The sequence below is a fragment of the Nonomuraea sp. NPDC050680 genome (assembly GCF_040654555.1).
Classification (GTDB): domain Bacteria; phylum Actinomycetota; class Actinomycetes; order Streptosporangiales; family Streptosporangiaceae; genus Nonomuraea.
Genome location: NZ_JBFAIF010000030.1, coordinates 1 through 55,074 on the forward strand (window position 1 = coordinate 1; position 55,074 = coordinate 55,074).

Consider the following 55,074-nt stretch of genomic DNA (forward strand, 5'->3'; position numbering starts at 1 on the left):
TCCTCACCACCGAGGCGGTCATCGCCGAGAAGCCCGAGAAGAACCCTGCCGCTCCCGCTGGCATGCCCGGCGGCGGAGACATGGACTTCTAGGTCAGGTCGTCGGGTGGGACCGCTCAGCGGTACGCGGTCCCACCCCACCCGGAGCGCTGCTCAGCCGGTGAGCCGTCGGTGAGCGTGCGGTGAGTCACCGCCGTCACTGTTGAGTCATCGCCGGATCCGCCGAGGGCCGGCCGCTGAAGGAGGAGCAGAGATGAACAGTCTGACCGGCAAGACCGCGCTGGTGACCGGAGGATCGCGCGGAATCGGCCGGGCGGTCGCGCTGCGACTGGCCGCCGAAGGCGCACTGGTCGCCGTCCACTATGGCGGCAACGACGACGCGGCCAAGCAGACGGTGGCGCGGATCGAGCAGGCAGGCGGCCGGGCGTTCGCGGTGCAGGCCCGGTTCGGCGACGATGGCTCGGTGGACCGCCTGTTCGAGGGCCTGGCCGAGGGCCTGGCAGGCGGCGGCCTGGACATCCTGGTCAACAACGCGGGCATCGCCTCGGCCAACCCGATCGCGCAGGTCACGCCGGAGGAGTTCGGCAGGTTGCTCACGATCAACGTCAGCACGCCGTTCTTCGTGATCCAGCGCGCCCTGCCGCTGCTGAACGACGGCGGCCGCATCATCAACATGGGCTCGACCGCCAGCCGCTTCGCGGTCTCCACGCAGATCGGTTACACCATCAGCAAGGCGGCACTGGAGTCGATGGCCCCGTCCCTGGCCAACGAGCTCGGCGGGCGCGGCATCACGGTGAACACGGTCGCGCCCGGCGCGGTGCGGACCGACATGACCGCGGGCTACTCCTCCATCCCCGAGGTGGTCGCCGGGATCGAAGCGATCACCGCGCTCGGGCGGCTCGGCGAGCCCGAGGACGTCGCGGACGTCGTCGGCTTCCTGGCGGGCCCGCAGGGCCGATGGGTGAGCGGCCAGACCATCGACGTCTCGGGCGGGACCTACCTCGGCCCGATCGCCATGGTGTGACCGCGCTACCTGGAGGTCTCTGGCCCGTGGATGATGCGGTGGATGGTGAACGCCCGCTGCTCGACCGTGATCATCCAGACCGAGCAGCTGAACGCTCGCCCGGCCGAATGTGCTGGTGCTGCGCCACCGCTTCGGTTCGGGCGGCTGGGGGTGCACCCGTGGCAGGTCGTACGGCAGGACCGCCCTGGCCTCAGCGACTCCTCCGGCTCAATGCCGGCAGCGGCGTCACCTGCGGGCCGGCCACGTGCCGCTCGATTGCCTCCTGCAACGGGGCCGCGAACCTTCGCGCCCGCGCGCGCCATTGTCGCCCGGCACCCTAGACACGTCCCATTTTCCCTGGTCAGAAAGGTGTTCTCACTTCAACTCACCGACACTTTCCTGCTCGTGCTCGCGCTGACTGTCGCCTGAGCATGACCGGCGCAGCCCGTCCAGCACGAGGGTGATGACACCGTCGGCCTCGGCCCGCCAACCGGGGCGGTCATGGGCCGCACCGATGCCATGCAGCGCCATCATGACGGCACCGGCACCTACGTCGTCGCGGACGGCGCCGTCCTTCACGGCGGCGGCCACCAGGTCCGTGACAGCCTGCTCCAGCGCCCGACTGCCCTCGGCGAGCGCACCCGAGCCGGTGGCCATGAGCGTGGCCAGCGTCCGGGCGAGGCCCTGGTGGGCATCCATGTAGCCGACCATGCCACGCAGGAAGGCCGCCAAGGCCTCCTCCGCGGGCAGCGTGGCCTGCAATTGGCGGGCGCGGTCGCACAGCGCGGCGACCTCCCCGTGGTAGACCGCCTCGGCCAGCGCCTCCCGGGTGGGGAAGTGGCGGTACAGCGTGCCCGTGCCCACACCCGCCAGACGGGCGAAATCATCGAAGCGCAGGTCGAAGAAGCCTCCGGCGTCGAAGACCTCCCGGGCCTTGGCGAGCAAGGCCTCGCGGTTGCGCTGGGCGTCGGCACGCAGCGGCTTGGCGGCGGTCATGCGCTACCCCCCCGTTGACAAGTGGAGATGACCTCCATATTTTGGCAAGTGGAGATAACCTCCAAATCGATCGTACCCCACGAGGTGCAGCGTGAAGATCCTGATGTTCGGCCGAGGCGTGATCGCCACTGTCTACGGCTGGGCCCTGCAACAGGCGGGACATGACGTCGAGTTCTACGTCCGGCCGGGCCGCGCGGCGACGTACGGGGACGCGGTGGACCTCGACCTGTTCGATATGCGGCGCCGGGTGTGGGGGCAGCGCGTCGTCGAGAAGTGGCCGGTGCGCTACCGCGAGGCGCTGGAGCCGGACCACGACTTCGACCTGATCGTGCTCAGCGTGCCGCACCACCGCCTCGCGGAGGCGACGGCCTTTCTGTCCCCGCGTGTCGGCCAGGCCACGGTGCTGGTCTTCGGGAACATCTGGACCGAGCCGCTCGCCGCCATCGGCGCACTCCCCGTCGACCAGATCGCCTGGGGCTTTCCCCAGGCCGGTGGCGGTTTCGACGCGGACGGCGTGCTCCGTGGGGCGCTGCTGCCGTCGGTCATCTTCGGCACCCTTGGCCAGCCCCCGGCCGACCGGGAGCGGGCCGTGCGTCAGGCGTTTCGCGAGGCCGGGCTCCGGATCAAGGAGCGGCCTGACTTCCGCGGCTGGCTGTGGGTCCATTTCGCGTCGGATGCCGGCATGTTCTCGCAGGGCCTGCGGCTGGGATCCCTGTCCCAACTGGCCGGGGCAACGGGCGACCTGCGCGAGGCGCTGCTGGCCGGCCGCGAACTGCTGCCGCTCCTCCAGGCGCGCGGCCTCGACCTGCGACGGCACCGGGGCGGTGTGCTGCCGTTCCGGGCGCCCACCTGGCTGACGGCGCCCGTGCTCGCCTGGCTGACCGCTCATGTCGCGCCCGCGCGCGTGAGCCTCACGGCGCACTCCGACCCTGACGCCGAGGAGCCGCGTGAGGTCTGCCGGGACACCCTCGCCGAAGCACGACGGCTGGGCATCTCGGTACCACGACTGGAAGCGGCGGAACCGCACTTCGCCCGCGAGGTGACAGGCTGAGTGGGCGGGGTTCCCGCTGGTCGGCGAGCCTTACAACGAGGACATGGCCCTCATCAAGGGGCATCGTGGCCGGCACATCAGGTGCGGGTTCGCTCTCCAGCTCGTGACCGTTCGGGCGCACGCGTGGAACACCCGGCGGCACCTCTGTTGAGCCGAGCCTGCGCCCGTGGCGGGTTCTTGGGGGGCTGGGGAAGGTTCCGGGTCTGGCCGAACGCCGAGCCGCCATGTGTGTGGGCTTGGAGGAGCGAGGCGGGGAGAGGAGTGGGCCCGCATTCAACTGCCGAGGGCGCGCTTTTGTGGGTGGATCGCCTCGCCGCGGGCGAGCATGTCAACGAACTGGGTGATACGGCGGGCTCGGGTCTCGGCGCGTTTGGCGTTCGCGATCCGATAGAGAACGGCGTAGCGGTTTTGGGAGGTGAGGATGTCGAACATCGCTTGTGCCTGGGGTTTCGCGGCCAATGCGGCGGCCAGGTCGGCTGGTACCTCGATGCCGGCTTGTCCCGCGTAGGCCGTGTCCCAGCGGCCGTCGGCCTTGGCGCGTTCGACCTCGGTCATTCCGGCCGGATGCATCCGGTCCTCGCTGATCAGACGGGTGACGATGGAAACGTTCCGCGCTGACCAGGGACTTTGCTTTCCGCGAGGGGTGAAGCGCCGGCAGAAGGTGATCTCATCCCGCCGTCGTAGCCGACCATCGATCCAGCCGTGGCACAGGGCTTCGTCGAGCGCCTGGTCATAGGTCAGGCTGGTGGGCCGGGTCGCGTTCTGCTTGGCGAGGACCAGCCACACCCCTGCCGAGCTGTCGTGGTGCCTGCTGAGCCACTCACGCCAGTCTCGGGCATCGGTAACGGTCAGTTCCGGTAGTTCGTTGCTCATTGTCATGCGCCCCTGATGATCATCAAAGGAATGGTTATCGGCGGTCACCCGAAGGTGGGTGCCCAGGACGGGGGCCTGCCGGAAGTGGCGCTGGATCGGTCAGCGGTGGAGCCGGCCGATCACGTCACACGTCGCCACCGCAGCCTCTGCACGGATGACGCCCGCCCGCCTTCACCAGGTCCTGCCGGCCTGTTCCCGGATCGTGTGGTTGTGGAGATGCTGGATCGCTGTGATCACGTCGGGATTCGCCACCCTCTTCATGCGTGCTTCCATGGGTCCTGCCCCTCGTCGGTTACGTGCGCCCATCCAGGCCCGTTATCTAACGCACCTTGGCGGAGATCATCGTCGTCGTCATGGACTTTTCGGCCGAGAGGTTCTCGGTCATGCCGGCGACGTTACGGTATGACCCGGTCAGAAACGGTCCTGGTTATTGAGCAGACTATTGGCCATGGTCAACACCTCGGCGCGGCTGCTGCGGCTGCTGTCTTTGCTGTCAACGCGATCGTCCTGGACGTGCGCTGATCTTTCCGCCCAGCTGGAGGTCGCCGAACGGACGGTTCGCCGGGACATCGCCCGGCTACGTGAACTCGGCTACGGCATCGAATCGGAGATGGGCCCATGGGGCGGCTACCACCTCGGGCCCGGAACCAGCATTCCGCCACTGATCCTTGACGAGGAGGAGGCCCTCGCGGTCGCTGTCGGGCTGCGCACCGCCGCCTTCAGCGGAGTCTCCGGCAGCGATCAGGCAGCCCTGTCGGCGCTGCTGAAACTACGCCAGGTGCTGCCGGCCAGGATCGCCGACCGGCTCGGCGAGCTGGACGCCGCGTTCACCCACACCGCACGACCCGACGACAGCCAGATCTCCCCCGCGCTGCTGCTCGACCTGGCCACCGCGTGCCGGCGAGGCGAACGCACCCAGTTGACCTACCGCGACCGGGCCGGAACGACGTCCACCCGCCGGGTGGACCCCTACCGGCTCATCTACACCGGCCGCCGCTGGTATCTCCTCGCCTACGACCTGACGCGGCAGGACTGGCGCACTTTCCGTACCGATCGCATCATCGATGCCACAGCCACCGGGCAGGCCACTGCCCTGCCTGACCCGCCAGATCCAGCACAGATGGTCAGCACGGGCATCGCGCTGAGGCCCTACCCGGCGCGGGTGACCATCCGGCTGGCTGTACCGGCCGATGAGGCCCGCAGGCTGGTACCACCAACGGTCGGCGTCCACCACCCGGACGGCGATGACGCCACGATCATCGACATCGGTGGGCCAGACGCCGACGGCCTGGCCCGCTACCTGCTCAGCCTCGGCCGACCGCTCCAGATACTGCACCCAGAAGAGGTCCGCCAGGCATTCCTCACCCGCACACAACAACTCCTCAAGGACAACCAGTGGCACAAACACCCGCCGATAACTGACACGGCTACCTGCAGTGACGGATGTTGCCAGCCGCCATGAAGTGCGACTGCCATCTTGACTGTCTCAATTCTCTCGCCTGGAGGCTTTCTCCAGCTTCGGCAACATCGCCAACCGCTCGCCAGAGGACTTGCGGCGCGCCGGCAAGATCAGTCGCGAGGCCATCAGCAGCGCGAACAGATCGAGCGCGTCATCGATCGTCTCAGCCTCCAACGACCGCGGCGATGGCACGGCGGGTCACCCGGTCATCGGCGGCCCGCCAGGGAGAGCGCGAACAGGTGGAGCTGGGGTTTGGTCAGCGTGGGCAGGGTGAGCGAGCGCAGCTCCTTGGCGGGGTCGAGGACCGCCTGGACGATGAAGAGGCCGACCTTGAGCGCGTTCTGGCCGGCGCGGCCATGCCGGTGGGTGCAGCGCAGGAGCTCGGTGATGCCCGCGCCGGCCTGGCCGCCCCAGTCGGGCATGGAGAACGGCACCTCGGCGGCGGAGCCGTCGGTGTAGGTGGCGATCAGGGTGACGGAGACGACGCCGGAGCTCGCGGCGCCCAGCAGCCGCGCCTTGGCGTACGTGCCCGGCGGGACGGTGATGGTCTGGCCCTTGGCGGTGACGTTGTTCTTGGCGCCGTCGGCGTAGGCGGGGAAGGCGAAGGTCAGACCCTCGTACGCGAGCGGCCCGGCAGCGGGCAGCTCCTCGGCGGGCTCGGCCTTCACCGGTGCGATGGTCAGCTTGGGGCGCGCGCCGGTGTAGAGGAGCACCTCGCTGTTCCGGCCGAGGGTGATCTCCAGGATGCCGTCGCCGAGATCTTTGACGTGGGCGGGACGGCCGTTGTCCAGCACCGCCACGGGCTTGCCGGGCAGGCCGTGCTTGATTCGCAGCGGCTCCCCCGCCAGGCTTCTGACTCTGATGAAGCGGGTCGTGCCCGCCTGGCGTACCGCGGAGACGAGAAAGGCGCCCTGCGTCCTGAAGTCGTGCAGGGCGACGTCGGACCAGGTAGAGGGGATGGCGGGGAAGATCCGTACGATGCCGCCCCAGCTCTGGCAGAGCATGTCGTGGATGCTCTGCGAGGCCGCCGGCTGCCGGTCAGCCGATCGGTGGGGCGGATCAGCCGTTCGGTGGGGCGGAGGGTTGAGCCGCTGATTCATGCCACGGGTTGATGTGTGCCCTGCTGCCGGCTTGAGACGCTGACGACCTCCAATCGGAAAGGGGCGAGCCACATGGCAGACGTGAGCGACGGGCGTACGAGCCTTACGGACGGCGGAACGGTGAGTCGTCGCGGGCTGCTCGCCGGTGCGGGTGCCGTGGCGATCACCGCAGCGGGCACGGCGGCGGGCACCGTGGCGGCCGACATGTGGGGCGCCGATGCGGCGTTGGCGCAATCGGACGCGGCGGAGCCGGTCGCGGCGGGAGCGGACGCGGACGCGGCGGCATTCGGACCGGTGACCGTACGTCCGGGTGACTCTCGCTACGACAACCTGTTGCGAGGCAACAACTTCCGGTTTGTCGGCCGGCCGGAGGAGATCCGCGTGGTCGGGTCCACCGATCAGGTGGTGCGCGCGGTGTCGGAGGCGGTGCGGTCCGGCCGGCGGGTCGCGGTGCGCAGTGGCGGCCACTGCTTCGAGAACTTCACCGCCGATCCGGCGGTGCGAATGCTGCTGGACCTCTCTCCGATGGACGCGGTCGGCTATGACGCCGGTCGGCGGGCGTTCGCCGTGCAACCTGGAGCCACCCTCGGTCACGTGTACCGGACGCTGCTCAAAGGCTGGGGCGTGACGATCCCTGGGGGCGGGTGCCCGGAGGTGGGTGCTGGTGGGCACTTCGCGGGCGGCGGATACGGACCACTGTCCCGGCGGTACGGCTCGGTGGTGGATCACCTGTACGGCGTGGAGGTCGTGGTGGTCGACCGCGACGGCACCGCCCGCGCGGTGGTCGCCACCCGCGAGCCCGACGACCCGCACCGCGACCTGTGGTGGGCGCACACCGGCGGTGGCGGCGGCAACTTCGGCGTGGTCACCCGCTACTGGCTGCGCTCCCCCGGCGTCGCCGGCACCGACCCGTCCCAGCTGCTGCCTGCGGCGCCGCAGCGGATGTTGCAGCACGTGGTCATCTGGTCATGGGAGCACATGACCGAGCAGGCGCTCACCGGACTGCTGCGCAACTTCGGCACCTGGCATGAGCGCAACAGCGCGCCCGGCTCTCCGTACGCCGGGCTGTACGGGATCCTCCAGCTGTCGCACCGCGCCGGCGGAACCATCATGCTGGTCGCGCAGATCGACGCGGACCTCCCCCACGCCGACAGCATGGTGACCGGCTTCGCGTCCGCGGTGACCGCCGGCGTCGACCTCAAAGCGGCGCTCGACATCCGGCGGACGATGCCCTGGTTGCACCGGATGACCTGGCCGGGCACCGGCGAGCCGGGTGACGTGCTCACCCGGCGCTACAAGATCAAGGCCGGCTACCTGCGACGATCGTTCACCGAGAGCCAACTCGCGGCCATTCACCGCAACCTGACCAACTCCACCGGCGGCCCCAACGCCGGCATGCTGCTCATCGGCTACGGCGGTCAGGTCCGCGCGGTAGCGCCAGGGGCCACCGCGATCGCCCAGCGAGACGTGGTCATGAAGGCCGTCTACCAGACGATCTGGGAAGACGAAAAGGAGGACAAGGCCAACCTCGCCTGGGTCCGTGGCCTCTACCACGACGTTTACACCGACACCGGCGGCGTGCCCGTCCCCGGCGAGGTCAACGACGGCTCCTACATCAACTACCCGGATGCCGACCTGGCCGACCCGGCGTGGAACACCTCAGGGGTGCCCGCGCACACTCTCTACTACAAGGACAACTACCCACGCCTCCAACGGGTGAAGGCCCGGTGGGACCCACGCAACGTCTTCCGGCACGCCCTGGCCATAGAACCTCCTCAGGCGGGCTGAACCGGGTCGGGACGTGCCGACGTGGAGGCTGGCCGGGTCGGCACGTGCCGACGTGGAGGTTGGCGGCGTCAGGACGCACCGACATCGAGGTTAGATTCTGCGCTGGGGATCAGCGACAGTTGAGGAGGAGGACTCGGATGAGCGATCCAGCGGTACGGTGGCCCGTGTTGGTGACCGTCGGGCCGTACGCGTTGCTGGCGCTCCTGGCCGGTGTCACCGTGGCCATCAAGCGCTCGGCGGGCGCCTCCCTGCTCATCGACCTGGTCCTGTGCGCGCTGATGGCGGCGTGGATTCTGGGGGTCTTCACGCTCCGTCCCGCCTGGCGCGAGCGCGAAACGGTGATGGCCGTGTTCTTCACCGTGCTGATCCTGCTCATGGCGATTCTGGTGGTCAGGGACTCGTGGTTCGGGTTCTTCACCCCCGCCGCTTATCTCTACGCCTTCCGGGTCCTGCCCTGGCCGTGGGAACCGGTCGGCGTCGCGGGGGTGGCTATGGTGGCGGGCACGGCGCAGGCGTACGACGTGGACAAGACCACGCCCGTGGGGCTGATCACGTACGTCGCCGTCATGGCCGCGAATGTGATTCCTATGTGTGGCTTCGCCTGGTTCGCTCGGCGCGGCGCCCAGCAGAACGACGAGCGCAAGCGGGCGCTGGAGGAGGCGCGCGAAGCGAACCGCAGGCTGGAGACGACGCTGACGGAGAACGCGGCCCTGCACGAGCAGTTACTGGCGCAGGCCAGGCGGGCCGGCGTGCACGACGAGCGGCGGCGGATGGCGCGGGAGATCCACGACACCCTGGCGCAGGGTCTCACTGGCATCATCACCCAACTGCACGCGGCCGAGCACGCCGGCGACGACCCGGCGGAATGGCGCCGGCACATCGAGGCCGCGACCAGGCTGGCCGGGGAGAGCCTGTCAGAGGCGCGGCGATCGGTGGATGCGCTGCGTCCTGAGCCGCTGCGGACGGCGCGGCTGAGCGAGGCGCTGGCGAGCGTGGCCAGCCGCTGGTCGGCACTGCACGAGATCCCGGTCCAGGTGACGACGACCGGCACGGTCCGGCCGATGGGCCCGGAGGTCGAGGTCGCGCTGCTCAGAATCGCGCAGGAGGCGTTGACCAACGTGGCCAAGCACGCGCGGGCGACCCGGGCGGGGGTGACACTGTCGTACATGGAATACGAGGTGGCTCTGGACGTGCGCGACGACGGCGCGGGCTTCGACCCGGCCCGGCTCGGGGATGGCGGCGGCTTCGATCCGGCCCGGATGGAACACGAGGTGGCTCTGGACGTGGGCGATGACGGCGCCGGCTTCCATCCGGCCCGGCTTAGGGACGGCGGCGGCGGCTTCGACCCGGCCCGGCTCGGGGACGGCGGCGGCTTCGACCCGGCCCGGCTCGGGGACGGCGGCGGCTTCGACCCGGCCCGGCTCGGGGACGGCGGCGGCTTCGATCCGGCCCGGCTTGGGGACGGTGACGCCGATGGCCCTCGTACGGCTCATCTCGGATTCGGGCTGGTCGCGATGCGCCAGCGGATCGAGGGCCTGTCAGGCACGCTGCAGGTCGAGTCGGAGCCCGGCCACGGCACAGGGATCTCGGCCCGCGTCCCCGTCGAGCGGGCGGAGTCATGAGCCGCTCGGATGCCGTGATCAGACTGCTGGTCGTCGACGATCATCCGGTGGTCAGAGACGGCTTGAGCAGTATGTTCGCGCGCGATCCGGACTTCGAGGTGGTCGGTGAGGCCGCTGACGGAGCCGAGGCGGTCCGGCTCGCCGAGACCCTGCGGCCGGACGTGGTCCTCATGGATCTGCGGATGCCCGGCGTGGACGGCGTGAGCGCGACCAGGGCGCTGGCCGGGGGCGGGAGCGGGGCGCGCGTGCTGGTGCTCACCACGTACGACACCGACAGCCACGTGTTGCCCGCGATCGAGGCGGGTGCCACCGGCTACCTGCTGAAAGACGCTCCCCGTGACGAGCTCCTGCGAGCGGTCCGGGCGACGGCTCGGGGCGAGGCGGTTCTCGCGCCGTCGGCGGCGGCCCTGCTCATGAGCCGCGTACGCTCCTCCCCCTCGGGGTCGCTCAGTCAGCGGGAGCTCGAAGTGCTCCAGTTGGTGGCGGCCGGTGGCACGAACCGGGAGGCGGCGGCGCAGCTGTTCATCACCGAGGCCACGGTTAAATCCCACCTGCTGAACATCTACGGCAAGCTCGGCGTCGGCGACCGCGCCGCCGCCGTCACCGAGGCGTTCAACCGGGGACTGCTCGTCCCGCGAGCGCCGGAACAACCCTGACGCGGTGGTGGTGTGACACGGCTGCCGGAAGGGCCCGCGCAGGCGCTACGCGAAGCCGTCACCGAAGGTGGCCGTGCGACGGAAATGCGTACGTTTATAAGCGACTGAGCTGCGGGACGCGGAAATGAAGGCGGTCGGGGATGCCCTGCCCGTCCTGCCAGTTCGTCCATGCAATGCCCAGGCCACACGGGTTGTACCGTCGCCGGTTCTTTACCGGGTCGGCTCCATCGGCGTGGTCTTCTTCATCGGCTTCTGGGACGGTGGTAGTAAGAGCGGGTGCGAGTTCCAGCACCCCGATGGCTCCGTCGAGAGCGTCGCCTGCCCGCTTGGCATCGGAATCGGCGGATGACCGGCCGCCAGACCGTGGGCCACCAGTGCCGCGTCAGGCAACGTTCAGTCCTCTTGACGATCCTGCGTAGACGCTCGTCCTGGGCGATCCTAGGCGATCCAGGGCGAGGCGGGGCGAGCCGCCTGCCGGATCAGATGTCATAGATGATCACAGGGAATTCAGACCACGCATGGTCAGGTCGATGATGTGACGCATTGACGCTACGGACTCCTCCTCTGACTGGCCCAAGCTCTGGCTCGTGAGCCCGGTCGCTTGGACGGCGCCCATCATCGCGCCCACCGCGGCCGATGCGGTGATCGGGTCGAGTTCGTCCGGGAATGCGTGCTCGAACGCGTCGGCGATCTTGTTTATACGTTGTTCACCGAGTGGTTATTTCTCCTGGACGAGGTCATCGGAACCTTGCCGGAAATGTGATCACTGTCAGTCGTCTTCGCCCGCCAGTGTCCGCCGTACCTCCTCGGCCATGTAGAGGGTGTTGCGTGGCCAGGAAGCCGCGACGCGTTCCAGGATTTCGCGGTGGGATTCCAGACGGTCGCCGTTGGCCAGGCCGATGGCGGCCTGTATCTGGATCTCCACCTCAGGTCGGTCGAGGGCCCGCAGAAGGTGCTCCGTGGCCTCGGACGCCTGGGAGCGCCCGAGAGCCGAGAGCATCCGGACACGCAGGTCGAGCGGATGGTCGGCGTCGTCGATGTAGGCGGCGACGAGTGCGAGGAGGCGGGGGTGAGGAGGGCCATCGGTGTGGAAGGATGCGGCGTCCGCGGCGCTGGCCGCCGCTTCGACGACCGCGGGGTTCGTGGTCTGCTCCAGAGCATCCGCGATCAGGTCGCAGTCCTGTTCCTCGGCGATGTTCATCATCGCGTTGAGGGCGCTGGCGTGGTTCGCGCCTGCGCCGGTGTACGGGCTCATGTCTGCGGGTGAGGGCGGCTGCCGGAGAAGTTCACGCGCGGCCTGCAGGGCCTCGGCCTGGTGCTCCCCGTACAACGGGTCTCCCCCGAACCGGCTGAGCGCGCCGGAGCGCTGGTACACATCCAGCGCGATTCCGAGCGCGGCCTGGTCGCCGCTCCGCAGGAGCGTGAGGAACGGGCTGATCGACCCCCGCCAGGTTTCCGCGACGTCGGCCTGAAGGGCAGCACAGGCGGACATCAGCCTCTCGTCGGAGAAACGCGGGTGCGTCCAGTAGTAAGAGCCGTACATGCGACGGATCTTGCCACGGCGCCTTGTCGCGCAGTCGAGTTTCGGTCCTACCTGACGCTGGTCGCGGGAATCACTGCCGATGAGGCGATACGGCGACTGGGAGCCGACTCCGCACGGTTCGCTCCGTTGGGGAGGGGAGGCGCTCGACCTCATCGGCGTCGGCACAGTCCGCTGCGGTGCGCGAGCGTCCGGCCAGAAACGGAACGCCAGCAGTCGGCGGGCGGACGGCTCTCATTATAGAGCATATGCTCTATAATGCGTATGCTCTCGCCCTTCCGTTGCCGATGCAGGAGTTGCGCATGTCCTCGTTCTCATGGGCCGGCCGTATCGGCACCGGTGTCCTTCCAGTCTTCGAGGACCGGTCATGATCCCGCACAACGCCCGATTCGCGCTCGACGACATTCGTCGCTTCCAGGGCAAAACCCACGATGCACTCATCCGCCAAAGCTTCGCCCTTCCCTTCGTCATCGGCATGCTGCTGCTCTTTCTCGAGTTCGCATCGTTCGATCTCCCGGAGCCATGGGCCAACTCCGCCCGCATGATCGGATGCGGCGCGGCCGCGGTGACGCTGCTCCTCTTGCACAGCAGGTCTCCCATCCAGGGGAAATTCGCCGGACCCGAACTCGTGGTCGCCGCGGGATGGAGTGCTGGTTTCATACTGGCCTTCATTGGCTTTCGGATCACCACCTGGGCGCTCGCTCTGCCCATCCCCGCCACCATCGCCGCTGCGGCGACGGTGGTCGCCGGCATGGCGACCAATCCCCTGGTCCGTCGCATCTACAGCCGACTCCTTCAACGGGAACCACAGGGGCGGCCGATGAACCCGTTCTTCCACGAGTTCCTGCACGTCCCGGTCCGGCTGTCGATCGTGGCGCTGCTGGCCCCCGCCACCTGGGTGGAAGTCGGCTTCCTGGGAGACATGATCAAGACTGGTGACTCGGCGTTGCGCAAGGAGATTTCGGCCTTGGCGGAGGCCGGCTACGTCTCGACACGCAATGGTTCGGCGATGGGGTACGGGCGAATGTACGTACAGCTGACGCCGTTGGGGCGGCAGAACTTCCAGCGCCACGCGGCGGCCCTGAAGCAAATCGTCGCAGTCGCCTGAGCCCGGCCGCACCACACCCGATTCGAGGTGCGGTGTCGTGGAGGTGGTGGTCAGCCCGCCGGGCGTGATGCGACATATTTGTGCCGCGCTCACGGCACATTCCCCTTGGCACGAAACCACGTTAGGTAGCAGCAGGGCCCGCCCTCGCACTCATGATCTCGATCAGTTGCTGGATGTCGCTGAGCGGCTGGTGGCCGACGGCGGATCGGAGGGCTTGACGGTGCGCGGGCTGGCGGCGGCCTCGGGGTCCGCGGCTGCGGTCCCGGACGTACGTGCTGCACCACCCGGTCGTGGGCGAACTGACCCTGCACGGCGAGCTCATCACGCTGCCCGACGAGCCGTCGTGCTGCGGGCTGGACCTGTTCGCCGCCGTGCCGGGCTCGGCATCTGAGCAGGCACTGAAAAAACTCGGGAGCCTGTAGGCCGCGTGCCCTGTCAGCTCCGGCGCCAAGCGCGTATAGTTCGTTAAGATTCTTCTTAACGATCGATGCTATATAGGCGGTAAATGCGGTGACCGAGATCTCCCCGGACGAGGCCGCGTTCGTCGACCGGCTCGGGCTGTTCTTCGAGATGGTGGGCGGCCCCCGGACGATGGGACGGATCTACGGCTGGCTGATGATCTGTGATCCGCCGCAGCAGTCGCTGACCGAACTGGCGGCCGCGCTCGGAGTGAGCAAGCCGTCGATCAGCACCGTCATCCGGCCCATGCAGGAAGGCGGCCTGGTGGAGCGGCTGCCCTCATCGACCCGCGAGCACCGCTACCGGATCACACCCGGCGGTTTCACCCGGGTGCTGCAGGTCCAGCTGGATCGCATGGGGGCCGGTGCGGAGGCGGCTGAGTTCGGGCTGTCGGTGATCGGGGAGGACCGCCCCGAACAACGGGACGCTCTCGAAGAGCTCCGCGACTTCTGCGCGTTCTCCGCCACCGAGGTCCACGACGAATTCATGCGGCGGTGGGCGGACTACCGCGCGGCGAAAAGGAGAGGACGATGAAGGAGAAGGTCGACTTCACCGGCGTGGAGCAAACCATGCTCACCACCCTGTATCTAAGGGCATGGGAAAGTCGTTCGAAGGATTCGATTCTCCGGGATCATGTCGCGGCCGAAGTCGTGGATCGCATCGACTACGACTTCAGCAAACTGATGATGCGCGGCGGGGCGGGCAACCGGTTCATGCTGGCGCTGCGCGCCAAGCAGCTCGATGAATGGACCGCCGATTTCCTCCGCCGGCATCCGGACGCCGTCGTGCTGCACCTGGGCTGCGGACTGGACAGCCGGGCATTCCGGCTCGACCTGCCGGCCGGTGTCCGCTGGTTCGACGTCGATCTCCCCGATGTCATCGACCTGCGCCGTAAGCTCTATCCGGAGCCGGACGGGTACCGCACCATCGGTTCGTCGGTCACCGAAACGAGGTGGCTGGATGAGATTCCCACGGAGAATCCGGTGCTGGTCATCGCCGAAGGGCTGCTGATGTACCTCACCGAGAACGAGAACAAGCGCCTGCTCCAACAGCTCACCGACCGTTTCAGGACCGGCGAATTGCTGTTCGATGGATTCGCCCCATGGGTCGTTCGTATGACACAGCGGATGTCGAAGAGTCTGGCCCGCAAAGGATACCCGCCCTACTGGACGGCGATTCGAGACCGCCGGGAGATCGAGCGGTGGAATCCACGATTCAGGTATATCGAGGACGTCCCCTTCGCCTCGCTGTTCGCGAGGATCCCGGTAGGCGTTTACCGCATCACATACCGGCTCATGAACACCTTCCCCGCGTCCAGAGACTTCTATCGGATGTTCCGCTTCGGATTCTGACCGCGCCGGCTGATTGATCGTTTAATCTTCCGGGGTGACGGACACAGCTGAAGATCTCGCATTGCCCACTGCCCTGGCCGAGGTGGCCCAGATCGGCTTCGAGTGGGAGGGGTCGCCGTAGCATCCGCCGAAAATCGGGCGGATTTGCCTGACCTGCGGTGGTGGCTGGGAGACCTGGGTTCGCGGTCCGTCGCGGTGTACGACCGGCTCGGCGTCAGCCGCGCCACGATCTACCGTCACCTTGACCCCGACAAGCCGGTCTCGGCGTAGGCGGAGCGTGGTGCTGCTGCCCCCGATCACCTACTACGGCGGCGGGGCCAAGCTCGCCGCCATGCTGCCCGAGACTCACGGTCGCGGTCGTCGTGGTGCTGAGAGCCGCGTAGCCGCGATACGACGGCATGGCGGCTTCATGCTCCGTCGTTGCCGGCCTTGGCGATGAGCGCCGAGGCCAGCTCGGCTGTCCGGGTGGCGATCTCTCGCGCTGGGACCTGCCTGCCGCTGTCCAGCCACCAGATGATGGCCTGGAGGAACATGCCTCCCAGGAGCGTGGGGACCAGGTCGCCGGGCGCCATGGGCAGGTGCTGGGCGGTCATGTCGGCGAGGGTGGCCTGCATCCTGCGGGCGAACCAGGTGCTGCCGTTGCTGCCCAGCAGCGCGCCGTAGAGGCGGTGGTAATGGTCGATGTGCTCGAAGAACCCGGTCCACCGCTCCAGCACTGGCGTGCCGGGGTGGTCGGTCATGGTGCCGAGCAGTTCGCCCATGGCCTCGTCGAAGATCTGCTCCACGAGCTGGTACTTGTCGCGGTAGTTGCGGTAGAAGGCGGCCCTGCTGACCATCGCTCGCTCGGTGATCTGCCTGACCGTGAGCCGCTCGAAGCCATGCTCCTCGATGAGCTCGACCAGCGCCTGCCTGAGCAGGGTGCGGGTACGCCGAACCCGGACGTTCTCCCGAGACAATTTCGAGCCTCCTGTCCAGATTGAGACGGAACTCCGGTAATGAGACTGGTCGATCGGAATCAATACGGACAGCATGCCTGCTGAGAGACAACCTGTCTCCTTGGAAGGATGCTCATGAAAGCTCTCGTCGTTCCCGGATATGGCACGCCCGACTCGTTCGCCATCGAGGACCTCCCGATTCCCGAGCCCGGTCCAGGGCAGCTGCAAGTCCGGGTGGCCGCGGCCTCGCTCAACCCCGCCGACCTGCTGATGACCGCGGGCACGGTACGCGAGATGGTCCCGCTGGACTTCCCGTTCGTCCCCGGCACCGACGTCGCCGGCACGGTGACCAAGATCGGCCCCGGCACGCACGGGTTCGAGGTGGGCGAGGAGGTGTTCGGCTTCGGCGCACCGCCGTCGTTCGCCGCCGGCGTCGGCATCCCCGCCGTCACCTCCGGCGCGCTGGCCGAATACGCGACCTTTCAGGCCGGCCCTTACCTGACGAAGCGGCCGTCGAAGCTCAGCGCGGTCACCGCGGCCGCGCTGCCCAGCACCGGCATGACCGCGCTCGCTGTACTCGATCGCGGACGGTTCCAGCCACGCGAGACGGTCCTGGTGATCGGCGCGCCCGGCGGCATCGGCAGCGTCGTCGTGCCACTGCTGGCCAGGCAGTGCACCGTCATCGCCAGCGGCACCGAGCCCGACCGGGACTACATGCAGGGCCTGGGCGCCACCGACGTGATCGACTACCGCGAGCGCGACCTGATCAAGGGGGTACGGCGGCGCCACCCCGAAGGCGTGGACGCGGTGGTGAACCTCGCGCTGACGGGCGAGGCGGTCATCGCGGCAACCCAGATACTGCGTCCCGGCGGACGACTGCTCAGCACCACCCCCGGTACACCCACCCACCCGACGGTCACCACGGTGATGGGCACCACCGACCTTCGGCCCGGCACCATGGACTCCCTGGCCGCCCACGTGCTCGACGGCACGCTGCCCCAGCCAGCGACCAGGACCTATGTCCTGAGTGATGCGGCGCGCGCCTACCAGGACCTGGCGCAGGAGCACACCCGTGGCAAGCTGGTCGTCATCGTGGACCCGGAGGCGGCCCGATGATGACGCGCGCGGTGGAATACGCGGGTACGGCCGGCCAGAGGAGCCGAGCGTACAGACCGTCGCCCCGCCGGAGCCGCAAGCCGGACAGGTGCGCGTCCGTGTCCACAGCACCAGCGTCAACCCCGTCGACGTCCCGACGACTTCGACCCCGGCCTGCTCGAGATCGACTTCAGCACCCTGGCCGAGGCGGCGTAGCGGTGGGGCTGCTACGCCTGTCGTATGGCTGTCAAAGACGCAGCCCCAGGGGCGCCGCTCCCACGAGGCCGCCGTCGATGACGAGGTCCTGACCGGTGATGTACGACGCGTCGTCCGAGACCAGAAAGGCGACGGCAGCGGCGACATCGTCCGGGTGGCCGAGCGAGCCGAGTGGCACCTCCGCCGTGATGCGGGTCTCCGCGTCGGGGTCGATGGCGGACCGGTACATCTCGGTCTCGATGTAGCCGGGGCTGACGGAGTTGACGCGGATGCCACGCGGCGCGAGGTCGGTGCCGAGCGTGCGGGCGAGATTGTGCACGGCAGCCTTGCTGGCGGCGTAGATCGAGGCCGCCGGGAGGCCGCGGTGCAGGGTCCAGGAGGCGTTGATGACGACGGCGCCTCCGTCGCCCATCAGCGGCAGCGCCTTTTGGATCGTGAAGAACACGCCCTTGAAGTTGATTCCGACGGTGTGGTCGAAGTCCTTTGGGGTGAACTCTGGCCTGAAGTCCGCAATTCCGGCATTGGCGAAGACCGCGTCGAGGGCACTGCGCCAGGTCTCGACGCGCCGCATGAGGAGATCGAGGTCGGCGTCAACGCTGACGTCCGCGCGGACGGGCAGTACCCGCTCGCCGCCCAGGCCTTCTGCCGCGGTGTCGAGGCGGGCCTGGTCGCGGCCGGTGATGACGACGTACGCGCCCTCGTCGAGGAGTCTGCGCGCGGTCGCGAAGCCGATGCCGCTGGTGCCGCCGGTGATCAAAACTGTTTTGTTCGTGAGTCGCTCCATGCCGACGATCCTCGAGCGGTGCGAGCTTACGCGGCAGTGTTGGCTGAACCTGGGTCTGACACCACCACCAAGCGCTCCAGCAGGGCCTTCGTTCCCGTCCCGGGTGCGGGGGTGTGCAGCGATAGGCGGTGGCCGGGCAGTTCGGGCAGCGGCAGGGTAGTGGCCTCGAAGGTCAGCGTCCCCAGGCCGGGAATCTCCAGGGCCTTGGTGCCGTGAGTGGGGCCGCCCACGGGGAGTTCCGCCCAGATCTCGGCGAAGGCGGGGCTGGCGGCGCACATGTCCGCGGCCAGGCGGCCGAATTCGGGATCATCCGGGTAGCGGGCGGCGTCCGCCCGGAACAGGCCGATCATCGCTCGCGCCGCGTCGTGCCAGTCCACGACCGCCGCGCGGTAGCGGGCGTTGGTGAAGAAGCTGACCAGGCAGTTGTGGTCGTACTCGTTGCACTGGAACACGATCTCCGTCGCGCGGTTGACCGCGAGGACGTTCCAGTGCCGGTCGATAACGTACGCGGGCCGCGGCAGCCAGCCCTCCAGCAGTCGCCGCACGGCATCGGGGACCCGTCCTTCGGACGGCGCCGCCTGCGGCGGGTTGAGGTCGGCGAGGAGGTACAGGTGCTCGCGTTCTGCGGGCTCCAGGCGCAGCACCCTGGCGATGGCGTCCAGGACGTCGGCGGAGACGTTGATGTCGCGTCCCTGCTCGAGCCAGGTGTACCAGGACACTCCTACGCCGGCGAGCACCGCCACCTCCTCTCGCCGCAGCCCGGGCGTACGGCGGCCCTCGCCTGCCGGCATGCCCACGTCAGCGGGTGTCACCCGGGCTCGCCGCGATCGGAGGAATGCGCGCATCTCGGAACTGCGCCGCTGCCGCGCATCTGTGGAGAGCCGGGAACTACCCATCAGGTCATGCTATGTCGTGTGTTACAGACCTCGCCTGTACGGCGCGCTCACGCGTGTCGCTGCCCGGGGGTGCTGCCGGCCGGGCCGCCCTGTGGACAGTGCTGGCAGGAAGCTTGAAAGGGCTAATAGAGCTGGTCAGAGTCCCCGAGCGGCACAGCCGTCTCGCCCCGACGGACTCTGGTGGGGAGACCAGCTCGCGTCGACCTCAGCCTCGTCTCGAACACCCGCCGCATCGTCGACATGCTCGCCGAGGAGTACCCGGCCATCGATGGCGTGGTGCTGTGCGCGCGTCGGCCGCGATGAGTTGATCAAGCACTTCACGCTGACGCCGGCGACGTGGCGTTCGTGGACCCGGGGGCAGGGCGGGGCCCAGCGGACCGGCCGGGGATGGCCGTCATGGTCGCGACCCTGCCGTGGCTCGGGTTCGTACCCGATGAGGTGCGGTCGGCCCTGCCGGTGGCGGTAACCCGGCTGGCGACCGCGCTGGGCCTGCACCCGGGGGCGCTGCAAGGATACGGACAGCGGGCCCAGACCCGGTCCGACCACGTGAGCCAGGTCGCCAGGTACCTGGGTTGGAAACAGGCCGCGACCGGCAGCCAGGAGATGAAGGAACTGGAGCAGTTCCTGACCGACCGGGCGATGGAGCACGACTCCCCGACGTTGTTGTTCAACCTGGCGCGCGAGTATCTGATGTCGGCGAAGGTGATCCGGCCAGGGGCGATCGCGTTGGCGAAGATGGTCGGCACGGCCCGGGCGGCGGCCGGCGAGCTGACCTCGCACACGGTGGCGCACGTGCTGACCAAGCAGGTGCGCTGGGATTTGGATCTGCTGTTGCAGGTCGATGCCGGGCTGGGGTGCACCCGGTTGGAGTGGCTGACCAAACCCGCGGTGGAGGCCTCGGCGACGGCGGTGAAGACCTCGATCGACAAGCTGGCGTGGCTGCGCGCGATGGACGCGCACCTGCTGGACCTGTCGATGCTGCCGAACGAGCGGCGCCGGTTTCTGGCCCAGGTGGCGCGCCGGTCCACCAACCAGGGGTTGGAGCGGCGCCGGGAGCGCCGGTACCCGATCTTGCTGGCGTTCGTCGCGCAGGCCGCGATCGACCAGCTCGATGAGGTGGTCGCGTTGTTCGACCAGGCGATCTCGGCGCGCGAGTCACGGGCGAAGACCAAGACCGATGAGGCGCTGGTGGAGCGGGCCAAGACCGGCGAGGCCCGGCAACTGCTGCTGCAGGTGATCTTGCCGGTGCTGGCCGACCCGGGGGTCCCCGATGAGCAGGTCGGCGGGTTGTTGCGGGAGCGGATCGGGATGGGGCGGCTGCTGGAGGTGACCGTGGGCGGGTGGAAGGCGCTGCCCAAGGATCACGGCCGGTTGTCGGAGATGGCCTCCTCCTACTCCTACCTGCGACAGTTCACTCCACTGGTGCTGGCGGCGATCGACTTCCACGGCGGGCCGGGCACGAGCGAGCTGATGCGGGCCGTGGCGATGTTGAAGGAGCTGAAACCGCACGAATGGCCGTAAGGTCCCCGAGGGCGCGCCGACCTCGTTCGTACCCACCCGGTACGCCGACTACCTGGACAAGGCCCGCAAGAGCGGCGATTCTGCCGATCGTCGAACACGCGACCGATACCCACGGTGCCACGCTCATTAACTTTGCTCTGTTTGACCTGGTAGGGAAGGCGCTGACGCCGCGGATGCGGGACTTGACCCGGGTCACCTTGGTCCGCGACGACACCCCGACCGAGATCGGCAGACTCTATCCGCACGCCGGGCCGCTGCTGGGCGCCCGGTGGAACGAGGCCCTGGTCGCCGACTGCTGGCCGGATCTGCTGCGGATGTCGGGATCGTTGAAGTACGGCCAGGCAACCGCGTCGTTGATCGTCGGCAAGTGGTCGGCGGCCTCCCGGCAGAACACCCTGGCCACAGCGCTGAAGGAGTGGGGGATGCTGCGCCGTACGATCCACACCGCGAAGTATTTGTCAGACCCGGCGTATCGGCGGAAGATCACCCGGCAGCTCAATAAAGGTGAGAGCCTGCACGCGCTGCGCCGTGATCTGCACTACGCCCAGCAGGGCAATGTCACCAAGCCGCACCTGTCCCAGCAGACCGAACAGGCGTGGTGTCTGACAGTGTTGACCAACTGTGTGGTGACGTGGACGACGGAATATTATTCTAAAGCTGTCCTTGGCCTGCGCGCCCAGGGCCGCGACGTCCCCGACGAGGTCCTTGCCCACATCTCGCCCGGGCATAGTGACAATATCAACTTCTTCGGTGCGATCCACGTGGATGTGGAGGCGGAGCTGGCCAAGCTGAGTGACGGCTGGCAACCACTGCGCCCGGCTCAGCTACGGGAACTGGGCTTGTGAACCAGCCGGGACCGGGCACGGCGGTGATCTGAGGGAAGCGCCCGATCAGCACGGCGAAGACCAGGCTAGTAGTCGGGGTCGACGTCGAGGCGGGGGCTGGCCGAGCTCGACACCCCGGGATGGCGGTCACTGAGGCCGGCCCGGCTTCGCCAGCTGGGGATTGACCCTGGGCCGAAACGCTGAGGTGCCCAGCCGAGGTGGCCTCAGCTGTGTGGCGGCAGGGCGGACGGCGCGAGCTCGACGGCGGCACCGCGGCCGATCCGTATGATCATGATGATGGCGGCGGGTACCTGCCACAGCACGAGCGAGGGATACAGGACATAGCTCAAGGCGCCTCCCGGGGCCAGCGGCCCGCTGTCGACGGCAACACTGACCGACAGCAGTGCGTAGGCGACGGCCGCCGCGGCCGCTATCCATCCCAGCCAGCGCGGGAAGGCCAGGTAGCGCAGCGAGACGGCGGCGACGGCGGCGAGCATGACCGCCAGCGGGACGTTGGCCAGGGCGAAGGTGGCGTTCATCATGGCCACCAGCCCGGCCGACATCTGCTCCGGCGGGGTCATGGTGGCCCCGATCTGGAAGGCCTGGGCCATCAGGTTGAGCACGATCTGGGTGATGCCCGCGCCGAAGACGAGCATCGACAATCGCCCTGTGCCGCCTTCGGCGACGGCCAGGAAGGCACGCAGGCCGGAGATGAACCACAACAGCGCGGCCGCGCCGATGACGAATAGCACGCTTTGCATGAGCTGAGCCGAGCCGTTGGCGGCGAAGAACCGCACGATCTCGTCGGCCGGATCGTTCGGGCTGACCGCGCCCCGTTCGAAGAGCAGTGCCGCCGCCCCGGCCGCGACGGCGACCAGCCCGCTGGCCGCTCCCCACCGTTCCCACGCCGTCTCGTTCATGGCCACAACCTCCGGTCGGGGGATCACCAGTGCACCACCGACGGCCGCCCCGCGTACCTGGCGAAGGTCCTCGATGCCGGGGACCTTGGTCCCGACGTCGAGCAGCTGGCTGCCCTGGTTGGCCGCTCACGCGTCCGGCGGGCGGTGCGTGGCCGATCGGGATGGCGCGACGGGTGGTCGCGGCAAGGGCGTGGTCTGGTGTTGAACCCGACGGCGCGGGGCGGAGGGGCAACGCGCGTGAGGTGTCCCTCCGACCGTTTGGGTCATATGGCACATCTGGATGATGTGCCGTGGCGCCCGGCCTCCGCGACACACGAGTAGATACAGTGTCGGTGCAGGCGCGCAGCGCCCAGCGGAGTGTTCGCAGGAGGCGTCCCGCCTGGTGCTGCCCTGCGGTGGGAGCGGGCATGGATGGACCGGTAGTCTTCGCGGCGCGCATCAACCAGGCGGTGATCGTCACCGTACGGGGTGCGCTCGACACTGGAGCGGTGAACGAACAACGAGATTGAGCGGCCTCGGCGAGGAGATCGCCGGCGTGGGCCGGAACCACGAGCCGGGACGTGCCGTCCGGCCGCTCAGCTGGAACGAATGCATGTGGAGTCGAACGGCGCGGCCGGCGCCGACGCGACGCAGACAGCAGAGATCAGGGCGCGGAGTCGGCCGGTATGGTCGTCCTCAGCCGACCGGCCTGAAGCGGGTCCTTTCCAGCGTTCCCGGCTCCCACAGCACCGCGATGACGATGGCCACCACGGCCATGATCACCGCGACCGAAGGTTGATCGAAGTACGACCCCTGGATGGGGAACAACTGCCAGCCGAGGTTGAGGATCATGTGGAAGAGCGCCATGGTGAAGACGCTCCTGCCAGTGTTGTTGTACAGCCACACCATGATGACCCGTGCCGCCACAGTGGCCAGCGACCACCAGGCGATCCATGACACCGAACGGTGCGCCTGCAGCAAGGCGGCCCAATGCCAGACGGCCCACACCGTTCCCACGATCAGAGCCGCTCCCGGCGCGCCCCACCGTTCCTGCAACGACTCGACCGCGTACCCGGACCAGCCGAGTTCCTCGCAGAAGGCACCCACGAGGAACCCTGCGCCCAGCGCCAGCGCCGACACCACGGAGATCTGCGGAGCCGGCACATATGTCCCGGACAGCCGAAGATAGACGAACGACACCACCAGTACGGCGGGATACAGCACCAGGACGGGGACGTACCACCCTTTCGCCTTGATCCTTCTGAAGTCGAACGACCGTCGCAGCAGCGCACCTACGCTCGCCGGTCCGCCTCGTCGATATTCCAGGATCATCGCGGCAACGACCGGGCAGACGATCGCGAACGCGGCCAGTGGCAGACCTGGCAGGATCTGCGCCTGGCTCACCACGTGGAAAGCCAGGAACGGGATGGTGAGCAGGAAGACCAGGGCGAAGAACGTCAGGGGAGACTTCCTGGACGGGGCTTCGGTACGCATTGCTCGCCCTTCTGGAGGGGCCGGCAGCCGGAGGACCGGTGACGAAGTGTCCCGAGGGGAGGGCGACCGCTCCAGGGAACATGATCAGGGGGACACTGTGTCGCAACGGCCGCACGATCGTGTTCTGCCCTCCGTGGCAGATCATCCAGTCGGAGCGCGGCAGCAACTGCTCAACATCGTCGCGGCGGGAAGCGGGTAAAAAGTGGTGCCCCAGCCGGCCCAGGGGGGCCTCGACGTAGCCGGAGCCGCAGAACGCCATCTTGTCTTCACGGACGGCAGCGGCCTCGGCAAGGCCCACGCAGCGGGTCAACCTACCCCACGTGCCCATAGCCCAGGAGAACACCGGGACCAGCAGTCTCATCGTTATGGATCGGCGTGCCCGGCGTCACGGTGATGACGGGCGAGGTCATGAGTCTGGCCGCAGTGACGGCTGGCGGCTTCTCGCCTTCCCCGCGTGACCGCGCCATTCCGGGTCGGCTTCCATGACCAGCAGGTCGTACTCGGAGACGATGCCGACCGGGTGGCCGACGACGTCGATGAGGGCGACCGCTCCGACCGCGAAGTGGTTCATGGCGTCCACGATCTCCGCGATCGACGCCTCCTCGAGAACGGCGATGGCGGCATGTCCCGTGACGTCCCTGACGTTGATGGACATCGCTTGCCTCCTGACTTCCTTCAGCATCCGTGTACGGCGGCCCGTTCTCAGGTTCTGATCACGGCGACGGCGCTGTGCGCGTAGAGGACGTCCTCGACCACGTTGAGGCTCGGATAGTCCCGTCTGAACCTGGCCAGCATCGCCTCGGCGGCCGTCTTCAGCGCGGTGCCGACCTCATCGGCGTCGTAGAGGACCCCGGGCGCGTAGGCGTTCACGGGCAGCTGCCACGCGTGAATCACTCGGAGCGTGGCGCCGCGCAGCTCCGCCTGCTCGAACGCGTAGAGAGGTGCGGACTCGCACTCCGGCGAATAATCGAGGCCGACCACGACCTCCCTGAACGCACCCTCTTGGTGAGGCCGCACCACGACCACTGGGCAGTGCGCCTGCCCGGCCACGTGCACCCTGGTGGCCTGACGGGCCCGCCTTGGCCGGGGCGTGGACAGGCCTGGCCAAGGGTGCGGCCGGCGGTCACCATGAAGTGGCTTTGTGGTGTTCGCCTTTCAGGCTCAGCTGCTGGCCACGGGCATGGCCCCGTTGGCCGCGGGCGCCGCATCTGCCCCGGTGCCTGCGGCAGGAGCCGCAGCGGCTTCCTTTTCGCGGGCCAGGAAGGTGCCGAGTTCGGCGATGGTGGTCATCAGCGGGGCGGGGAAGACGACGGTGGTGTTCTTGTCCACGCCGATCTCGACCAGGCTCTGCAGGTTGCGCAGTTGCAGGGCCAGGGGGTGGGCCATCATGATGTCGGAGGCCTCGCCCAGCGCAGCTGCGGCCAGGTGCTCGCCCTCGGCGTTGATGATCTTGGCGCGCTTCTCCCGCTCGGCTTCGGCCTGCTTGGCCATGGCCCGCTTCATGGTCTCGGGCAGCTGGATGTCCTTCAGCTCCACCAGGGTCACCTCCACGCCCCAGGCGACGGTGGTGACGTCGAGGATCTGGCGGATGTCGAGGTTGATGCGGTCGGTCTCCGACAGCGTCTCATCCAGGGTGTGCTGGCCGACGACCTTGCGCAGCGTGGTCTGGGCGATCTGGTCGATCGCCGCGCGCACGTTCTCGATCGCCACGACCGACTTGGTGGCGTCGACCACCTTGAAGTAGGCGACGGCCGAGACGTCGACGCTGACGTTGTCGCGGGTGATGATGCCCTGCGACTGGATCGGCATCGTGACGATCCGCAACGACACCCGGCGCATCACGTCGACGATCGGGATGATCAGCCGCAGTCCCGGTTCGCGCACCCCCTGCACCCGGCCCAGCCGGAACAACACGCCCTGTTCGTACTGCTTGACGATCCGTACCGCCAGCGCGAGCACCAGCAGCACCGCGGCAACGATGATCACAACGATGGTCCAACCGTTCATGGGCAGGCTCCGTCCGGCTCGCGGCGACGCCTCACCGGCGCCGCCGTTGAGGGCGGCCCCGGCCTGCCTCGCTGCTGGAGGCAGGCCGGTCAACGTCCCCCTGCAGGCGAGCCTGCTCCCGGCCCGGCCCGCGCGACAGAGGCGAAAGGCTCTACAACCGGCTCGTCTCCAGGGCAGCCGGAACCCCTGGGGCGTTCGGCGGCACGAGGCGGGACTTTCTGCCCTGTCCCGACAAGGCAAGGCCTGGTCACGGTGAGCATGTGATGTGGGATGACGTAGGGAGCGGCGAGCTGGAGGTGTTGTCGCCTCCGCAGTGCCTGGAACTACTGGGATCGGTGACGGTGGGCCGGCTGGGTTTCACCCAGGGGGCGCTGCCGGTGATCTGGCCGACGGATTTTCTCCTGCATGGCGAGCAGGTGGTGATCGGGACCGGGCGTGGGGGTGAGTGGACGGCCGCCACAGCCGGGAGCCTGTCGGTGGTGGCCTTCCAGGCCGACCGGCTGGATGAGCGGGGGCGCGCGCTGTGGTCGGTGCTGGTGGTCGGCCAGGCCCGGCTGATGCTGGCTTGCCCCGCTCTTTCCGGCTGGGCGGACGCGAAAGGTCGCTGCATCGTCATCGACATCGTCAAGATCCAGGGCAGGCGCTTCGCTCACTGCCACTGAACCGTCACCAGGCCGCACCGTCCGGCGCGTTCTTTCCGAACCGCGACAGGCGTAGGGTCGAGACCAGGAGAAAAGTGACAGACCCGGGCCGGGCAACTTTCCGCCGGTTCAAAAACCCAGGCGTCGCCCAAGACCCCGGCAGCATCCATCAGAGCACGCCAGCGCAGGCAATTCCATCGTTGTCCCCGCGCCTCCCCTGACGAGCAGGGGTGTGAAGTCCACGGCGGGTGATGGGCACTGTCGCGGCCCTGGTCATCGCTTCATGAACGGCCATCAGCGTCGGCGACCACTGGACCTCCCGCCCGGGACCCCATCCCGGCACGCAGGACGGCGAGCCGGTTGGCGCAGCGAGGAACGCCGCCATGTACGGCACCGACTCTCACCAAAGCAGCCTGCGGGAAACCGACCCCGCCGGCCACATGAACGGCCCCGCACAAGCGCCACCACACCCGGCCGACGACTACCGCATCGCCGCCGACCTGCACGACATCCTGGTCAACCAGATCTTCACCGTCAGCCTCGACCTGCACGCCGCGCTGAGCCTGACCGGCGACGACCAGGCCAAGGCGCGCATCACCCGCGCTATCGGCGGGCTGGACCACGCCATCACCGACCTCAGGCGCACCCTGTTCGACCTCGAACGGCACACCTGGCCCACCGACGTGCATCCGGCCGGCCACGGCCAGGCTCCCTGCGGAGCGGGCGAGTGCATAGCGCCACTGTCAGGCGGGTGAGGCGCCGAACAAGACGCGCGTTCCAGTTCCAGCGGCCCTGGCGGAGGTCGTCGCGGCGAGTGGAGCATGCTGGGGTGCTGTACTTGGCGTTCGGCTGCCTGTTCACAGACGTCCAAGCCAGTAGAGGACCCCGATGGATGGGGAGAGGCCGACACCCGTGCCAGAATCCGGCTTGACGCTCATGCGGGCCAAGAATAACCCGCTCTTTGCGGACTCGGTGCTGTTCGACATGTACATGCGCGCGCTGAGTGAGGTGCTCGGCAAAGACGAGATCCGCGTCGCCCTGGACGAGCTGAACTTGTCGGCGAGCAAGCTGCGGCGCACGCTGATCTCCGACGCCCGCCGGGTCCTCTCCCTCCTACGGAGGAGTTCGCGGCCTACGAGATAGCCCGAGACCCGGTGAGGGTCCCAACCGATCCCAACTTCTTCGGGGTGCGCTGGGCCGGCCGGATCCTGCTGACCGCAGGAGCGGCCCTGCTGGTCATGGGGCTTGTCGCGAACCGGATCTGGGCATGGGGATGGATCTTGTTCTGGGCCGGCGGCACGACGTTCATCGCCGGCGGTGCCACCTTCGCGCTCCTGCGGCTGCTCAAGCTGAAGGACGGCTGGCGCATCTTCCCCGGTGACCTGAGCCCAGAGGTCGACAGCGCCGCAGGCGCCGCCCGCGACGCGCTGATCACCAAGCTGGCCCAGCGGGAGCTGCTCGCCCACGTACGCACCCGGATCAACACGATGCGCACACGCCGGTTCGATCCGGCCTTCAGCGTGACCAGCAGCCCCGGTTTGAACGAGATCCACGACAGCGTCTACGAGGTGCCAACCCGTACCGCCAGCGACGTTGAAGCCCTGATTGCGAAGGTCACGGGCATCAGCCTGGGCATCTCCGGCCCCCGCGGATCCGGCAAATCCACCATCCTGCGCCACTACTGCACCCCGGCTCTGGCACGGCCGCAGCCCGCGACCGGTTGGGAGCGCTGGCTGCAGGCCTGGAACGGCGAGCGCAAGGGGCGCCGTCCCGTGCCGCCGCCAACGGCGGACGTGCGCTGCGTGGTGCCGGCCCCGGTCGACTACGCCGCGCGCGACTTCGTCTTGCACCTGTTCGCCGTCTTCTGCAGGCACGTCATCGCCGACTTCTCTCCCGCCTCCGGTCGGCGAGGCCGCGCGCGGCCTCGCCGCTCCGCCAAGGCCGTGGCGCGGGCGATCGGCCCAGCGATCGCAGCGGCGATCGTCTCGGCGGCCGCGCCGGTGCTCGCGATCACCGCCCTGCTGCTTGTAGCTGTGAACGCCTGGACGCTCGGCGTCGCCGCGGTGATCTGCCTGCTCTGCCTGCTCTCCTTCGCGCGGTGGCTGCGCCGGTTGCGCCGGTGGAGGGCGCGCGCCTGTCCGCCGCCAACGGGGTCGCTGGCACAGGTGGCGAAGCGGAACCTGGCCAGGGTCAGGCATCTGCAATCGCACAGCGCGACCCGGTCAGGGGCCATCCGGCTGCCCGTGGGAGTGGAAGGCCAGTACGCGACCGGCCTCACCCGTTCCGAGCAGCCGTTCACCCATCCCGAAGTGGTGGAGGAGTTCCGCGGCTTCGCCTGCCGGGTGGCGGCTCTGGTCCACGCAGGTGGCGGCCGGCCCGGCAGGCGCATCGATGGCGATCACCCGAGTGGCTACCAGATCCGCCGCGCCCAGCAGCTCATCACCCGGCAGCGGCCCCTGAGCCTCCGCCGAGGTGCTGCCCCAGCCGAGCTGCCAGCCTCGAATCACCCACCGATAGCAGACCGCCACCGCCGCCAAGGCCAGCAAACCGGCCTTACACTGCGAACCTCGCATCGCTGACGCCCCTCCCGCTCCACTGCTCCTGCTCGCCACACTGTCACGACGCCCGCCGGAAACTCAGAGCCGAAAGACCTCTACCTCCAGGTTCACCTTCATCCCTGCCCGGCCGCCTGCATCCGACGACGTCGTCGACCGGACGGCCCTCATCGGGCCGAGCGACCACTTCCACTTCGCGCCGGGTGGACGTGTCGTGATCGATGGACTCGGCGAGATCCCGGCGATGTTCCACCGCACTGAGCGGGGCGTTTTCACCATCCTGCCGCACGACCCGCAGCGGCCGCTGGTCAACACGGCCGAATGGGAAGAGCACCCGGCAGGCGACTTCCCGGGGCCGGGTGCGCCGATGACGCTGGCCGAGATGCAGGACAGCGTCGAACGGGTCATCGGGGTACGCCTGCCCCTGACTCCGCCGCCCGAGGGCGCGCCCACCTTGCTTCGCCGCGTGTGCCATCGAAACTCCCGGCAGGCCGACCGCTACCGTGACGGCCGAGTCTTCATCGCCGGCGACGCCGCACATGTCAGCCACGGGCCGACCCTGAACGCGGCACTGCAAGACGCGGCCAACCTGGGCTGGAAACTCGCCGCGGCGGTACAGGTATGGGCCTCGGAAGACCTCCTGGACAGCTACGAGACCGAACGCCACGCGACCGGCGAGCGCGTGCTCATGCATACCCAAGCCGCATCCGCCCTGCTGGCGCCCGGAGGCGATGTCACCGCACTACGCCGGCTCTTCGCGGAACTCCTCGACCGCACCGAGAACCTGCGCATGGTCGCCGCCACGATGGCGGGCGCCGATATCCGCTACGACATGGGCGAGGAACATCCCGCCGCGCCCACCGGCTGGTTCGTGCCACTCCTTGACCTGACCACCGATGACAGGCACACACGGCGCCTCGCCGAGCTCCTGCGCGACGCCCGTCCTCTGCTTCTCGACCTCACCGGTGCGAACGACCTCGCCGCCACCGCGGAGCCCTGGTACGACCGGGTGCACCACGTGACCGCGACGGCCGACGACGCGCCGGCACCCGCGCTGCTCATCCGCCCCGACGGCTACGTCGCCTGGGCGGGCGCGGACCCCGGCAGCCTGAAGACGGCCCTCACCCGCTGGTTCAGCCCGGGCTGAGGCTCCACCCTGTTGCCGAGGGTGGCCCTTCCGTTGGACGGGCCCCCGGGAGGGTGCCGCGCCCGCTACAGCGGAGCGCGGCGAACGGAACTCCGGCTGGACCGCCGAGATCTTCAGCTAGTCGGCGAGGAACAGTTCGATGACCGGTACGGCGACGTCAGGACGTTGGACCGGCAGGTCGAGGGTCAGGGTGTCCGGGGCCAGGGCGCCGATGGCCGTGTTCTGGGCCGTGTTGGAGGGGTCGATGACGCGCGTACGGATCTCCGAGGCGTCGTGCAGGAACTGGGCGTACTTCACGCGCCCGCCCAACCCGGGCAGGTGCAGGTGGCGGAACGGCCAGCTGAACACGTGCAGATAGAGCCGATCGCCGCGCTGGGTGTAGCGGCAGTCGGGAGGCGCGGTGAAACCGCTGGGGCCGCTGCCGTAGATGGAGCGGGAGTTCAGCCGCATCCAGTCGCCGATCTCAGCGAGGCTCTGGCGGGCGCGCGGGTCGATCTGGCCGCGTCCGTCCGGGCCGACGTTGAGCAGCAGGTTGCCGCCCTTGGCGACGCTGTCGACCAGCATGCGGACGAGCAGGTCAGGGGACTTGTAGTCGAGGTTGTCCCGGTCGTATCCCCAACTGCCGTTGAGGGTCTGGCAGGCCTCCCATGGCACCTCGCGGCCGTCGATGGTCATCGGGCCGGCGGGCTGGTACTGCTCGGGGGTGACGAAGTCGCCGGGGATGGCGAGCCGGTCGTTGACGATGATCCCCGGCTGGAGCTCGCGCACCATCTCCAGCAACTCGGGTGAGCGCCAGTCGTCGGCGCCCTTGCCGCCCCAGCCGCCCGGCCTGCCCTGGTAGGAGAAGTCGAAGAACAGGTAGTCGATCTGGCCGTAGCCGGTGAGCAGCTCGCGTACCTGGGCGTGCAGGTAGTCGGCGTACTTGGAGATGTCGCGGTCCTTGGCGGCGGCCTTGAACGCCTCGTCCTCGCGCTGCGGGTGGAGATAGTCGACGGGGAACTCGGGGTGGTGCCAGTCGATGAGCGAGTGGTAGAAGCCGACCTTCAGCCCTTCGGCGCGCAGGGCCTCCACGTACGGCGCGATCAGGTCTTTGCCCCAAGGGGTGCGCGTCGCCTTGTAGTCGGTCTGCGCGGAGTCCCACAGGCAGAAGCCGTCATGGTGCTTGGTGGTGAGGACGACGTAGCGCATGCCGGCGTCCTTGGCCAGCCGTGCCCACTCCGCGGGGTCGTACAGGTCGGGGTCGAAGTGGTCGAAGTAGCGCTGGTAGTGCTCGTCGGTCAGCTGTTCGCGGTTCTTCACCCACTCGTGGCGGGCCGCCAAGGAGTACAGACCCCAGTGGACGAACATCCCGAAGCGGGATTCGGAGAACCAGGCGTGGTGCACAATGTCCCTTTCGTAAGTTTTCACCGGCCGCCGAGACCGCTGGTAGCGATCCCGCGTATGAGATGTTTCTGCAGGAGGATGAGCAGGGCCGCGGTCGGCGCCATGGAGATCACCGAGGCGGCCATGATGAGGTTCCACTGGGTGCCCTGCTGGCCGACGAAGAGCGACAGGCCCAGCGGGACGGTGGCCTTCTCGTCCACCGTGTTGATGATGATCAGCGGCCACATGAAGCTGTTCCAGTAGTTGATGAACGTGAAGACCGCCAGCACCGCGAGCGCGGGCCTGATCAGCGGCAGCATGATGCTGGTGAAGACCCGCACCGATCCCGCGCCGTCGATGCGGGCGCCCTCGGAGATCTCTTCGGGGATGGTCAGGAAGAACTGGCGCAGCATGAACGTCCCGAAAGCGGTGAAGGCCCAGGGGAAGATCAGCGCCTGGAAGGAGTCCACCCAGCCGAACCAGCGCATCAGCATGAACATCGGCACGACCAGCACTTCCTGGGGGATCATCAGCGTGGCCAGGAAGACCAGGAAGAAGCCGTCGCGACCGCGCCAGCGCAGCCGCGAGAAAGCGTACGCCGACATGGCCGAGGCCACGAGCACCACGATCGTGCCGCAGATGGCGACGGCGAGCCCGTTGAGGACGAACCGCCCGAACGGCAGGAACTCGAACGTCTCGCTGTAGTTCTCCCACCGGATCAGCGAGCCGAACAGGCTCGGTGGCGACTGGAACACCTCGTCGGCGGGCTTGAGCGAGGTGGCCAGCATGTACACCAGCGGCGTCAGGAACGCGGCGGCCACCAGGTAGAGCGCGACGTGCGAGATGACCAGCCGGACGCGGCGGACGGCGTGATCAGACATCGTAGGTCACCCATCTGCGCTGGCCGGCGAACTGCACCGCGGTCACGCCCAGGATCAGCACGAACAGGATCCAGGCTCCGGCGGACGCGAGTCCGTACTGGTAGATCGAGAATCCCTTGTCGAAGACGAACATCATGAGGGTCTCGGTGTCCATGCCCGGCCCTCCGCCGGTCATCAGGAACGGCTGGGTGAAGACCTGGAACGAGGTGATGAGCGTCATGGTCGAGGCGAAGAACAGCGCCGGGGAGATCATCGGCAGCATGATGCGGAAGAACTGCCGCCACGGTCCCGCCCCGTCGATCTGCGCCGCCTCCAGCAGGTGCCGCGGGATGGCGTCCAGCGCGGCCGAGAAGACCAGCATGTTGTAGCCGAACCCCTGCCACACGCTCATCGCGACGACGGCGAACATGGCCCAGCCCTGCTCGCCGAGGAAGTTCGGCGCGTGCGTGCCGGTGGCGGCGTACAACGAGCCGTCGATCAGCCCGTTCGGCTGGTAGATCATCCGCCAGACGATCGCGTTGGCCACCATCGGCGTGACCACGGGCAGGAAGAACACCACTCGCAGCGCCTTGCGGCCCTTGATGCGCGGGCCCATCCACACCGCCAGCCCCACCGACACGACGAGGTTGAGCGGCAGATAGAGCACCACGAACAGCAGTGTGTTCAACAGCGCCCGCCGGAAGACGGGATCGGTGAACAGCGTCGTGAAGTTCTCCACCCCGGTGAAGGTCCGCTCGCCCACCGCGGGCCATCGGAAGAAGGCCATCACCAGGGACAGCACGATCGGGAAAAGGGTGAACAGCGTCAACCCGATCATGCTGGGCGCCGCGAAGAAGGCAGCGGCCCTTCCGTCGCGGCGCAGACGGCTGGGGCGCCCTCCGCCCGCGACCGCCGCCGGACGGGCTATGGCGTCGTCGGACACGTTGCTCCTTACGCCGGTGCCTGCTGCTGCACCTGGGTGAGTGCGTCGGCCGCCGTGGTCTGCCCGTTGAAGGCCTGGATGCCGTACTGGGCCAGCAGTTTCTCCACCGGGTCCCAGTTACTGGTCGCCTTGAACGGCTTCGCCGAGGCGTTGGCGGCGTCGAGAACCGGCTTGGAGCCCTCGAAGGCGTTCTCGTACCACTTGTTCTGTACGGACTTGCGCGCCGGATAGGCGCGTCCGACCGAGCCGAGCTGTCCGAGCACCTCGGCGCTGGTCATCGTGCTGATCGCCTTGAAGGCCTCGTCAGGGTACGGGCAGGACTGGGAGATGCCGAAGCCGGACCCGGCCGAGTAGCTCTTGGTCCCGTCCGGACCGGCGGGGATGGTGGCCAGGCCCACATCGAACTTGGCCTTCGCCTTGAGCTCCAGAACGGACCAGGGCCCGTTCACCGACATCGCCACGCTGCCGTTGAGGAACTGGGTCTCGGTGAAGTTGTTGTCCACGCCGGGGATCTTGGGCGCGACCCCCTGCTTGGCGGTCAGGTCCGCGTACCATTGGAAGCCGATCTTCATCGGCTCGGTGGTGAGGGTGAGCTTGCCGGACTCGTCCATCGGCTCCGCGCCCGTCTTGGAGCGGATCATCGAGAACATCCCCAGGGCCGTGGGGTAGCCCACGAAGCCGTACTTGCCGCCGGTGGTCAGTTTCTTGGCCGCCGCCTCGAATTCCGCCACGCTCCAGCCGATCTTCGGCGCCGGCACGCCGGCCGCCTTGAACATGTCCTTGTTGTAGGTCATGATCAGCGCGCCGACGTCATACGGCAGTGCGTACTGCTTGCCGCCCGCGGCCAGTCCGTCCATGATCGAGGAGTCGAAGTCGGCGATGTCCAGGCCGTTCTTCTTGATCAGGTCGTCCAGCGGACGCATGCCACTGACGTAGCCGCCCGTGCGCAGGCTCTGCATGGAGACGACGCACGCCGCGCTGCCGCCGGCCAGGCGGGTGCCAAGCTTGGTGAAGTAGTCCTTGAACGGCGAGGTCTCGAGGGTGATCTTGATGTTCGGGTACTTCTGGGTGACCTGGTCGGCTACTTTCTGCCAGGCGTTTCGGTCCTCAGTTCCGGACGCCCACATCGACCAGGTGAGCGTCACCGCGCCGTTGCTCGCCTTGTTGCCTCCTGCCGATTCCTGGCCGTCGCCCCCGCAACCAGCCGTTAATCCCCCCGCGATGACCAGCGCTGTCGCGAGCGCCAATGATCTCCGACCGCCATACATCTGCCTGCCCATCGCAGCTCCACTCAATAAGCTCGGGGCCGAGTTAATTGGTCCGAAACTAGGGCGTAGCAATCCGTAATGTCAATGAGCTCGTGATAGCAAATATCCGATGACTGCTCGCCGAACCGCCGGTCGTGGCGATCTGACCCGCGTCGAGATCCTGGCCCTTCTCGGCGCTGAGGGCGCCCTGGACCGCCGTCAGATCGCGGCCCGGCTCAAGCTCGGCGACGCGACCGTACACGAACACACGCAACGCCTTCTGGCCTGCGGTTATCTGCGGACTCTGGCCTCTCAGACAGGGGTCGTCGGCCGGCCGCGCATCCCGCTACAAGTCGTGCCGGAGGCCGCCGCGACCATCGGCGTACGCGTCGCGACCGACCACCTTGTCACCGTGGTCGCGGGGTTGGATGGACGGCTGCTCACATCCGATGTATCGTCCTTCGACAGTCACGCAGACCCGCTCCCCCAGCTACTCACCGTCATCGGCCGGCGGTTGGCCGACCCCGTCATGGGCCCCAGGCTCAAGGCCGTGGGCGTGGCCGTACCGGCTTCCGTTGATGCGGGCTATATCCGGTTCTGTCCCCGCTTTGGGTGGAGCAACCTTCCGCTCGGTGAACGGCTGCGCGCTGAACTGCCGATCCCGGTGCTCGTCGACAACGACCTCACGGCCAGCACCACCGCCGGACTCCTGTACCGGGCGGGACTTGAGCACGACGACTTCCTGATGCTCGGCATCGGCGACGGGGTGGGGGTCGGAGCGGTCCTGCGGCGGCGGGTGCACCGCAGTCCGGGTGGGCTGTCCGGCGAGTTCGGCCACACGCCGGTCGCCGCCACCGGTCCGCGCTGCGCCTGCGGCGCCCGGGGCTGTCTGGAGACGTTCACCGGCGACGACGGGATCCTGCGCGCCGCCCGTCGCGAGGGCCTCGCCGAGGCGTCCACCACCATCGAGGAGCTCCGCTCACGGTGGGTCTCCGGTGAACGGTCGCTGGCCCGGGTGCTCGCCAAGATCGGCGCCATACTCGGGCGGGCCGTCGCCGGCGTCGTCAACCTGCTCGGCACGCCCACCATCGCGGTCATCGGCGAGAACCACGTTCTCTGGCCGGGCCTGGAGCCCGGGTTCTCCGTGGTGATGCGGAGCAGCCAGGTCACCGCGGCCTACCGCGTCCAAGTGATCGTCCGTCCTTGGAGCGATGCCCAGCATGCGCTCGGCGCCGCCGGCCTGGCGCTCGCCGCTCCGGAAACGCTCTTCATGGGGTGCGGCACTGGCAGGGGCCAATGATCGAGTGATCTGTGTTCCCGCCTGATCGCCTGGGAGAGGTCACTGTTCGTGGTCGCCGGGAGCGTAGCGGCTCCATGGGCTTCCGGCTGCGGTGGAGAGTCGGGTGGCGGTGTCTCCGTCGTAGCCGAGCATGCGGGCGACCACGGGGGCGGGGGTCTGCAGGACGAGCTGGCGGAGGTGTTTACCCCGTCGGTCGTCGAGGTGGAGTGGGCTCGCGGTAAGACGCAGGATGATCAGCATCTGCTGGCCCTGCTGGTGTGGCTGAAGGCTTACCAGCGGCTGGGCTGTTTCCCGAAGCTCAAAGACATCCCTGCAGTGCTCTCCGAGCACATCCGAGAGACGATCGGCCTGCCGGAGGTGGCGCTGGGGATGCCGCGGAGCGGTCGGCCAAGCGGCATCGGTCGTTCGTGCGCACGCGGATGGGCGTCACCTACGACGCGGCCAGGGTGCGGGAGGTAGCCGACGAGGCGATCCGAAAGGCGGCCCAGGCGAAGGACAACCCCGCTGACTTGATCAACGTGGCGTTGGAAGAGCTGGTTCGCGCGGAATGCGAGCTGCCCGGCTACACGACGCCGGATGAGATGACCAAGAAGATTCGCACCGAGGTGAACCGCGGGTTCTTCGCACTGGTGTCTGGCCGGGTCGACGCCGGGGCCCGGGCGAGGTCGGCCCGGCTGCTGCTGGTCGACCCCATCACCCGGCGCAGCGAGTACGACGGGCTGAAGGACGTGGCGCAAGCCGCGTCGCTCAACAAGTTCAAGGGCCGTCTGGCGTTCCTGCACGAGCTGGACGGCCTCGGACCGACCGAGGTGTGGCTGGAGGGGGTCCCGCCGGGGAAGATCGCGCATTTCGCGGGCGAGGCGCGGGTCACCGACATCGCTGACCTGCGGAAGGTGCTGGATGAGGACAAGCGCCTCACATTGATCGTGAGCACCTGCGCGGCAAGATCAGCGCCGCCAAGCGCCGCCGGTTCGGCAACTGGATCCTCAACCTCACCCCGCCGGCTGCAGATCCCACCACCCGCCTCGACCTCGAGTCCCAGGTCCTCTTCGCCCCATAGCCGAGCGGCGTCTGTCGGACGAAGTTCCGGGACGGTGTCGATGTCACAAGCACCTCTGCACAGCAGGTGGGGCATCGTCTGCAACCGAGCTGCATTCGTTGTCAGCGCTTGAGGGCTCGGTACTTCTTGAGCAGCATGGTGATCTTCGCGTGGTCCGCGGCGTCGTTCAGCTCGGACAGCAGCCCGTCAGGGCAGAGTTCGTAGTGGTCTCCCCACCACCGTCGTGCCTTGGTGTCCCAGATCTGGTACCCGCCGGGAACGCCCTTGGCCACGTACCGCCTTCTACTCACCAGCGGGAGCAGCTTCTCCGCCGACGCAACCCCGAACCGCGCATGTTGTCTCACACGCCAGCAGCCTGCCGCCCACCGAACACACTGCCAAGCCGCCACGCGAAAGGTCCTAAACATCCACATGTGCGCAAACCGGGTCTAGCGGCGTACCACCGATATACCTCCGATATACCCACCGTTGCTAGCGTCGGCAGCGCATGGACACGCATTCCAGCTAGGCGAAAAAGGGGTATCGATGCCACCCGTTTCCACCCTCGACTTCGATGTTCACGATCTTCCGATGGACGTGTTCGACCTCACCGTCAGCGGGCTGGAGGTGCAGACCCTCACGCTCGGCCGCGGCTACGACATCGTGGCGTCCTGCACGATCACCAAGTGCGTCGGACCCAGCGGCTGCGTCTGCGGCTGCGGCGGCCCGGACAAGCCGCACGCCGACCCCGATGACGACATAGACCAGGAGTAGCGGACAGCACCGCGGGCCGTGCTGCGCGCAGGACGGCCCGCGTTTCATCGGGTGAGGTGAAGGATGTTCGCTGCTCCATTGATTCGGTTGGCCGGCCTGCCGGCCACCGTCCTGCGGGAACTGCGTTTCCACGAGGTGGGACTGGCCGTGCGTGACCGGCTCTCGCTGCGGCGGTGGATGCGGGCCGAGGGCGCGACGCTGAGCGATGAGCTGTACCCGGTGATCGCACGCGCGGCGGCGCACCCCACGAGGCCGCTGCTCGTCGGCCTGCGGCGGGCCGTCTATCAGGGGCGCAGGCCGACCGCCCGCGAGTGGGGCCCGGCGACGCGGGAACTGCTCGGCCGTGACCTCGCGGACCGGGTGGAACGCTGGGTGGCCACCTGTGACGAGTGGCGTGATGGTGGACGCGACCTGGACGAACGTGTCGGATCGGAGACGGCGGCCCTGGAGAGCCGGTTGCGTGACCTCGTTTCCGCCCCGGTCTTCCGGCGGGCGCTCCTCCAGGCGAGCCCCGATCTGTCGGCGGATCTGGACAAGTGGCTGGTCGACCCGGGCCGTGGTACCCGGCGGCTGGCGCCCGCCCTGGTCAAGTACCTGGTCCGGGCCGCGGCGAAGACCAGCCCCTTCAGCACGTTCATGGTGACGGGACGCGGTACGTGGACGGACGACGACGTGGCGGTCCGCCAGTGCGCCGAAGGTCTGCGCGGCACGGCGGGCGTCCTCGACCTCGGCCATGTCGCGCGGTCGCAACTGCACGCGGCACTGGTCACGACTGGACGGCTGCGGCGCGCCATGATCATCCGGGTCAACCCCAGCGTGGTCGGCTCCGGCGACCGGCTGCGCTTCCTGGGTCCCCCTCCAGCGGAGGCGATGGTCACGATCGACGCCACCCCGGCGATCAGCACCTGCCTGCAACTGATCCCCGACGCCGCGATCACCTTCGGTGAGCTGACAGGCAAGCTGGAGGCGGCGGGAAACGCCCAGCCCGCCCGGGTCGCGGCCTTCCTCGACCATCTCGTCGAGATCGGACTGCTGCAGCTCATGCCGCAGCCGGCCGGGCAGATCACCACACCAGGCGAGGCGGGGCACTGGTTACGCTCGCTCGGCGCGGAGTTCGCGCAGGAGGGCGCGCTGCTCCTGGCCGTCGACGAGGCCGTGCGGGCGGCCGTACCGGTCGAGGACGTCGAACTGCATCGGCGGCGGCTGGATGCGGTGGGCCAGGCGATGGGGAGCCTGTCCGGCCACTTGGGGCAGCCGATCACGAGCCAGACCTTCGACACGGCCGTAGCCGGAGAACCCCTGGCCGAGTGCGGGCGTCTCGCGTGGCAGCCGGTGCTGGCCGACCTGCAGGTCATCCGCCGGTGGCTGGCGCTGTTCAGCTTCGGCCAGGACTTGAAGATCGCGCTCAACGCCTGGTGGGGGCAGCGGCCACCGACTCCTTTCCTGTCCTTCTACCACGAGCTCGTGAAGGAGATCGCCGGCGGTTCCCCGGCAGGCAAGGAGATCGGCCGGCTGTGGCATTCGTCAGGAAGCGGGCGGGCGAGCGTGTTCGAGCGCATCCATGAACTGCGCGCGCTGCGCCAGGACGCGGCCGGCCTGCTGTGGCGTGCGGCCGGACCTGACGGGGTCGTCGCGATCGAGCCCGGTGAGCTGACCCTCGCGGTGGCCGGATACCCGCGCTGGCTGGACGACCTGCACGCGGTGGGGGTGTACGGGCAGCCGCTGGCGGACGAGTCAGGCCCCACGTTCGTGATCAACAACATCTTCACCGGGTACGGCAGGGTCCACAGCCGCCTGGACCACCTGACCGGCACCCGCACGGAGCCGTGGGCGCAACCGCCCGGCGACTATCCGGTGTTCGCCGCTCTCGGCGGGTCTTTGGGAACCTCGTTGAACGTCAGGGAGCCGTGCGCGCCGTACGAGATCACCTATCCGTGGCACGGCGACGTCCGGCCGGGGACCGATCGGATCGATCTGCACGACCTGTGGGTGGAGCGGGATCCGACCCGCGAACTCCTGCGGTTGCGGTCGGGAAGGCTCGACCGGCTGGTCCGGCCGCTGCATCTCGGCAACAGCGTCCCCTGGACCCTGCCGCGCGCGGCGCACCTGCTCGTTCGGGCGTTCGGCGAGGAGCCGCCCGAGCCCGTGATGGGCATCGCGCAGCCTGGACAGCGCAGGTCCGGGCCCGAGGTGACGGTGATCCCGCGGGCGCGGGTGGGGCGCGTGGTGGTGCGCCGGGCGAGCCGTCACATGACGCCGGCGAACATCCCGGCGCGGCGCGCGAGCGAGCCGATGGCCGAATACCTCCTCCGGCTGACCGCGTGGCGGCTGGAAGCGGGCATCCCGGAGACGTGCTTCGTCAGAGGCTTGGCCAGCGGGCGTTCCTACGAGAACAAGCCGCTCTACCTGGATTTCGCCAACCCCTTTCTCCTCCACGCCTTCAACGAGTTGCTGCGACAGCCGAACGAGGTGGTCCTCTTCGAGGAGGCACTGCCCGATCCGATGCGGGCACCCGAGAACCACGGCGGTGAGCACGTCATGGAGATGGTGATCGATGTCGCGGCGTGGGGCGATTGACGTGGGTCACCACGAGTGGGTGAGCGCGCATCTCTTCTACCACGGCGACCAGGATCCCCTGATCGTCCGGCTGATTCCCGCGATCGTGGCGGAGCTGGCGGACGGGGGCGACCGCCCGGACGTCTTCTTCCTGCGCTACTGGGAGGCCGGTCCGCACGTACGGCTGCGCGTGAGAGCCGAGCCGGCGGAGCACGACCGGGTACGGCGCGTCATCGAGGCCAGGAGCCGCGCCTTCTTCCGCACCTGCCCCTCCGCCGTCGCCGTGCGCCAGGAGGAGTACGAGACGAGAGCCGCTCTGCTGGCACGCGGGGAAGGGATGGCGGGCTTCACCCGCGAACTGGCGCAGAACAACTCCGTGTCGTTCATTCCCTACCGCAGGGAGAACCGGCGCTACGGGCGGGTGGCGATGGGGGCGGTGGAGAAGCACTTCGTGGACTCCAGCAGGATCGTCCTGTCCATGCTCACGGCAGGAGTCACGCCCGAGCAGCGGGTGACCGCCGTCGTGGCGATGTACCTCATCGTCTTGCTGCGGCTGGGGGCCGGTGCGTTGCCGCGGGGGGATCACGCCGATCTTTTCGCGCGGCAACGCGACGTCCTGCTCCCCTTGGGGCGGCGCATGCGGGCGCTGGTCGAGCGGACGGATCGGTTGCCGCCGGGCGACGGCCTGGCGGGCTGGGCGCAGACCATGGCGGGCCTGCAGAAGGAGCTGGAGCCCCGGCGGCAGCCGGCGGTGATGACGACGTGCGCGCACCTCGCGGCCAACCGGCTGGGGGTCGATCTGCTCACCGAGCAGTACGCCACCGCCCTGGCCGCGCGGACCGTGCTGGACCTTGGCGAGGAAGAGATATCGGCATGACATCGCAGATCGAGGAACGCGTCCGGATCCGGCCGGGTGTCTCGGGTGGCGTCACACCTGACCGCTGTTACTACCTGCTCAGCGGGCCGTACAGCACGGCGCTGGGTCGTCTGAGCACGGCGCAGCAGGCGCTGCTGCACCGGCTGGCCAGGGAGCCGGTCCCGGCGCAGGAACTGGTGGAGCAGGACCTGAGCCTGCTGCGGCGCGAGGGGTGGCTCCAGGCGACCGTGACCTGGTCGGGAACGGACGTCTACACCGTTGAGCCGGAAGGGCCGCAGCACCCGATCGCGGGTGAGATGCCCGAGGACCTGGTGCTGTCGCGGTACGCGGTGGCCCGCAGGGACGGGAGCGCCATGGTCCTGGAGTCCCCGCGCTCATGGTGCCGCGTGCGGCTGCACGACTCGCGCGCCCTGGCCTGGCTCGGGCTGCCGCGGCCGGCCGACGACGACGTCCCGGCCTTGCGCCGGTTCCGCCGCGACCTGTGGGCCGGTGGACTGGCGGTCGCCCGGGCCGGCGACGAGGACGACCGGTCGCCGACTTGGCGACCTCACGAGCTGTGGTTCCACCGACGCAGCCGCAGGCCGTTGCCCGGAGTCCCGTACGGCAAGGGCGACTGGGCCGCCGGGAGGCCGGTCCCGCACGCGGCGCTCCGTGAGCCGTTCGACGGCGAGGTCGTCGAGCTTGCCCGACCCGATCTGAGCCGCGTACGCGCCGGCGACCCCGGGCTGACCACCGTGCTGGAGCAACGGCGCTCGCTGTGCCGCTACGATGCGTCGAACCCGGTGACTGCGGCGGAACTCGGGGAGTTCCTCTACCGCTGCTCGCGCAACCGGGATGTCTTCCGCGCCGACGGCGCCGACTATGTGCGCCGGCCGTATCCCAGTGGCGGAGCCCTGTACGAACTGGAGATCTACCCGGTGATCCGGCAGGTCCACGGGCTGGAGCAGGGGCTGCATCACTACGATCCGCAGCGCCACCGCCTGGAGAGGATCTGCGGGGCCACCCCCGAGGTGCGGCGGCTCCTGCGCACCGCCGCCGCGTCGACGGGGCACGAGGAGCCGCAGGTGCTCCTGGTGATCGCGGCACGGTTCGGACGCGTCATGTGGAACTACCAGTCCATGGCGTACTCACTGATCATGAAGAACGTCGGCGTCCTCTTCCAGACGATGTACCTGGTGGCGACCGCCATGCAGCTGGCGCCCTGCGCGCTCGGCGGCGGCGACTCCACCGCCTTCGCGGCGGCCACCGGCCTGGACGAGATGGACGAGGGCTCGGTGGGCGAGTTCGCGCTCGGATCCCTCCCGCGGGGAGCGGCGCGATGAGGCTGCGGATGCGTGACGACGTCTACCTGGCCCCGACCGGCGACGGCCTGCGCGTACTCACGCATCGAGGGCTGGCGCGGATCGACGGGGCCGCGATCGCGGGCTGGGTCGACCGGCTCACGCCGTTCCTCGACGGCAGGTACACGATCGGGGAACTGACCGCCGGGATGCCGCCCGACCGGGAGAAGGCGGTGAGGCGAGTCGTCGAGCTCCTGCGGACCTGCGACGCCCTCGAAGAGGACCGGGATGACAGCTACGCCGGCCGCGCCGCGGTGGTGGCGGGCGTCGAGCCGATGCTGGGACAACTGGTCAGGGCGGCTTCGGCGTCCGGATTGCGTGACATCACGGTACTGGACCTCTCTTCCGCCGCGGTGACCGATCTCCCCGCGGGCACCGACCTGGTGTTCTACGCGGGCGACGGGCCGGCCGCCCTGCCGCTGGAGCGCGCCTGCGCGGAGCGCGCGATCCCCCTCGCCCTGATGGTCGTCACGGGCGAGGCCACCTGGCTGCTGCCGCCCGCGGCGCCGGGATGGGACGACGCGAGGCGCCGGATGGGCGTCACGGCTGGGCAGGGCGGAACCGCGCCGCCGGGAGCGGCAGCGAGCCTGGTCCAGGCCGCCTACCGGGAGCTGACCGGCGCCGTCCCGCCCGCCGAACGCGGCCTCCTGGTCAGGATCGAGCAGGGGACGTGGCGGCGCACGCGCCACTCTTGCCTGCCCCACCCCTTGGCACGCCCGGCGTCCCCGCGTTCCCGCGAGGAGTTCCTCCGGCGCGTGCGTGATCTCCTGGCCGGCGAACGTCTCGACCAGGAGTCATTCCTGCGCAGGATCGCCCCGTGCGTCGACGAGCGCCTGGGCGTTGTCAGGTTTGCCGAGGCAGACGCGCCCCAGGTGCTGGTGAACCTGTGCCGGGCCGTATCGCCGGACGGGGAGGCGGTGATCGGCGCCGGATTCGGCCACGAGGCGGCGCACCGCGACGCCGCCTGCCGCGCGCTGGCCGCCTACGGAGCGCGCACGGTGGATCCGCGGAGGCTGGTCGGATCCGACGTCTGGGCGCACGAGATCGACCGCCCGGACAGGGCGCGACTGGTACCGGCCGCCGATGTGTTCGGGAGCGGAGGCGCCGGGCTCGCGACCGGGGATAGCTGGGAGCACGCCCTCGGCAAGGGACTGGCCGGCCAGTGCCTGCAGATGATCATCGCCGGTCTCGCCGCGCGCTCCGCGCCTTTTCCGCGGATCGACCTCACCGCCGTCGACCTGCGCCAGGAAGGGCGCAGATGCCGCGAGGTGCTCTCCCGCCTCGACGAACTGCCCGACGTGTACGACCTCACCGGCCCGCTGGGCATCCCGGCCTTCGCGTACTGCGCCGGCGAGGTCACGATCGGCTACTTCGCCGACCTGGACCCGGCCGAGGCGCTGGGAGAAGGACTGAGGTCCACGCTCGTGCACCTGCAATCCCCCCGGTACGGCCAGGCGGAACCGCTGCCCGCCCGGTTGCGCGGCCCATGGCGGCGGACTCCGGCCCCGGCAGGAGACCTCGCGACGGCGGCCTCGCGGCTACGCGCCGGCGGCCGGGTGGCGCTGGCCGTACCCCTCGATCATGATCAGGAAGTGGCCGCGATCATGCCCTATCTGACCCGGGTGGTGGTGGCTGATGCGTGAGGTGGCGCTGATCGGGCACGGGCTGATGCACGACGCCATCGCCGGTCGGCTGGCGGCCGACTGGCAGGTCGGCCGCCATGACACGGCGGCGCAGGTGCCCGGCGGCCCGCACCTGCTGATCGCGGCCGACGACAGCTGGAACACCGCTCGCACGGCGGAGGCCCGAGCGGCCTCCACCAAGCTCGCGGTGCCGTGGCTACGCGTCCGCGCGGAGCTCGGCCAGGTGGTGATCGGCCCCCTGGAGATCCCGGGTGAGGCGGGCTGCGTGTCCTGCGCCGAACGGCGACGGCGCCTCGTCCGTGCCGACCAGGAGGGGCACCGCGCCATCTGGCGCAGGCACGGCCAGGCCCTGCGCGGACGCCCGTCGTCCTGGCTCACCCCGCTCGCCGCCACGCAGGTGGCCGAAATCGTCGCGGCCCTGCTGTCGGAAGGGGACGCTTCCCGGACGCGCAGGGCCCTGATGACGGTGAATCTGGAGCGCCTGGACGTCGGCGTTCATCCGTTCCTGCCGGACGCGCTCTGCGACACCTGCGGTGACGCGCCGCAGGACACCGCCCAGCTGGCGGACCTGGTCCTGGAACCCCGGCAGATGCAGCGCGCAGGGAGCTTCCGTACGCGAGAGGTCACCGAGGACCTGGAAGAGCTGTACGTGGACCAGGAATGCGGGCTGATCGGCTCGATCTCGGAATGGACGGCAGGTGTCCTGGCCGTCGCGTCGGCCAGAGTGGGCGGGCGCGGCGGCGGCGAGGTCATGGGCTACGGGCGCGCCGAGACGCGCACCGCCGGCAGGCGCATCGCCGTGCTGGAAGGACTCGAGAGGTACGGTGGCGCCCAGGGCGCGCGCAGGCCGGCGGTGCGCGCGAGCTTCGCCGAGGTCGCCGGGCACGCGCTCGATCCGCGGACCCTGGGCCTCTACCCGCCGGAACGGTACTGCCTGCCCGGCTTCCTGTACCGGCCGTTCGACGTGAATGAGACCTACACCTGGGTGTGGGGCTACTCCTTCGCGCGGAAGGAGCCGATCCTGGTGCCGCAGTCCTGCGCCTACTACCAGAACGGGCACGAGCTGGTCTACGAGATCTCCAATGGCTGCGCCCTCGGCGGCTCCCTCGAAGAGGCCGTCCTCCACGGCGTCCTGGAGGTCGCCGAGCGCGACGCCTTCCTGCTGACCTGGTACTGCAGGATACCCGCGCCACGCATCGAGACGGCCGGGGTGTCCGATCGCCGGCTGCTGTGGCAGCTCGCGTCCGTGGAGGCGGAGACCGGGTACAACGTGTTCTTCCACGACATCAGCGTGGAGCAGCGGATCCCCTGCGTGTGGGCCATCGCCGTGAACCCGCGCGACGACGGCCGGGCGGCGACGATCTCCGCGGCCGGGTCGAGCCCCGACCCGGAACGCGCCATGGCCAACGCCCTCTCCGAGGTCGCCTCGAGCATCGCTCCCGTGGGCGAGAAGTACGCGGAGCACCGTGAACGGGCGCGGCAGATGCTGGCCGACCCCGGGCTCGTCAAGGAGATGGAGGACCACTCCCTGCTGTACGCGCATCCGGACGCCGCGCGGCGGCTCGACTTCCTCACCGGGGCGCCCGGCCGTCGCAGGCCGGCCGACCTGGGAGCCGTCACCGGTACGGATCTGACGGGCGTGCTCACCGAAACGGTCAAGCGCTATTTGGACACCGGGCTCGACGTGATCGTGATCGACCAGACCGGCTCCGAGCACCGGGCGGGCGGCTTCGCCTGCGTGAAGGTGCTGATTCCCGGCACGCTGTCGATGACCTTCGGGCACGACCACCGCCGTCTCGACGATCTCCCCCGGCTGCTGACCGTGCCGCGGTTGCTCGGTCATCGCGACCGGGACCTGACGCCGGAAGAGCTCACCTCCGACCCCCACCCCTTCCCGTGACGGCCACAGCCGTACTCCGGCGCATGCTCACCTGGTTCCGCCCGCATCGGTGGCAGGTGGTGGCCTCGCTGATCATCGTGGTGATCACCGTGCCCCTGGGAGTGGCCAACCCGCTGCTGACCCGCATGGTCATCGATCAGGGGCTGCTCAACGGCGACGTCGGGCTGCTCACGCTGCTGTGCGTGCTCATGGTCGTCCTGGGAGTCACGAGCAGCGTTCTGGACGTCGGCAACGTGGCGCTCACCAACATCGTCGGCCAGCGGGTGACGACCAGCCTGCGCGCTACCGTGTACGGCCGCGCCCAATCGCAGGAACTGGCCTTCTACACCGAGGAGAGCACCTCGGAGGTGCAGGCCCGGCTGGTCAGCGACATCGAGGGGATCGACCGGTTCGTCACCGGCACCGTCCACCAGGCGCTGGGCTCCTTCACCGCGCTGGTCGCCTCGGGTATCGCGATGCTGATGCTGAGCTGGCAACTGGCCCTGCTCTCCTTCTCCCTGGCGTACGTGCTGGCGCTGCTCAACCATCGCTTCGCCAAGCGGCGCCAGGACCTGGCCAGGCAACGGCAGCGCCACGTCACCTCACTGCTGCGTTTCGCCGCCGAGGATCTCAGCCTGGGCGGGGTGATCCTGGGCCGGACGCTGCGTCGTTCCGGCCGGCAGCTCGAACGGTTCGTCGAGGTGTGCAGGCAACTGGGTGAGATCACGGTGCGGCAGCGAGTCGTGGGCGCCACCGCCTATGTGATCATCGGCGCGTCGTTCGCGTGCGTGCCGCCCCTGGTGTACTGGGTGTCCGGTACGGCGGTCTCCGGACTGAGTACAGGGACCGTGATCGTCATGGTGATCCTGCAGACGCAGTTGTCCCAGCCCATCCAATCCCTTCTGCAATTATCCAGTGGCCTGCACGTCTCACTGGTCAAGTTCGAGCGCGTCATCCAATACCTCGACCTGCCGGAGCCGCTGCCGATCGACGAGGGCCGCGCTCCCGTGCCGGGGGCCGGGATCAGCCTGACCCTGCGCGGGGTGGGCCACCGGTACGGCGACGGGCGGGACGTGCTCGGTGGCATCGACCTGGACCTGCCCGCAGGATCGGTCACCGTGGTCCGGGGACGCACCGGGTCGGGCAAGAGCACGCTGGGGTTGATCATCGCCGGTCTCCTGCGCCCGGCCACCGGAACCGTTCAGCTTGACGGCGCCGGCGACGCGGAGTTGCACGACGTGGCGACGATCATTCCGCAGCACACCACCCTGTTCGACGCGTCGATACGGGAGAACCTGATGTTCGCCCGCGAGGCCGTGACCGAGGAGGACATCCATCGGGTGCTCGCCGCCGTCCGGCTGGACGACCTGGTGTCCCACCTTCCGCACGGCCTCGACACTCCAATCGGCGTGGAGGGACTCCAGCTGTCGGGCGGTGAGCGTCAGCGGCTGGCGGTGGCCAGGGCGCTGCTGGCCGACTGGCAGGTGCTCGTCGTCGACGAGGTCACCAGCGCCCTCGACGGCGTCACCTCGGACGAGGTGTACGACGCCCTGCGAGTTTATTGTGCGGAGAAGACGCTGGTGATCATCGCGCACCGGCTTCCACGCATCGACCCGACAGACCAGGTGGTGCTGGTGGACCGGGGCGCCGGGACCGTTACCCCGGGGTCGCGCGCGGGCTAGGGAGGCGGCGTGGTCATATTCGGCCGGAAATTAGCGCTAAGCACGAACACGCAGGTCAGCGAGGAGATTCACGGAGAGCGAGGCGGTTCTTCGCGAGAAGCTTGCCGAGGGCGTTGCGGAGTTGGTTGATGCGTTCCTGGGCGTCATGACCGTGGATGCCGATGGTGATGGTGGATTCGGTCGTGTGATAAGTGGTGAGGCGGTCTTCGGTGGCGCTGCGTATGGCGGCATGGATCTGTCCTCGGAGCCGGATCGCGGCCCGAGAGTTGTCGGTGTGGTCCAGGCCGTCGATGGTGAGGTAGCAGAGCAACGGGCCGGGGTCGGTGAGCGGGCCCTGCGGTAGGCCCGCCTCGACGCGTCGGCGGATCTCAGCCCGGTCGGCGCTGGCCATGGGTCGGCGGCCGAGCGCCAGGCCCTGCTGGCCACCCGGATGGGACGGCGCAGGCTGATCGCCGAGACGGGAGCGGGCCAGCACGGGGTGGCCACCGCGACCGCCGCCGCGCTGCTCGGGCTGGAGGCCACCGTGTTCATGGGCGAGCGCGACATCGAGCGGCAGGCGCTGAACGTCTTCCGGATGCGCATGCTGGGCGTCGAGGCCGAAGGCGGCGCCGGGGCGGCCCGCGGCCGGCTCGGCGTCCTGCACGGCTGCCGCTCGCTGTTCCTGCAGGACGACGACGGGCAGATCACCCAGGCGCACTCCATCGCCGCCGGGCTCGACTATCCGGGAGTCGGCCCGGAGCACGCCCACCTGCGCGACCTGGGCCGGGCCCGCTACGTCACGGTGACCGACGAGGAGGCGGTCGGCGCGGCGGTACGGCTGGCGCGTACCGAAGGCATCGTCCCGGCGCTCGAATCGGCGCACGCCCTCGCCTGGGTGATCCGCGCGGCGGGCGGCGGCGACCTGCCCGCGGGATCGACGGTGCTGATGACGTTGTCCGGCCGGGGCGACAAGGACGTCTCAACCCTGAAGGAGCTGCTGTGACGAGCCCCGCGCCGGCCGTGGGAGCGGCCGAACGCCACCTGCGTGCCCGCCGGGACACCGGCCGCGGCCTGCTCATGCCGTACGTCACCGGGGGGATCACGCCCGGCTGGACGGACTACCTGCGGGCGTTCGCCGCCGCCGGGGCGGACGCGATCGAGGTCGGCCTGCCCTTCTCCGACCCCACGCTGGACGGCGTCACCATCCAGCAGGCCAGTGACACGGCGCTGGCCCGGGGGGCGAGCACCCGCCGGATCCTCGCCGATCTGTCCGGCCTGCCGGACCTGGGCGTGCCACTGGTCGTCAGCACCTACTACAACCTGGTGCTGAACGACGGCCCCGAGGCGTTCTGCGCCGCGCTGCGCCGGGCCGGTGTCGGTGGCCTGATCGTGCCCGACCTGCCGGTGCACGAGGCGGACGAGCTGGCGGACGTGGCCGCCGCCGCCGGGATCGAGCTGGTCCTGCTGGCCTCGCCGGCGACGCCGCAGCCGCGGCTGGCGGAGATCTCGTGCCGCAGCCGCGGATTCGTCTACGCGATGTCGCTGATGGGCACCACCGGTGAGCGGGCCGCCCTCGCCGCTTCGGCGGTGGAGCTCACCGAGCGGATCAGGCGCGTCACCGACCGGCCGGTCTTGCTAGGATTTGGCATTTCCGCCCCGGACCAGGCACCAGGGGCACGTTCGTCGCCCCGCCGCACCTGGCCTACCAGCTCGACTCGCTCCGCAGCCTGGTCGACGACCTGCGTAAACAGGGCCACGACGTGCGCACCGCGGTGGTCGGGCGGGCGGTGCGCCGGGCACCCGCCCGGATCGCCGCGGATCTGCGGCTGCGTCCTGGCGATACCGCCCTGCGGCTGGAGCGGGTCCGCGAGTTCGCGGGACGTCCCGCCGTACACCAGGTGTCCTGGGTCCGCCGGCCGGTGGCCGACCAGCTCCGCGAGCGCGACTTCACCGCCGTCTCCCTCTACACGGCCCTCGCCGACGCTGGGGTGACGGTCGCCCGGGCGTCCGAGGTGGTCCGGCCCGGTCTGCTCGACCCCGCCGCCGCCCGCCACCTCCACGAGCCGCCGGGCAGTCCGGTGCTCGTCAGCACCCGGATCACCTACACGCTCGACGCCACGCCCGTGGTGTCCGACCATGCCACCATCCTCGGCAGCATGATGGAGATCCGCACCGAACGAGCCGCCACCGGCCTCTCTCTCACCTGGGGCGCCACCAGCTGAGAACCTGTGCGCGGTCTGTCCCACCGTGGCGGATGTCATCCGACTCGGCTGGGCACCAGGCCGCTATCCCCGGCCGGCCACCTTGTCCAGGAAGGAATTCAGGTTCGCCCGGGTACGGGCGACCTTCTCCCCCAGGCTGAGGGACTCATCGATGGTTCCGCCCCCTGCCGCTTCCTTCTTCCCGCGTGTGTAGAGGGAGCAGGCCAGGTCGGTGCACAGGTAGTGCCCGACCGAGTTGCCCTGACGACCGGCCTCGCCGGTCCGGCGCGCGGTCATCAGTGCAACGCCGCCGTTGGTGTGCGTGGTCAGGCACAGCGAGCACATGCTGCGTGAGGTGAAGCCGCGCGACGCGCCGGAGGTCACCCGGAGCGCGATGCCAACGAGGGAGCCGTCGCGTTCGGCGACCAGGTAGGCGCGTTCGGGCGCACCCGGATCTCGCCACCCGAGGAAGTCGAGGTCTTCCCAGGGATGGTCGGCGAGGTCTTTGGGGACGTTCAGACGCTTGGTCTCTCCTTTGGAGCAGTTCACGAATGATGTACGGATGTCGCGCTCGGTGATTGGTCTCATGGGCGGCGAGGCTAGCTTCCTTACAGGTATTATGCAAATACTTAAAGGCTGTAAGTTAACGAGAAGGGCGGCACATGGCACGCGTGGGATTGACCGCCGAACGCCTGACCCGGGCGGCGGCGGACCTGGCCGACGAGATCGGCTTTCAGAACGTGACCGTCTCGGCGCTGGCGCGCGGATTCGACGTCAAGCCCGCGGCCCTGTACTCACACGTCAAGGACGTGCGTGACCTGAGGGCCAGGGTGGCGCTGCTGGCCCTGGCGGAACTCGCCGACAGGGCCGCCGCCGCCCTGGCCGGCCGCGCGGGCAAGGACGCACTGGTGGCCTTCGCGAACGCCTACCGGGGCTACGCGAAAGAGCATCCGGGCAGGTACGCCGCGACGCAGATCGAGCTCGACTCGGTGGACACCAGCGCGGGGCGTCCGCACGCGGACATGACGCGCGCGATACTGCGCGGATACGCGCTGTCGGAGCCCGACCAGACGGACGCGCTACGCATGATGCACAGCACATTCCACGGTTATGTGAGCCTGGAGGCGGCGGGCGGGTTCCGCCGCCACCCTCGTGACGTGGACGCTTCGTGGTTCAGAGCGCTGGACGCCCTCGACGCCGTTCTCCGTAACTGGCCGCCGGCCTGAGCTTTTTCGTTGGCTGCCGCGGGGCGCGGGGTGCGATCATGAAGCGATGGCGACAACTTGGGACGAGGCGTTCGCGAGCCGGTACCAGGAATGGTCGGGTCACATGACGGCCGACGTGGCCTTTTACCTCGATCTCGCACGCGAGGCGGACGGGCCGGTGGTCGAGCTGGCGATCGGGGACGGGCGGGTCGCGATCCCGGTGGCGCAGGAGACCGGCCGGCCGGTCGTCGGGATCGACATCTCATCGGCGATGCTCGCGCAAGCCCGTACCCGTGCGGCCGAGGCAGGCGTGGAACTCGACCTGCGCGAGTGCGACATGCGCGACTTCGCCCTGGACGAGCCCGCGGCGCTGATCTACTGTCCGTTCCGATCGCTCCAGCACCTGCCGACTTGGGCCGACCGTCGCCGTACCTTTGAGCGGGTCGCCGCCTCGCTCCGGCCGGAGGGACGCTTCGCCTGGAACGCCATCGCCTTCGACCATCGGATCGCGGTCGAGCTCGACGGCGCCCGGCTGGAGAAGCCCGTACCGCACATGGTCCGATACGCGGTGGGAGACAACCGCGTCGACCTCGTCCTCGACGACGGTGCGAAGAGCTCCTTCTGGTGGGCGACGAAGAACGAGTGGCTCGGGCTGCTGGATGTCGCCGGTCTTGAGCTGGAGGCGCTCTACGGTGGGTTCGCCCGCGAGCCGTTCACCGAAGACAGCCGAGAGTATGTGTTCGTCGGCCGCCGTCGGCCCTCCTAGGTTCTTCAGGACAGTATGACGACCGGGCGGCCGGCGATCTGCTCGAGGCCCAGCTGGTCGCCTGACGAGTTCACCGGCCGGGGCCGTGGCCACCCCCGGACGGCCGTCTCCCAGGGCGGGCGCGCGTGCGGGCCTCTTCGACGTGAGCACTTCAAACCCTTTCCGTTCACCGTTAACGGTTGGCCGGTTAACCGTTAACGAAGAGCGTCAAGGCTGGAAGCCTTGGCGCAGCGGCCGGGCCGGGCTTCTGCGATACCTTCGGCCGTAGCCGAATCCGAGGGGTCCCTGGCATGCTCACCGTGGCGTTCTCCGCCTACGACCTGACCTCCATCAGGTTCGCGTACTCCCCGCTCAGGGAGGTCTCCGCCGGCATCCAAGCGCTGCGCACCCCCGCCGGGCGTCCGCTGCATCTGCCGTGGTTCAAGCAGGTACGCCCCCGGCTCGGCGGCGATCTGGCCCCGCTGCTCGACCTGATCACCGGCCGCGGTTACATCCCCGACTTCCTGTGTCCCGTCCCCACCAGCCCGACCCCGGACCTGGCCGGCGAACTGGCGGTCCTGCGCGCCACCCCACACGAGATCATCCGCACGGACCTCGACCGCATGGCCGCCGAGATCCCCGGCTCGCTGACCGGCTGTGCCATGGAGCTGTACCAGGATCCGGCCCCGGGCGTTGACCGGCTGGCGCACGCCATCGAGGCCTTCTGGCGACTCGCCATGGCGCCGCACTGGCCGCGGATGCGCAACCTTCTCGAAGGCGACCTGCTCTACCGCGCCCGGCAGTACGCCGAACACGGGCCCGCCGGAGCGTTCGCGGACATGCACCCGGCCATCCGCTGGGAAGGTCGCACCCTCTACCTGGACGAGCGTCCGGAGGAGCTGTCGCGGACGCTGAACGGCGAGGGCCTGCTGCTGGCCCCCTCCGTCTTCGTCTGGCCCAGGCTGCTCTACCGCACCGACTCCCCCGGCCAGGCGGTCATCACCTATCCCGTACGCGCCGTCGCCACGCTGTGGGAACGCGGCACCGCGCCCTCCCCCGACGCCCTGGCCGCCGTCATCGGCCGTTCTCGCGCGCTGCTGCTGGCCGAGCTCGACACACCCGCCTCCACCACGGACCTGTCCCGGCGCACCGAGCTGTCCCCCGCCAACGTCTCCGAGCAGCTCACCCTGCTGCTGGCCGCGGGCCTGGTCACCAAGCACCGCGTCGGCAGGGCCATGCTCTACGTCCGGACCCCGCGCGCCCAGGCCCTGCTGGACGAGTGATTCGGCGCAGGCCGAATGTGTCGCCCCTGGCCGAGCGCCGCCCGCACCATGCACTCATGACGATCACGGCTCCCGCCCCCACCCCCGTGTTCCAGGGGCTGCCCAAGGTGTTCTGGCTGCTGTTCTCCGGCCAGCTGGTCAACAGGTTCGGCGGTGTCGTGCTGCCGTTCCTCGTGTTCTACCTGACCGGGCGGGGGTACGCGGCCGCGCAGATCGCCGCCGTCATCTCCGCGTACGGACTGGGCGGCCTGGGCGGGCAGCCGCTGGGCGGCTACCTGGCCGACCGGTTCGGCCGTCGCGTCACCCTCATCGGCGGACTGCTCGCCACCGCGGCCTGCCTGATCCTCATCGCGGCGGCCGGCAGCCTGGCCTGGCTGATGACCGCGGCCGTGGCCATGGGGCTGGCGGGCGACGTCTACCGGCCGGCCGCCTCGGCGCTGGTCGCCGAGACCACACCGCCGCAGCTGCGGGCGAAGGCCTTCGGGCTCATGCACTGGGCGGTCAACGTGGGCACCGCCGCGGCCGGCGCCGTCGCCGGACTCCTGCTCGCCCACGGCTTCTGGCTCCTGGTCATCCTGGACGTGACCACCAGCGTCGCCTTCGCCGTGATCGTGGCCGTGGGCATCCCCCGAGGCCACGACAAGGCCGCCGCCAGACCGGCCCGCAACGGCTACGCGATCGCGGCCCGCGACCGGGTGCTGCTGGCCGCGCTGGCCTTCCTGCTGCTCGGCCTGATCCTGTACGCGCAGGCCTCGTACGCGCTGCCCCTGGCCCTGGCCGCCGACGGGCTCCCTGCCTCCCTGTACGGGCTGCTCATCACCGTCAACGGCGCGATCGTCGTGATCTTCCAGCCGCTGTTCATCTCCTGGCTGTCGCGCCTGCCCCGGCTGCCGGTCCTCGGCGTCTCCATGACCGTGGTGGGTCTCGGCCTGGCTCTGACCGGCATGGCCAGCCAGCCGTGGCACTACGTGGTCACGGTGGTGCTGTGGTCGATCGGCGAGATCGGCATGGCGGGCTTCGAGGCGGCGCTGATCGCCGACCTCACCCCGGACGGCGCCCACGGCACCTACCAGGCCCTGTACGGCTGGACCACCGCCATCGCCCGCTTCGCCGGACCGGCCGTCGGCGCCGTGCTGTTCCAGGCAGGGATGCTGTGGTGGGCCTGCGCCGCGACGGGCGTCCTGTGCGCGGTGTTCGCCTGCACCCTGATGCCCGCGGTCGCGCGGCGGGGTCGAACGGGTGGGTGAGGAAGTCGCCGAGGATGTAGTCGACGTCGTCCGACTGCTCACGGGCTTGGTCGATGCTGGGCGCGTCGAGATCGATACCGATGACCTGCGGCACGGCCCGCCGCAGTTCGCGGGCGAGCATGCCCTCGCCGCAGCCGACATCCAGAGCGCGCCGCGCGCCATCGGGGACGGCGTGGAGGATGCGGGGATGGCGTCTCGGCGCCGTCCTTCAACTGGCTCGACTGGGAGTATTCCATGAGAGGGATCTATGACGATTGCAGGTGAGTGATGTCGTTCAAGACCGAGCAGATGGCGAGGCTGGCCGCCGGGTGGTCGGGCTGCGCATCCGTGGCCGAAGCGGTGGCGCAGGCCGGGCTACCGGCGGTGACGCCCGACTACCTGGCGACCGCGTTCTCCGACGATCTGTGGGAGGCCGCCGAGCGTGCGGTGCTCGCGCTTCGGAACCACTTCGCCTCGGCTCGCTTCGCGGAGGAGACGACGTACGGGATCCTGCTGATACCCGACCCGGGCCGGTTGGACACCCGGCGCGCGATGACCGCGGCCATACGAGCGGATCAGCTCGGCACGCCTACCAAGGACGTGTTCGACGAGCGGTTGTCCGCAGGTGTCCTCGGAATCGGGCCCGGTAGGCCGTGGACCATGGTCGCCACGATCACTGGTGCTTATGGACCGTCTCTGGGCAGCCACCACCAGATCGTGGGCGGGCCGGCGGCGTCGTTCACAGTGGCCGGCACGGACACCAGGGCGCTGATGATCCGTCAGCTCTGGGGTGCCCGAGTCTTGCAAAGCGGGCCTGACCTGCCTGACTGCGAATCAAACGAGAGGTGGACGTTCACGCTGTTCCCCGGCGAGGGCCTCACCGATGGTCAGGCCGAATCCGGCACCGTGCTCA

General features: G+C 69.1%; 56 protein-coding genes and 4 pseudogenes (1 of these 60 only partly in view). 38 read left to right on the forward strand and 22 right to left on the reverse strand.

Annotated features, from left to right (window positions below):
- Positions 1-252 precede the first annotated feature (252 nt).
- Entirely contained in the window at positions 253-1,023 is a 771-nt protein-coding gene (locus tag AB0H88_RS47610; protein WP_357656198.1) for an SDR family oxidoreductase, read from the forward strand.
- Positions 1,024-1,377: 354 nt separating this feature from the next.
- Here the strand turns inward: AB0H88_RS47610 and AB0H88_RS47615 are convergent, their stop codons facing one another.
- The gene (locus tag AB0H88_RS47615) at positions 1,378-1,998 is read right to left on the reverse strand and encodes a TetR/AcrR family transcriptional regulator (protein WP_357656199.1); all 621 of its coding nucleotides are present in this window, start codon (positions 1,996-1,998) and stop codon (positions 1,378-1,380) included.
- A gap of 91 nt (positions 1,999-2,089) precedes the next feature.
- On the opposite strand from AB0H88_RS47615, the gene AB0H88_RS47620 reads away from it, so the two are divergent.
- The gene (locus tag AB0H88_RS47620; protein WP_357656201.1) at positions 2,090-3,049 is read left to right on the forward strand and encodes a 2-dehydropantoate 2-reductase N-terminal domain-containing protein; all 960 of its coding nucleotides are present in this window, start codon (positions 2,090-2,092) and stop codon (positions 3,047-3,049) included.
- 273 nt (positions 3,050-3,322) lie between these two features.
- Here AB0H88_RS47620 and AB0H88_RS47625 read toward each other — a convergent pair whose 3' ends face one another.
- A complete protein-coding gene (locus AB0H88_RS47625; RefSeq protein ID WP_357656203.1) occupies positions 3,323-3,970 on the reverse strand; it encodes a YdeI/OmpD-associated family protein in 648 nt (215 codons plus the stop codon).
- A gap of 400 nt (positions 3,971-4,370) precedes the next feature.
- On the opposite strand from AB0H88_RS47625, the gene AB0H88_RS47630 reads away from it, so the two are divergent.
- Complete coding sequence (locus AB0H88_RS47630) at positions 4,371-5,384, forward strand: YafY family protein (RefSeq protein WP_357656205.1); 1,014 nt, start codon at positions 4,371-4,373, stop codon at positions 5,382-5,384.
- A 24-nt stretch (positions 5,385-5,408) separates the two neighbouring features.
- Here AB0H88_RS47630 and AB0H88_RS47635 read toward each other — a convergent pair whose 3' ends face one another.
- Together AB0H88_RS47635 and AB0H88_RS47640 are read right to left on the reverse strand one after the other, a co-directional pair.
- Positions 5,409-5,555 carry a hypothetical protein gene (locus AB0H88_RS47635; protein ID WP_357656207.1) on the reverse strand — a complete coding sequence of 49 codons (147 nt, stop codon included), beginning with the start codon at positions 5,553-5,555 and terminating at the stop codon, positions 5,409-5,411.
- Positions 5,556-5,587: 32 nt separating this feature from the next.
- A complete protein-coding gene (locus AB0H88_RS47640; protein ID WP_357656208.1) occupies positions 5,588-6,385 on the reverse strand; it encodes a glycoside hydrolase family 95-like protein in 798 nt (265 codons plus the stop codon).
- Positions 6,386-6,553: 168 nt separating this feature from the next.
- Here AB0H88_RS47640 and AB0H88_RS47645 point away from each other — a divergent pair, with 168 nt between their 5' ends.
- The 3 genes from AB0H88_RS47645 to AB0H88_RS47655 all read left to right on the forward strand — a co-directional run bounded on the left by AB0H88_RS47645 (position 6,554) and on the right by AB0H88_RS47655 (position 10,547).
- Positions 6,554-8,269, forward strand: coding sequence for an FAD-binding protein (locus AB0H88_RS47645; protein ID WP_357656209.1), 1,716 nt, complete (start codon positions 6,554-6,556; stop codon positions 8,267-8,269).
- A gap of 137 nt (positions 8,270-8,406) precedes the next feature.
- Positions 8,407-9,891, forward strand: a complete 1,485-nt coding sequence (locus tag AB0H88_RS47650; RefSeq protein WP_357656210.1) for a sensor histidine kinase — start codon at positions 8,407-8,409, stop codon at positions 9,889-9,891.
- The gene (locus tag AB0H88_RS47655; protein ID WP_357656211.1) at positions 9,888-10,547 is read left to right on the forward strand and encodes a response regulator transcription factor; all 660 of its coding nucleotides are present in this window, start codon (positions 9,888-9,890) and stop codon (positions 10,545-10,547) included. Before AB0H88_RS47650 ends, AB0H88_RS47655 begins: the two co-directional genes overlap by 4 nt.
- A 769-nt stretch (positions 10,548-11,316) precedes the next feature.
- Here AB0H88_RS47655 and AB0H88_RS47660 read toward each other — a convergent pair.
- The gene (locus AB0H88_RS47660; RefSeq protein WP_357656212.1) at positions 11,317-12,090 is read right to left on the reverse strand and encodes a hypothetical protein; all 774 of its coding nucleotides are present in this window, start codon (positions 12,088-12,090) and stop codon (positions 11,317-11,319) included.
- Between the two features lie 364 nt (positions 12,091-12,454).
- On the opposite strand from AB0H88_RS47660, the gene AB0H88_RS47665 reads away from it, so the two are divergent.
- The 5 genes from AB0H88_RS47665 (at position 12,455) to AB0H88_RS47685 (ending at position 15,276) form a co-directional block, all read left to right on the forward strand.
- Positions 12,455-13,195, forward strand: a complete 741-nt coding sequence (locus AB0H88_RS47665) for a transcriptional regulator (RefSeq protein ID WP_357656214.1) — start codon at positions 12,455-12,457, stop codon at positions 13,193-13,195.
- Between the two features lie 290 nt (positions 13,196-13,485).
- The gene (locus AB0H88_RS47670; RefSeq protein ID WP_357656216.1) at positions 13,486-13,617 is read left to right on the forward strand and encodes a hypothetical protein; all 132 of its coding nucleotides are present in this window, start codon (positions 13,486-13,488) and stop codon (positions 13,615-13,617) included.
- 88 nt (positions 13,618-13,705) lie between these two features.
- Positions 13,706-14,188 carry a MarR family transcriptional regulator gene (locus AB0H88_RS47675; RefSeq protein WP_357656218.1) on the forward strand — a complete coding sequence of 161 codons (483 nt, stop codon included), beginning with the start codon at positions 13,706-13,708 and terminating at the stop codon, positions 14,186-14,188.
- Positions 14,185-15,006, forward strand: coding sequence for a class I SAM-dependent methyltransferase (locus AB0H88_RS47680; RefSeq protein ID WP_357656220.1), 822 nt, complete (start codon positions 14,185-14,187; stop codon positions 15,004-15,006). Before AB0H88_RS47675 ends, AB0H88_RS47680 begins: the two co-directional genes overlap by 4 nt.
- Positions 15,007-15,150: 144 nt before the next feature.
- On the forward strand, positions 15,151-15,276 hold the full coding sequence (locus AB0H88_RS47685; protein WP_357656222.1) for a hypothetical protein: 126 nt from the start codon (positions 15,151-15,153) through the stop codon (positions 15,274-15,276).
- A 137-nt stretch (positions 15,277-15,413) separates the two neighbouring features.
- Here AB0H88_RS47685 and AB0H88_RS47690 read toward each other — a convergent pair whose 3' ends face one another.
- Positions 15,414-15,962: a TetR/AcrR family transcriptional regulator gene (locus AB0H88_RS47690; RefSeq protein WP_357656224.1), complete on the reverse strand. Its 549-nt coding sequence runs from the start codon at positions 15,960-15,962 to the stop codon at positions 15,414-15,416.
- Between the two features lie 114 nt (positions 15,963-16,076).
- Between AB0H88_RS47690 and AB0H88_RS47695 the strand changes: the two genes are divergently transcribed.
- The gene (locus AB0H88_RS47695) at positions 16,077-17,057 is read left to right on the forward strand and encodes an NADP-dependent oxidoreductase (protein WP_357656226.1); all 981 of its coding nucleotides are present in this window, start codon (positions 16,077-16,079) and stop codon (positions 17,055-17,057) included.
- A 226-nt stretch (positions 17,058-17,283) separates the two neighbouring features.
- On the opposite strand, the gene AB0H88_RS47700 is transcribed toward AB0H88_RS47695, so the two are convergent.
- Positions 17,284-18,036 carry an SDR family oxidoreductase gene (locus AB0H88_RS47700; RefSeq protein ID WP_357656228.1) on the reverse strand — a complete coding sequence of 251 codons (753 nt, stop codon included), beginning with the start codon at positions 18,034-18,036 and terminating at the stop codon, positions 17,284-17,286.
- Positions 18,037-18,062: 26 nt separating this feature from the next.
- A complete protein-coding gene (locus AB0H88_RS47705) occupies positions 18,063-18,932 on the reverse strand; it encodes a helix-turn-helix transcriptional regulator (protein ID WP_357656230.1) in 870 nt (289 codons plus the stop codon).
- A 180-nt stretch (positions 18,933-19,112) separates the two neighbouring features.
- Between AB0H88_RS47705 and AB0H88_RS47710 the strand changes: the two genes are divergently transcribed.
- From AB0H88_RS47710 to AB0H88_RS47720, 3 genes are all read left to right on the forward strand, one after another.
- A complete protein-coding gene (locus tag AB0H88_RS47710; RefSeq protein WP_357656232.1) occupies positions 19,113-19,235 on the forward strand; it encodes a hypothetical protein in 123 nt (40 codons plus the stop codon).
- An 84-nt stretch (positions 19,236-19,319) separates the two neighbouring features.
- Complete coding sequence (locus AB0H88_RS47715) at positions 19,320-20,453, forward strand: DUF4158 domain-containing protein (RefSeq protein ID WP_357656234.1); 1,134 nt, start codon at positions 19,320-19,322, stop codon at positions 20,451-20,453.
- Complete coding sequence (locus AB0H88_RS47720) at positions 20,444-21,298, forward strand: Tn3 family transposase (RefSeq protein ID WP_357656235.1); 855 nt, start codon at positions 20,444-20,446, stop codon at positions 21,296-21,298. Before AB0H88_RS47715 ends, AB0H88_RS47720 begins: the two co-directional genes overlap by 10 nt.
- Positions 21,299-21,501: 203 nt before the next feature.
- Here AB0H88_RS47720 and AB0H88_RS47725 read toward each other — a convergent pair whose 3' ends face one another.
- The 5 genes from AB0H88_RS47725 to AB0H88_RS47745 form a co-directional block, all read right to left on the reverse strand.
- Entirely contained in the window at positions 21,502-22,197 is a 696-nt protein-coding gene (locus tag AB0H88_RS47725; protein ID WP_357656237.1) for a hypothetical protein, read from the reverse strand.
- Between the two features lie 675 nt (positions 22,198-22,872).
- Positions 22,873-23,670 carry a CPBP family intramembrane glutamic endopeptidase gene (locus AB0H88_RS47730; RefSeq protein WP_357656239.1) on the reverse strand — a complete coding sequence of 266 codons (798 nt, stop codon included), beginning with the start codon at positions 23,668-23,670 and terminating at the stop codon, positions 22,873-22,875.
- Between the two features lie 406 nt (positions 23,671-24,076).
- The gene (locus AB0H88_RS47735; RefSeq protein WP_357656240.1) at positions 24,077-24,325 is read right to left on the reverse strand and encodes a CBS domain-containing protein; all 249 of its coding nucleotides are present in this window, start codon (positions 24,323-24,325) and stop codon (positions 24,077-24,079) included.
- A gap of 47 nt (positions 24,326-24,372) precedes the next feature.
- On the reverse strand, positions 24,373-24,651 hold the full coding sequence (locus AB0H88_RS47740; RefSeq protein ID WP_357656242.1) for a universal stress protein: 279 nt from the start codon (positions 24,649-24,651) through the stop codon (positions 24,373-24,375).
- A 180-nt stretch (positions 24,652-24,831) separates the two neighbouring features.
- Complete coding sequence (locus AB0H88_RS47745; protein ID WP_357656243.1) at positions 24,832-25,677, reverse strand: slipin family protein; 846 nt, start codon at positions 25,675-25,677, stop codon at positions 24,832-24,834.
- 263 nt (positions 25,678-25,940) lie between these two features.
- Here AB0H88_RS47745 and AB0H88_RS47750 point away from each other — a divergent pair, with 263 nt between their 5' ends.
- From AB0H88_RS47750 to AB0H88_RS47770, 5 genes are all read left to right on the forward strand, one after another.
- Complete coding sequence (locus AB0H88_RS47750; protein ID WP_357656245.1) at positions 25,941-26,339, forward strand: pyridoxamine 5'-phosphate oxidase family protein; 399 nt, start codon at positions 25,941-25,943, stop codon at positions 26,337-26,339.
- 362 nt (positions 26,340-26,701) lie between these two features.
- Positions 26,702-27,073 (forward strand): histidine kinase dimerization/phosphoacceptor domain-containing protein, encoded by a 372-nt coding sequence (locus AB0H88_RS47755; RefSeq protein WP_357656246.1) that lies wholly within the window; start codon positions 26,702-26,704, stop codon positions 27,071-27,073.
- A gap of 181 nt (positions 27,074-27,254) precedes the next feature.
- Positions 27,255-27,461, forward strand: coding sequence for a hypothetical protein (locus AB0H88_RS47760; RefSeq protein WP_357656248.1), 207 nt, complete (start codon positions 27,255-27,257; stop codon positions 27,459-27,461).
- An 11-nt stretch (positions 27,462-27,472) separates the two neighbouring features.
- Positions 27,473-28,897 (forward strand): hypothetical protein, encoded by a 1,425-nt coding sequence (locus tag AB0H88_RS47765; protein WP_357656249.1) that lies wholly within the window; start codon positions 27,473-27,475, stop codon positions 28,895-28,897.
- 190 nt (positions 28,898-29,087) lie between these two features.
- Entirely contained in the window at positions 29,088-30,020 is a 933-nt protein-coding gene (locus AB0H88_RS47770; protein WP_357656250.1) for an FAD-dependent monooxygenase, read from the forward strand.
- Positions 30,021-30,137: 117 nt separating this feature from the next.
- Here AB0H88_RS47770 and AB0H88_RS47775 read toward each other — a convergent pair whose 3' ends face one another.
- Genes AB0H88_RS47775 through AB0H88_RS47790 form a run of 4 tightly spaced genes read right to left on the reverse strand, consistent with a single transcriptional unit; the run spans position 30,138 to position 34,432 of the window.
- Positions 30,138-31,427: an alpha-L-fucosidase gene (locus AB0H88_RS47775; RefSeq protein WP_357656252.1), complete on the reverse strand. Its 1,290-nt coding sequence runs from the start codon at positions 31,425-31,427 to the stop codon at positions 30,138-30,140.
- Complete coding sequence (locus AB0H88_RS47780; RefSeq protein ID WP_357656253.1) at positions 31,424-32,263, reverse strand: carbohydrate ABC transporter permease; 840 nt, start codon at positions 32,261-32,263, stop codon at positions 31,424-31,426. Before AB0H88_RS47780 ends, AB0H88_RS47775 begins: the two co-directional genes overlap by 4 nt.
- A complete protein-coding gene (locus AB0H88_RS47785) occupies positions 32,256-33,185 on the reverse strand; it encodes a sugar ABC transporter permease (RefSeq protein ID WP_357656255.1) in 930 nt (309 codons plus the stop codon). Before AB0H88_RS47785 ends, AB0H88_RS47780 begins: the two co-directional genes overlap by 8 nt.
- 8 nt (positions 33,186-33,193) lie before the next feature.
- Positions 33,194-34,432, reverse strand: coding sequence for a sugar ABC transporter substrate-binding protein (locus tag AB0H88_RS47790; RefSeq protein WP_357656256.1), 1,239 nt, complete (start codon positions 34,430-34,432; stop codon positions 33,194-33,196).
- Positions 34,433-34,562: 130 nt separating this feature from the next.
- Between AB0H88_RS47790 and AB0H88_RS47795 the strand changes: the two genes are divergently transcribed.
- The gene (locus AB0H88_RS47795) at positions 34,563-35,732 is read left to right on the forward strand and encodes an ROK family transcriptional regulator (RefSeq protein WP_357656257.1); all 1,170 of its coding nucleotides are present in this window, start codon (positions 34,563-34,565) and stop codon (positions 35,730-35,732) included.
- 39 nt (positions 35,733-35,771) lie between these two features.
- Here AB0H88_RS47795 and AB0H88_RS47800 read toward each other — a convergent pair whose 3' ends face one another.
- Positions 35,772-35,972 (reverse strand): hypothetical protein, encoded by a 201-nt coding sequence (locus AB0H88_RS47800; protein ID WP_357656366.1) that lies wholly within the window; start codon positions 35,970-35,972, stop codon positions 35,772-35,774.
- Here AB0H88_RS47800 and AB0H88_RS47805 point away from each other — a divergent pair.
- Positions 35,934-36,035 (forward strand): annotated as a pseudogene (locus tag AB0H88_RS47805) (hypothetical protein); the annotation flags it as partial. The gene AB0H88_RS47800 and the pseudogene AB0H88_RS47805 sit on opposite strands and share 39 nt — an antisense overlap.
- Positions 35,990-36,904, forward strand: coding sequence for a DUF4158 domain-containing protein (locus tag AB0H88_RS47810; protein WP_357656258.1), 915 nt, complete (start codon positions 35,990-35,992; stop codon positions 36,902-36,904). The pseudogene AB0H88_RS47805 and the gene AB0H88_RS47810, both read left to right, overlap by 46 nt.
- Here the strand turns inward: AB0H88_RS47810 and AB0H88_RS47815 are convergent.
- Entirely contained in the window at positions 36,894-37,136 is a 243-nt protein-coding gene (locus AB0H88_RS47815; protein WP_357656260.1) for a hypothetical protein, read from the reverse strand. The genes AB0H88_RS47810 and AB0H88_RS47815 overlap by 11 nt on opposite strands.
- Before the next feature lie 181 nt (positions 37,137-37,317).
- On the opposite strand from AB0H88_RS47815, the gene AB0H88_RS47820 reads away from it, so the two are divergent.
- The 7 genes from AB0H88_RS47820 (at position 37,318) to AB0H88_RS47850 (ending at position 47,522) form a co-directional block, all read left to right on the forward strand.
- Positions 37,318-37,545 (forward strand): thiomuracin/GE37468 family thiazolyl RiPP peptide, encoded by a 228-nt coding sequence (locus AB0H88_RS47820; protein WP_357656262.1) that lies wholly within the window; start codon positions 37,318-37,320, stop codon positions 37,543-37,545.
- A 78-nt stretch (positions 37,546-37,623) separates the two neighbouring features.
- Positions 37,624-40,122 carry a lantibiotic dehydratase gene (locus tag AB0H88_RS47825; protein WP_357656264.1) on the forward strand — a complete coding sequence of 833 codons (2,499 nt, stop codon included), beginning with the start codon at positions 37,624-37,626 and terminating at the stop codon, positions 40,120-40,122.
- 19 nt (positions 40,123-40,141) lie between these two features.
- Positions 40,142-40,978, forward strand: coding sequence for a lantibiotic dehydratase C-terminal domain-containing protein (locus tag AB0H88_RS47830; protein ID WP_357656266.1), 837 nt, complete (start codon positions 40,142-40,144; stop codon positions 40,976-40,978).
- Positions 40,975-42,300, forward strand: coding sequence for a SagB family peptide dehydrogenase (locus tag AB0H88_RS47835; RefSeq protein ID WP_357656267.1), 1,326 nt, complete (start codon positions 40,975-40,977; stop codon positions 42,298-42,300). Before AB0H88_RS47830 ends, AB0H88_RS47835 begins: the two co-directional genes overlap by 4 nt.
- Positions 42,297-43,961, forward strand: coding sequence for a hypothetical protein (locus AB0H88_RS47840; RefSeq protein ID WP_357656268.1), 1,665 nt, complete (start codon positions 42,297-42,299; stop codon positions 43,959-43,961). The genes AB0H88_RS47835 and AB0H88_RS47840 overlap by 4 nt, the downstream gene beginning before the upstream one ends.
- Complete coding sequence (locus tag AB0H88_RS47845; protein WP_357656270.1) at positions 43,954-45,861, forward strand: TOMM precursor leader peptide-binding protein; 1,908 nt, start codon at positions 43,954-43,956, stop codon at positions 45,859-45,861. Before AB0H88_RS47840 ends, AB0H88_RS47845 begins: the two co-directional genes overlap by 8 nt.
- Before the next feature lie 23 nt (positions 45,862-45,884).
- Positions 45,885-47,522: an ABC transporter ATP-binding protein gene (locus AB0H88_RS47850; protein ID WP_357656272.1), complete on the forward strand. Its 1,638-nt coding sequence runs from the start codon at positions 45,885-45,887 to the stop codon at positions 47,520-47,522.
- A gap of 55 nt (positions 47,523-47,577) precedes the next feature.
- Here the strand turns inward: AB0H88_RS47850 and AB0H88_RS47855 are convergent, their stop codons facing one another.
- Positions 47,578-47,913 (reverse strand): hypothetical protein, encoded by a 336-nt coding sequence (locus tag AB0H88_RS47855; RefSeq protein WP_357656273.1) that lies wholly within the window; start codon positions 47,911-47,913, stop codon positions 47,578-47,580.
- 18 nt (positions 47,914-47,931) lie between these two features.
- On the opposite strand from AB0H88_RS47855, the pseudogene AB0H88_RS47860 reads away from it, so the two are divergent.
- From AB0H88_RS47860 to AB0H88_RS47870, 3 genes and pseudogenes are all read left to right on the forward strand, one after another.
- Positions 47,932-48,504: pseudogene (locus tag AB0H88_RS47860) on the forward strand (pyridoxal-phosphate dependent enzyme); the annotation flags it as partial.
- Positions 48,505-48,578: 74 nt separating this feature from the next.
- A pseudogene (trpA, locus tag AB0H88_RS47865) lies at positions 48,579-49,112 on the forward strand (tryptophan synthase subunit alpha); the annotation flags it as partial.
- A gap of 176 nt (positions 49,113-49,288) precedes the next feature.
- Positions 49,289-49,723: a UTRA domain-containing protein gene (locus AB0H88_RS47870; RefSeq protein ID WP_357656275.1), complete on the forward strand. Its 435-nt coding sequence runs from the start codon at positions 49,289-49,291 to the stop codon at positions 49,721-49,723.
- Between the two features lie 63 nt (positions 49,724-49,786).
- Here the strand turns inward: AB0H88_RS47870 and AB0H88_RS47875 are convergent, their stop codons facing one another.
- Positions 49,787-50,290 carry an FBP domain-containing protein gene (locus AB0H88_RS47875; RefSeq protein WP_357656277.1) on the reverse strand — a complete coding sequence of 168 codons (504 nt, stop codon included), beginning with the start codon at positions 50,288-50,290 and terminating at the stop codon, positions 49,787-49,789.
- A gap of 74 nt (positions 50,291-50,364) precedes the next feature.
- On the opposite strand from AB0H88_RS47875, the gene AB0H88_RS47880 reads away from it, so the two are divergent.
- From AB0H88_RS47880 to AB0H88_RS47895, 4 genes are all read left to right on the forward strand, one after another.
- Positions 50,365-50,928 (forward strand): TetR-like C-terminal domain-containing protein, encoded by a 564-nt coding sequence (locus AB0H88_RS47880; protein WP_357656278.1) that lies wholly within the window; start codon positions 50,365-50,367, stop codon positions 50,926-50,928.
- 46 nt (positions 50,929-50,974) lie between these two features.
- Positions 50,975-51,673 (forward strand): class I SAM-dependent methyltransferase, encoded by a 699-nt coding sequence (locus AB0H88_RS47885; RefSeq protein ID WP_357656280.1) that lies wholly within the window; start codon positions 50,975-50,977, stop codon positions 51,671-51,673.
- Positions 51,674-51,963: 290 nt separating this feature from the next.
- Complete coding sequence (locus tag AB0H88_RS47890; RefSeq protein WP_357656282.1) at positions 51,964-52,935, forward strand: DUF5937 family protein; 972 nt, start codon at positions 51,964-51,966, stop codon at positions 52,933-52,935.
- Between the two features lie 56 nt (positions 52,936-52,991).
- Positions 52,992-54,182, forward strand: a complete 1,191-nt coding sequence (locus AB0H88_RS47895) for an MFS transporter (protein ID WP_357656284.1) — start codon at positions 52,992-52,994, stop codon at positions 54,180-54,182.
- 28 nt (positions 54,183-54,210) lie between these two features.
- Here the strand turns inward: AB0H88_RS47895 and AB0H88_RS47900 are convergent.
- Positions 54,211-54,363: pseudogene (locus AB0H88_RS47900) on the reverse strand (class I SAM-dependent methyltransferase); the annotation flags it as partial.
- 86 nt (positions 54,364-54,449) lie between these two features.
- On the opposite strand from AB0H88_RS47900, the gene AB0H88_RS47905 reads away from it, so the two are divergent.
- On the forward strand, positions 54,450-55,074 hold the 5' portion of the coding sequence (locus AB0H88_RS47905; RefSeq protein ID WP_357656285.1) for a hypothetical protein. Its footprint extends 83 nt past the window's final position; only the first 625 of its 708 coding nucleotides appear in the window; the start codon lies at positions 54,450-54,452; the stop codon falls past the right edge of the window.

What these genes read in the sequence shown, in the direction of transcription:
- AB0H88_RS47820 (WP_357656262.1), top strand. Translation starts at nt 37,318, where the DNA reads ATGCCACCCGTTTCCACCCTCGACTTCGATGTTCACGATCTTCCGATG.
- AB0H88_RS47725 (WP_357656237.1), bottom strand. Translation starts at nt 22,197, where the DNA reads ATGAACGAGACGGCGTGGGAACGGTGGGGAGCGGCCAGCGGGCTGGTC.
- AB0H88_RS47835 (WP_357656267.1), top strand. Translation starts at nt 40,975, where the DNA reads ATGACATCGCAGATCGAGGAACGCGTCCGGATCCGGCCGGGTGTCTCG.
- AB0H88_RS47680 (WP_357656220.1), top strand. Translation starts at nt 14,185, where the DNA reads ATGAAGGAGAAGGTCGACTTCACCGGCGTGGAGCAAACCATGCTCACC.
- AB0H88_RS47850 (WP_357656272.1), top strand. Translation starts at nt 45,885, where the DNA reads ATGCTCACCTGGTTCCGCCCGCATCGGTGGCAGGTGGTGGCCTCGCTG.
- AB0H88_RS47650 (WP_357656210.1), top strand. Translation starts at nt 8,407, where the DNA reads ATGAGCGATCCAGCGGTACGGTGGCCCGTGTTGGTGACCGTCGGGCCG.
- AB0H88_RS47665 (WP_357656214.1), top strand. Translation starts at nt 12,455, where the DNA reads ATGATCCCGCACAACGCCCGATTCGCGCTCGACGACATTCGTCGCTTC.
- AB0H88_RS47720 (WP_357656235.1), top strand. Translation starts at nt 20,444, where the DNA reads ATGGCCGTAAGGTCCCCGAGGGCGCGCCGACCTCGTTCGTACCCACCC.
- AB0H88_RS47895 (WP_357656284.1), top strand. Translation starts at nt 52,992, where the DNA reads ATGACGATCACGGCTCCCGCCCCCACCCCCGTGTTCCAGGGGCTGCCC.
- AB0H88_RS47885 (WP_357656280.1), top strand. Translation starts at nt 50,975, where the DNA reads ATGGCGACAACTTGGGACGAGGCGTTCGCGAGCCGGTACCAGGAATGG.
- AB0H88_RS47700 (WP_357656228.1), bottom strand. Translation starts at nt 18,036, where the DNA reads ATGGAGCGACTCACGAACAAAACAGTTTTGATCACCGGCGGCACCAGC.
- AB0H88_RS47750 (WP_357656245.1), top strand. Translation starts at nt 25,941, where the DNA reads ATGTGGGATGACGTAGGGAGCGGCGAGCTGGAGGTGTTGTCGCCTCCG.
- AB0H88_RS47645 (WP_357656209.1), top strand. Translation starts at nt 6,554, where the DNA reads ATGGCAGACGTGAGCGACGGGCGTACGAGCCTTACGGACGGCGGAACG.
- AB0H88_RS47855 (WP_357656273.1), bottom strand. Translation starts at nt 47,913, where the DNA reads ATGGCCAGCGCCGACCGGGCTGAGATCCGCCGACGCGTCGAGGCGGGC.
- AB0H88_RS47640 (WP_357656208.1), bottom strand. Translation starts at nt 6,385, where the DNA reads ATGCTCTGCCAGAGCTGGGGCGGCATCGTACGGATCTTCCCCGCCATC.
- AB0H88_RS47735 (WP_357656240.1), bottom strand. Translation starts at nt 24,325, where the DNA reads ATGTCCATCAACGTCAGGGACGTCACGGGACATGCCGCCATCGCCGTT.
- AB0H88_RS47755 (WP_357656246.1), top strand. Translation starts at nt 26,702, where the DNA reads ATGTACGGCACCGACTCTCACCAAAGCAGCCTGCGGGAAACCGACCCC.
- AB0H88_RS47800 (WP_357656366.1), bottom strand. Translation starts at nt 35,972, where the DNA reads ATGCTGATCATCCTGCGTCTTACCGCGAGCCCACTCCACCTCGACGAC.
- AB0H88_RS47660 (WP_357656212.1), bottom strand. Translation starts at nt 12,090, where the DNA reads ATGTACGGCTCTTACTACTGGACGCACCCGCGTTTCTCCGACGAGAGG.
- AB0H88_RS47695 (WP_357656226.1), top strand. Translation starts at nt 16,077, where the DNA reads ATGAAAGCTCTCGTCGTTCCCGGATATGGCACGCCCGACTCGTTCGCC.
- AB0H88_RS47705 (WP_357656230.1), bottom strand. Translation starts at nt 18,932, where the DNA reads ATGGGTAGTTCCCGGCTCTCCACAGATGCGCGGCAGCGGCGCAGTTCC.
- AB0H88_RS47610 (WP_357656198.1), top strand. Translation starts at nt 253, where the DNA reads ATGAACAGTCTGACCGGCAAGACCGCGCTGGTGACCGGAGGATCGCGC.
- AB0H88_RS47730 (WP_357656239.1), bottom strand. Translation starts at nt 23,670, where the DNA reads ATGCGTACCGAAGCCCCGTCCAGGAAGTCTCCCCTGACGTTCTTCGCC.
- AB0H88_RS47880 (WP_357656278.1), top strand. Translation starts at nt 50,365, where the DNA reads ATGGCACGCGTGGGATTGACCGCCGAACGCCTGACCCGGGCGGCGGCG.
- AB0H88_RS47655 (WP_357656211.1), top strand. Translation starts at nt 9,888, where the DNA reads ATGAGCCGCTCGGATGCCGTGATCAGACTGCTGGTCGTCGACGATCAT.
- AB0H88_RS47745 (WP_357656243.1), bottom strand. Translation starts at nt 25,677, where the DNA reads ATGAACGGTTGGACCATCGTTGTGATCATCGTTGCCGCGGTGCTGCTG.
- AB0H88_RS47715 (WP_357656234.1), top strand. Translation starts at nt 19,320, where the DNA reads ATGGCCGTCATGGTCGCGACCCTGCCGTGGCTCGGGTTCGTACCCGAT.
- AB0H88_RS47615 (WP_357656199.1), bottom strand. Translation starts at nt 1,998, where the DNA reads ATGACCGCCGCCAAGCCGCTGCGTGCCGACGCCCAGCGCAACCGCGAG.
- AB0H88_RS47630 (WP_357656205.1), top strand. Translation starts at nt 4,371, where the DNA reads ATGGTCAACACCTCGGCGCGGCTGCTGCGGCTGCTGTCTTTGCTGTCA.
- AB0H88_RS47890 (WP_357656282.1), top strand. Translation starts at nt 51,964, where the DNA reads ATGCTCACCGTGGCGTTCTCCGCCTACGACCTGACCTCCATCAGGTTC.
- AB0H88_RS47840 (WP_357656268.1), top strand. Translation starts at nt 42,297, where the DNA reads ATGAGGCTGCGGATGCGTGACGACGTCTACCTGGCCCCGACCGGCGAC.
- AB0H88_RS47875 (WP_357656277.1), bottom strand. Translation starts at nt 50,290, where the DNA reads ATGAGACCAATCACCGAGCGCGACATCCGTACATCATTCGTGAACTGC.
- AB0H88_RS47845 (WP_357656270.1), top strand. Translation starts at nt 43,954, where the DNA reads ATGCGTGAGGTGGCGCTGATCGGGCACGGGCTGATGCACGACGCCATC.
- AB0H88_RS47780 (WP_357656253.1), bottom strand. Translation starts at nt 32,263, where the DNA reads ATGTCTGATCACGCCGTCCGCCGCGTCCGGCTGGTCATCTCGCACGTC.
- AB0H88_RS47795 (WP_357656257.1), top strand. Translation starts at nt 34,563, where the DNA reads ATGACTGCTCGCCGAACCGCCGGTCGTGGCGATCTGACCCGCGTCGAG.
- AB0H88_RS47760 (WP_357656248.1), top strand. Translation starts at nt 27,255, where the DNA reads ATGCGGGCCAAGAATAACCCGCTCTTTGCGGACTCGGTGCTGTTCGAC.